General features: G+C 58.8%; 52 protein-coding genes (2 of these 52 cut by a window edge). 34 read left to right on the top strand and 18 right to left on the bottom strand.

The window, feature by feature from the left end; all coding sequences use genetic code 11:
• The 8 genes from aspA to CKALI_RS05620 all read left to right on the top strand — a co-directional run.
• Window positions 1-745: the 3' portion of an aspartate ammonia-lyase gene (gene aspA, locus CKALI_RS05655; RefSeq protein ID WP_231580540.1), read on the top strand. It extends 695 nt beyond the left edge of the window; the window shows 745 of its 1,440 coding nt (coding positions 696-1,440); its start codon lies off the left edge, out of view; it ends in the stop codon at window positions 743-745.
• 225 nt (window positions 746-970) lie between these two features.
• Complete coding sequence (locus tag CKALI_RS05650) at window positions 971-2,281, top strand: anaerobic C4-dicarboxylate transporter (protein WP_156192376.1); 1,311 nt, start codon at window positions 971-973, stop codon at window positions 2,279-2,281.
• Between the two features lie 64 nt (window positions 2,282-2,345).
• Entirely contained in the window at window positions 2,346-4,007 is a 1,662-nt protein-coding gene (locus CKALI_RS05645; RefSeq protein WP_156192375.1) for a formate--tetrahydrofolate ligase, read from the top strand.
• Between the two features lie 117 nt (window positions 4,008-4,124).
• Complete coding sequence (locus CKALI_RS05640) at window positions 4,125-5,261, top strand: ABC transporter ATP-binding protein (RefSeq protein ID WP_156192374.1); 1,137 nt, start codon at window positions 4,125-4,127, stop codon at window positions 5,259-5,261.
• Between the two features lie 266 nt (window positions 5,262-5,527).
• Window positions 5,528-6,850: an ABC transporter substrate-binding protein gene (locus tag CKALI_RS05635; RefSeq protein ID WP_156192373.1), complete on the top strand. Its 1,323-nt coding sequence runs from the start codon at window positions 5,528-5,530 to the stop codon at window positions 6,848-6,850.
• Between the two features lie 113 nt (window positions 6,851-6,963).
• Window positions 6,964-7,809 (top strand): carbohydrate ABC transporter permease, encoded by an 846-nt coding sequence (locus CKALI_RS05630; protein ID WP_156192372.1) that lies wholly within the window; start codon window positions 6,964-6,966, stop codon window positions 7,807-7,809.
• A complete protein-coding gene (locus CKALI_RS05625) occupies window positions 7,810-8,664 on the top strand; it encodes a carbohydrate ABC transporter permease (RefSeq protein ID WP_156192371.1) in 855 nt (284 codons plus the stop codon).
• 11 nt (window positions 8,665-8,675) lie between these two features.
• Window positions 8,676-9,254 carry a MusI family membrane protein gene (locus tag CKALI_RS05620; protein ID WP_156192370.1) on the top strand — a complete coding sequence of 193 codons (579 nt, stop codon included), beginning with the start codon at window positions 8,676-8,678 and terminating at the stop codon, window positions 9,252-9,254.
• Here CKALI_RS05620 and CKALI_RS05615 read toward each other — a convergent pair.
• From CKALI_RS05615 to CKALI_RS05590, 6 genes are all read right to left on the bottom strand, one after another.
• On the bottom strand, window positions 9,231-10,067 hold the full coding sequence (locus tag CKALI_RS05615) for a RecB family exonuclease (RefSeq protein ID WP_156192369.1): 837 nt from the start codon (window positions 10,065-10,067) through the stop codon (window positions 9,231-9,233). The two genes, CKALI_RS05620 and CKALI_RS05615, sit on opposite strands and share 24 nt — an antisense overlap.
• Window positions 10,068-10,101: 34 nt before the next feature.
• Window positions 10,102-12,741 (bottom strand): DUF4132 domain-containing protein, encoded by a 2,640-nt coding sequence (locus tag CKALI_RS05610; RefSeq protein ID WP_156192368.1) that lies wholly within the window; start codon window positions 12,739-12,741, stop codon window positions 10,102-10,104.
• A gap of 40 nt (window positions 12,742-12,781) precedes the next feature.
• Window positions 12,782-14,335 carry a hypothetical protein gene (locus CKALI_RS05605; RefSeq protein ID WP_156192367.1) on the bottom strand — a complete coding sequence of 518 codons (1,554 nt, stop codon included), beginning with the start codon at window positions 14,333-14,335 and terminating at the stop codon, window positions 12,782-12,784.
• A 239-nt stretch (window positions 14,336-14,574) separates the two neighbouring features.
• Window positions 14,575-15,669 carry a VWA domain-containing protein gene (locus tag CKALI_RS05600; protein WP_156192366.1) on the bottom strand — a complete coding sequence of 365 codons (1,095 nt, stop codon included), beginning with the start codon at window positions 15,667-15,669 and terminating at the stop codon, window positions 14,575-14,577.
• Window positions 15,662-17,860 carry a DUF5682 family protein gene (locus tag CKALI_RS05595; RefSeq protein WP_156192365.1) on the bottom strand — a complete coding sequence of 733 codons (2,199 nt, stop codon included), beginning with the start codon at window positions 17,858-17,860 and terminating at the stop codon, window positions 15,662-15,664. Before CKALI_RS05595 ends, CKALI_RS05600 begins: the two co-directional genes overlap by 8 nt.
• Window positions 17,860-18,981, bottom strand: coding sequence for an ATP-binding protein (locus CKALI_RS05590; protein ID WP_156192364.1), 1,122 nt, complete (start codon window positions 18,979-18,981; stop codon window positions 17,860-17,862). The genes CKALI_RS05595 and CKALI_RS05590 overlap by 1 nt, the downstream gene beginning before the upstream one ends.
• 85 nt (window positions 18,982-19,066) lie before the next feature.
• Here CKALI_RS05590 and CKALI_RS05585 point away from each other — a divergent pair, with 85 nt between their 5' ends.
• From CKALI_RS05585 to CKALI_RS05530, 12 genes are all read left to right on the top strand, one after another.
• Window positions 19,067-20,305: a M18 family aminopeptidase gene (locus CKALI_RS05585; protein WP_156192363.1), complete on the top strand. Its 1,239-nt coding sequence runs from the start codon at window positions 19,067-19,069 to the stop codon at window positions 20,303-20,305.
• A gap of 10 nt (window positions 20,306-20,315) precedes the next feature.
• Complete coding sequence (locus tag CKALI_RS05580; RefSeq protein ID WP_156192362.1) at window positions 20,316-21,155, top strand: tRNA (adenine-N1)-methyltransferase; 840 nt, start codon at window positions 20,316-20,318, stop codon at window positions 21,153-21,155.
• A gap of 97 nt (window positions 21,156-21,252) precedes the next feature.
• On the top strand, window positions 21,253-22,425 hold the full coding sequence (locus tag CKALI_RS05575; protein ID WP_156192361.1) for an HNH endonuclease signature motif containing protein: 1,173 nt from the start codon (window positions 21,253-21,255) through the stop codon (window positions 22,423-22,425).
• A gap of 4 nt (window positions 22,426-22,429) precedes the next feature.
• Window positions 22,430-23,962: a proteasome ATPase gene (gene arc / locus CKALI_RS05570; RefSeq protein ID WP_156192360.1), complete on the top strand. Its 1,533-nt coding sequence runs from the start codon at window positions 22,430-22,432 to the stop codon at window positions 23,960-23,962.
• A 3-nt stretch (window positions 23,963-23,965) separates the two neighbouring features.
• Entirely contained in the window at window positions 23,966-25,408 is a 1,443-nt protein-coding gene (dop, locus tag CKALI_RS05565) for a depupylase/deamidase Dop (RefSeq protein WP_156192359.1), read from the top strand.
• Between the two features lie 2 nt (window positions 25,409-25,410).
• Window positions 25,411-25,587: a ubiquitin-like protein Pup gene (locus CKALI_RS05560; RefSeq protein WP_156192358.1), complete on the top strand. Its 177-nt coding sequence runs from the start codon at window positions 25,411-25,413 to the stop codon at window positions 25,585-25,587.
• Window positions 25,551-26,975 (top strand): Pup--protein ligase, encoded by a 1,425-nt coding sequence (pafA, locus tag CKALI_RS05555; protein WP_407643763.1) that lies wholly within the window; start codon window positions 25,551-25,553, stop codon window positions 26,973-26,975. Before CKALI_RS05560 ends, pafA begins: the two co-directional genes overlap by 37 nt.
• Window positions 26,972-27,934 (top strand): helix-turn-helix transcriptional regulator, encoded by a 963-nt coding sequence (locus CKALI_RS05550; RefSeq protein ID WP_156192357.1) that lies wholly within the window; start codon window positions 26,972-26,974, stop codon window positions 27,932-27,934. The genes pafA and CKALI_RS05550 overlap by 4 nt, the downstream gene beginning before the upstream one ends.
• Entirely contained in the window at window positions 27,934-28,905 is a 972-nt protein-coding gene (locus CKALI_RS05545; RefSeq protein WP_156192356.1) for a helix-turn-helix transcriptional regulator, read from the top strand. The genes CKALI_RS05550 and CKALI_RS05545 overlap by 1 nt, the downstream gene beginning before the upstream one ends.
• A gap of 9 nt (window positions 28,906-28,914) precedes the next feature.
• Window positions 28,915-29,202 carry a Sec-independent protein translocase subunit TatA gene (gene tatA, locus CKALI_RS05540; RefSeq protein ID WP_156192355.1) on the top strand — a complete coding sequence of 96 codons (288 nt, stop codon included), beginning with the start codon at window positions 28,915-28,917 and terminating at the stop codon, window positions 29,200-29,202.
• 60 nt (window positions 29,203-29,262) lie between these two features.
• Complete coding sequence (tatC, locus tag CKALI_RS05535) at window positions 29,263-30,213, top strand: twin-arginine translocase subunit TatC (RefSeq protein ID WP_156193669.1); 951 nt, start codon at window positions 29,263-29,265, stop codon at window positions 30,211-30,213.
• A gap of 10 nt (window positions 30,214-30,223) precedes the next feature.
• Window positions 30,224-33,010, top strand: coding sequence for a DEAD/DEAH box helicase (locus tag CKALI_RS05530; protein ID WP_156192354.1), 2,787 nt, complete (start codon window positions 30,224-30,226; stop codon window positions 33,008-33,010).
• Here the strand turns inward: CKALI_RS05530 and CKALI_RS05525 are convergent.
• Window positions 32,997-33,644: a S1 family peptidase gene (locus CKALI_RS05525; RefSeq protein WP_156192353.1), complete on the bottom strand. Its 648-nt coding sequence runs from the start codon at window positions 33,642-33,644 to the stop codon at window positions 32,997-32,999. The two genes, CKALI_RS05530 and CKALI_RS05525, sit on opposite strands and share 14 nt — an antisense overlap.
• A 25-nt stretch (window positions 33,645-33,669) precedes the next feature.
• Here CKALI_RS05525 and CKALI_RS05520 point away from each other — a divergent pair, with 25 nt between their 5' ends.
• The 6 genes from CKALI_RS05520 to CKALI_RS05495 are packed head-to-tail and all read left to right on the top strand — an operon-like array spanning window position 33,670 to window position 39,013.
• Window positions 33,670-34,725, top strand: a complete 1,056-nt coding sequence (locus CKALI_RS05520) for a M24 family metallopeptidase (RefSeq protein ID WP_197079775.1) — start codon at window positions 33,670-33,672, stop codon at window positions 34,723-34,725.
• An 18-nt stretch (window positions 34,726-34,743) separates the two neighbouring features.
• On the top strand, window positions 34,744-35,529 hold the full coding sequence (gene ygiD / locus CKALI_RS05515) for a 4,5-DOPA-extradiol-dioxygenase (RefSeq protein WP_156192352.1): 786 nt from the start codon (window positions 34,744-34,746) through the stop codon (window positions 35,527-35,529).
• Window positions 35,526-36,233, top strand: a complete 708-nt coding sequence (locus CKALI_RS05510; RefSeq protein WP_156192351.1) for an SDR family oxidoreductase — start codon at window positions 35,526-35,528, stop codon at window positions 36,231-36,233. The genes ygiD and CKALI_RS05510 overlap by 4 nt, the downstream gene beginning before the upstream one ends.
• A gap of 10 nt (window positions 36,234-36,243) precedes the next feature.
• A complete protein-coding gene (gene cbiE, locus CKALI_RS05505) occupies window positions 36,244-37,506 on the top strand; it encodes a precorrin-6y C5,15-methyltransferase (decarboxylating) subunit CbiE (protein ID WP_156192350.1) in 1,263 nt (420 codons plus the stop codon).
• Window positions 37,507-37,514: 8 nt separating this feature from the next.
• Entirely contained in the window at window positions 37,515-38,288 is a 774-nt protein-coding gene (gene cobM, locus CKALI_RS05500; protein WP_156192349.1) for a precorrin-4 C(11)-methyltransferase, read from the top strand.
• Window positions 38,276-39,013, top strand: coding sequence for a cobalt-precorrin-6A reductase (locus CKALI_RS05495; protein ID WP_156192348.1), 738 nt, complete (start codon window positions 38,276-38,278; stop codon window positions 39,011-39,013). The genes cobM and CKALI_RS05495 overlap by 13 nt, the downstream gene beginning before the upstream one ends.
• Window positions 39,014-39,016: 3 nt before the next feature.
• On the opposite strand, the gene CKALI_RS05490 is transcribed toward CKALI_RS05495, so the two are convergent.
• Together CKALI_RS05490 and CKALI_RS05485 are read right to left on the bottom strand one after the other, a co-directional pair.
• Window positions 39,017-40,219, bottom strand: a complete 1,203-nt coding sequence (locus CKALI_RS05490) for a hypothetical protein (RefSeq protein WP_156192347.1) — start codon at window positions 40,217-40,219, stop codon at window positions 39,017-39,019.
• On the bottom strand, window positions 40,216-40,659 hold the full coding sequence (locus CKALI_RS05485; protein ID WP_156192346.1) for a MarR family winged helix-turn-helix transcriptional regulator: 444 nt from the start codon (window positions 40,657-40,659) through the stop codon (window positions 40,216-40,218). Before CKALI_RS05485 ends, CKALI_RS05490 begins: the two co-directional genes overlap by 4 nt.
• A gap of 106 nt (window positions 40,660-40,765) precedes the next feature.
• Between CKALI_RS05485 and CKALI_RS05480 the strand changes: the two genes are divergently transcribed.
• Window positions 40,766-41,047, top strand: a complete 282-nt coding sequence (locus tag CKALI_RS05480; protein WP_156192345.1) for a type II toxin-antitoxin system RelE/ParE family toxin — start codon at window positions 40,766-40,768, stop codon at window positions 41,045-41,047.
• A gap of 16 nt (window positions 41,048-41,063) precedes the next feature.
• Window positions 41,064-41,342 (top strand): HigA family addiction module antitoxin, encoded by a 279-nt coding sequence (locus tag CKALI_RS05475; RefSeq protein WP_156192344.1) that lies wholly within the window; start codon window positions 41,064-41,066, stop codon window positions 41,340-41,342.
• On the opposite strand, the gene cobJ is transcribed toward CKALI_RS05475, so the two are convergent.
• From cobJ to CKALI_RS05450, 5 genes are all read right to left on the bottom strand, one after another.
• Window positions 41,339-42,811, bottom strand: coding sequence for a precorrin-3B C(17)-methyltransferase (cobJ, locus tag CKALI_RS05470; protein WP_156192343.1), 1,473 nt, complete (start codon window positions 42,809-42,811; stop codon window positions 41,339-41,341). The two genes, CKALI_RS05475 and cobJ, sit on opposite strands and share 4 nt — an antisense overlap.
• Entirely contained in the window at window positions 42,808-43,455 is a 648-nt protein-coding gene (locus CKALI_RS05465) for a precorrin-8X methylmutase (protein ID WP_156192342.1), read from the bottom strand. Before CKALI_RS05465 ends, cobJ begins: the two co-directional genes overlap by 4 nt.
• A 79-nt stretch (window positions 43,456-43,534) precedes the next feature.
• A complete protein-coding gene (locus CKALI_RS05460) occupies window positions 43,535-44,662 on the bottom strand; it encodes a precorrin-3B synthase (protein WP_407643762.1) in 1,128 nt (375 codons plus the stop codon).
• 1 nt (window position 44,663) lies between these two features.
• Window positions 44,664-45,824, bottom strand: a complete 1,161-nt coding sequence (locus tag CKALI_RS05455) for an acyltransferase family protein (RefSeq protein WP_197079774.1) — start codon at window positions 45,822-45,824, stop codon at window positions 44,664-44,666.
• A complete protein-coding gene (locus CKALI_RS05450) occupies window positions 45,811-46,443 on the bottom strand; it encodes a TetR/AcrR family transcriptional regulator (RefSeq protein ID WP_156192340.1) in 633 nt (210 codons plus the stop codon). Before CKALI_RS05450 ends, CKALI_RS05455 begins: the two co-directional genes overlap by 14 nt.
• Here CKALI_RS05450 and CKALI_RS05445 point away from each other — a divergent pair.
• On the top strand, window positions 46,438-47,328 hold the full coding sequence (locus CKALI_RS05445) for an oxidoreductase (protein ID WP_156192339.1): 891 nt from the start codon (window positions 46,438-46,440) through the stop codon (window positions 47,326-47,328). The two genes, CKALI_RS05450 and CKALI_RS05445, sit on opposite strands and share 6 nt — an antisense overlap.
• A gap of 96 nt (window positions 47,329-47,424) precedes the next feature.
• Window positions 47,425-48,702 carry a lipase family protein gene (locus CKALI_RS05440; RefSeq protein WP_156192338.1) on the top strand — a complete coding sequence of 426 codons (1,278 nt, stop codon included), beginning with the start codon at window positions 47,425-47,427 and terminating at the stop codon, window positions 48,700-48,702.
• On the opposite strand, the gene CKALI_RS05435 is transcribed toward CKALI_RS05440, so the two are convergent.
• The 3 genes from CKALI_RS05435 to CKALI_RS05425 form a co-directional block, all read right to left on the bottom strand.
• Window positions 48,699-49,355, bottom strand: coding sequence for a DUF6882 domain-containing protein (locus tag CKALI_RS05435; protein ID WP_156192337.1), 657 nt, complete (start codon window positions 49,353-49,355; stop codon window positions 48,699-48,701). The genes CKALI_RS05440 and CKALI_RS05435 overlap by 4 nt on opposite strands.
• Window positions 49,356-49,522: 167 nt before the next feature.
• Window positions 49,523-49,783, bottom strand: a complete 261-nt coding sequence (locus CKALI_RS05430) for a hypothetical protein (protein ID WP_156192336.1) — start codon at window positions 49,781-49,783, stop codon at window positions 49,523-49,525.
• 344 nt (window positions 49,784-50,127) lie between these two features.
• Window positions 50,128-50,577, bottom strand: a complete 450-nt coding sequence (locus CKALI_RS05425; RefSeq protein ID WP_156192335.1) for a MarR family winged helix-turn-helix transcriptional regulator — start codon at window positions 50,575-50,577, stop codon at window positions 50,128-50,130.
• Between the two features lie 274 nt (window positions 50,578-50,851).
• Between CKALI_RS05425 and cobN the strand changes: the two genes are divergently transcribed.
• The 4 genes from cobN to CKALI_RS05405 are packed head-to-tail and all read left to right on the top strand — an operon-like array spanning window position 50,852 to window position 57,270.
• Entirely contained in the window at window positions 50,852-54,415 is a 3,564-nt protein-coding gene (cobN, locus tag CKALI_RS05420) for a cobaltochelatase subunit CobN (protein ID WP_156192334.1), read from the top strand.
• Window positions 54,416-54,460: 45 nt separating this feature from the next.
• A complete protein-coding gene (locus CKALI_RS05415; protein WP_156192333.1) occupies window positions 54,461-54,955 on the top strand; it encodes an FxsA family protein in 495 nt (164 codons plus the stop codon).
• Window positions 54,952-56,415 carry an apolipoprotein N-acyltransferase gene (gene lnt / locus CKALI_RS05410; RefSeq protein ID WP_156192332.1) on the top strand — a complete coding sequence of 488 codons (1,464 nt, stop codon included), beginning with the start codon at window positions 54,952-54,954 and terminating at the stop codon, window positions 56,413-56,415. Before CKALI_RS05415 ends, lnt begins: the two co-directional genes overlap by 4 nt.
• A gap of 51 nt (window positions 56,416-56,466) precedes the next feature.
• The gene (locus tag CKALI_RS05405; protein WP_156192331.1) at window positions 56,467-57,270 is read left to right on the top strand and encodes a polyprenol monophosphomannose synthase; all 804 of its coding nucleotides are present in this window, start codon (window positions 56,467-56,469) and stop codon (window positions 57,268-57,270) included.
• A gap of 174 nt (window positions 57,271-57,444) precedes the next feature.
• Here the strand turns inward: CKALI_RS05405 and CKALI_RS05400 are convergent, their stop codons facing one another.
• On the bottom strand, window positions 57,445-57,671 hold the 3' portion of the coding sequence (locus tag CKALI_RS05400; RefSeq protein WP_156192330.1) for an RNA polymerase-binding protein RbpA. 157 nt of this gene lie beyond the right edge of the window; 227 of the gene's 384 nt are visible here — the last part of the coding sequence; the start codon falls outside the window, past its right edge; it ends in the stop codon at window positions 57,445-57,447.

Genomic DNA, 57,671 nt, shown 5'->3' with positions numbered 1-57,671 from the left:
CACCAACCTTGGTGCTACCGCTATCGGCACTGGCCTCAACACCCCAGAGGGCTTCCAAGATGCCATCGTCGCTGCGCTGGCAGAGGTCACCGGCCTTCCAATCAAGGGAGCCCCAGACCTCCTCGTCGCCACCTACGACAACTCCTGCTACATGCACGCACATGCAGCTGTGAAGCAGTCGGCGATGAACCTTTCCAAGATCTGTAACGACTTGCGCCTGCTGTCCTCCGGTCCACGCGCTGGCTTGAAGGAAATCAACCTGCCAGAGATGCAGGCCGGCTCCTCGATCATGCCTGCCAAGGTCAACCCAGTGATCCCAGAGGTAGTCAACCAGGTCTGCTTCAAGGTCTTCGGCAATGACCAATGCGTCCTCATGGCTGCTGAAGCCGGGCAGCTTCAGCTCAACGTCATGGAGCCAGCTCTGGCACAGGCAATCTTTGAGTCCCTCGAATTGCTGACCAATGCCGTCGTTACGCTGCGTGAGAAGTGCGTCGTGGGCATCACCGCCAATGAAGACATCTGCCGCGCTTTCGTGGACAACTCCATCGGCATCATCACCTACCTCAACCCATTCATCGGCCACCTTGCCGGCGACAAGATCGGTAAGGAAGCTGCAGCAACCGGCCGTTCCGTCCGCGAACTGGTGCTGGAGAAGGGATTGATGGACGAGGCTCAGCTGAATGAGGTTCTCTCCACCGAAAACCTGATGAAGCCTGTCTACCGCGGAAAGCTGTACGAAGACTAGTTCTTCGTGCTTGGGTGTCATTGGGCATGGCCCGCTTAGTGACACCATCCTTGGGTAACTCCTTCCGGCTGCGCCATCGTGGTCGGAAGGGGACCCACATAATCTTTAGAACTAAATACTTTGTGAAGCCATTTCAAGTTGAGCTTCACACGTGTGATGCCACCTTGTTTGTTTCGGCGACACCACTTGACGTGCGAAGCTCTTTTCACCCAAGGGAAAAGAACAGTGTTACTCACACTCCAAATCATCATCGTGCTCGGTGCCATCTTCCTCGGCGCCCGGCTCGGTTCCATTGCCATCGGTATGGCCGGTGGCGCCGGCGTCCTGCTGCTGGGACTCACCGGCATACCCGTCACTATTAAAGACATCCCCTTCGATGTCATCGGCATCATCATGTGTGTTATCGCAGCTATCGCTGCGATGCAGAAAGCCGGTGGCCTGGATTACCTCGTCTACCTGGCGGAAAAGGCCCTCCGCAAGAATCCAAAGCAAATCACCATTTGGGCGCCTATTGTCACCTGGTTGATGACGGTGTTCTGCGGTACCGGCCACACGGCATTCTCGACGCTGCCAGTTATCGCCGAGGTCGCTAAGGAAGGTGGCGTCCGCCCATCACGTCCACTGTCCATCGCGGTCGTTGCGTCTCAGATGGCCATCACGGCATCGCCAATCTCAGCAGCAGTTGTCTTCATGGCCTCGATCATGGAGCCACTCGGCGTTGGCTACGTGTCCATGCTGGCCGTGTTCATCCTGTCTACGTTCCTGGCAATCATCATCACAGCCTTTGTCACCAACTTCTTGGGCAAGGACTTGGCTGACGATCCGGTCTACCAAGAGCGTCTTGCCAACGGAACCGTGAAGCCACCAAGCGGTGTTCACGACTACACACCAGTCAAGGGTGCTAAGGCTTCCGTGATGATCTTCCTGGTTGCCATTCTGTTGGTCATGTTCTACGCTACCGCCATCTCGGATCAGGTCGGCTTGATCAAGGAGCCTACGATCCCTCGTAACGAGGCCATCATGGCCATCATGCTCGGAGCTGCCACGGTTATCACCCTGGTATGCAAGATCAAGGCTGACACGATCTTGCAGTCCTCGGTCTTTCGTTCCGGTATGTCCGCCTGTGTCTGTGTCCTCGGTGTTGCTTGGCTCGGAACCACGCTGATTAACCACTACATCGACGACATTAAGGAACTATCCGGCAACGTGCTCAATGATTACCCATGGATGCTCGCGGTGGTTCTGTTTTTCGCAGCCGCTCTGCTGTACTCCCAGGCCGCTACCGCAAAGGCACTGCTACCTGCAGCCCTGGCAGTCGGTGTCAGTCCTCTGGTTGCTGTTGCTTCCTTCGCAGCTGTCTCCGCTCTGTTCATCCTGCCTACCTACCCAACGCTGCTCGCAGCTGTGGAAATGGACGACACCGGTTCGACCAAGATTGGCAAGTTTGTCTTCAACCACTCCTTCATCATTCCGGGCACGTTGGCTATCGCCCTGGCGGTCGCCTTCGGCTTCCTCTTCGGTAGTTTCATGATCTAAATCTCCTCCTGACGAAAGCCGAGTTCGCACTAGTGTGAGCTCGGTTTTCACTATGTTGGAGGGTATGAACCTCACCGATGCGGACATCGCTCGAGCGCACCAACTCGAGCCCATGGAGGTCATCGCCGAACGCGCTGGGATCGATCCCCAGTTCGTCGTCGGCTATGGCCGTGACAAGGCCAAGATTGATGTCGCAGCTCTTCCTGAACAACCACGTAAGGGCAAGCTTGTCCTCGTAACCGCGATGTCTCCGACCCCAGCGGGGGAGGGCAAGTCAACGGTGCTCATCGGCCTTGCCGACGCCGTACGCGCCACGGGCGCCCGCACGATCGTCGCCATCCGCGAACCGTCGCTCGGCCCCGTCTTCGGAATCAAAGGCGGCGCTGCCGGCGGCGGCTACGCACAGATCGTTCCAATGGAGGACATCAATCTCCACTTCACGGGCGATCTGCACGCCATCGCGGCCGCCAACAACTCGCTCGCCGCGCTCATCGACGCCCACATCCACCACGGCAACGAGCTGAGCATTGATCCACGCAAGGTCACTTGGCGCCGCTGCCTGGATGTCAATGATCGCAACCTGCGCCACATTGTTACCGGTCTTGGAGGCGTCGCCCACGGCGTTCCCGCCGAGTCTGGCTTCGACATCACTGCGGCTTCTGAGATCATGGCTGTGCTGTGCCTGGCGAGCGACCTCACCGATTTGAAGGAACGTCTCGCGCGCATCGTCATTGGACAAACCTATGCGGGCACGCCGGTGACCGTGTCCGACTTAAAGGCTCAGGGCGCATTGACGGCCCTGCTTCGCGATGCGCTCAGCCCCAACCTTGTTCAGACACTCGGAGGCACGCCAGCCATTGTCCACGGCGGTCCGTTCGGAAACATCGCTCACGGCTGCAACTCATTGATTGCCACCGATACCGCGCTGCGGCATGCGGACGTCGTCCTGACCGAGGCTGGCTTCGGCTCTGACCTCGGCGCAGAGAAGTTCTTCGACATCAAGTCTCGCGCTGGCGACCTCGATGTCTCGGCTGTCGTCATGGTAGCCACGATTCGTTCGCTGAAGTTCAATGGCGGAGCGGCAAAGGACGAGCTCCAGCAGGAAAACCTTGCGGCGCTTCAGGCTGGCCTGGTCAACCTCGCACGCCACTGCGATAACATCCAGAAGTTCGGGCCCACCCCGACGATCGCGCTCAATCACTTCATTCATGACACCGACGCCGAGGTCGAACTGGTCCAGCGCTGGGCCGAGGACCGTGGCCTGAGAGCCGTGTTGACTAAGGTCTGGGCAGAAGGTGGGGCAGGAGCGGCGGAGCTGGCAGACGTGGTGCTGGCTAGTGTCGTCGATAAGCGCAGCGCCCCGCTGTACGACCCAGCGGCAGGCACCCTGGCGTCCCTGCAGACGATCGCACGCGAGATCTACGGCGCTTCGGATGTCGAGCTCAGCCCGCAGGCGCAGAAGGATCTGAAGATTATTCAGGACAACGGCTGGGACACGTTGCCGGTGTGCATCTCCAAGACGCAGTACTCCTTCTCAGATGACCCACGCAAGCTCGGAGCGCCGAGCGGGCACACGGTTAAAGTCCGGTCGCTGGTTCCTCGCACTGGAGCTGGTTTCGTCGTGGCGATGACCGGCGATGTGATGACGCTTCCGGGGCTGTCTAAGCGGCCGGCAGCGCAGGGTATCGATGTGGACGCTGAGGGAAATATCACCGGATTGTTTTAGGTCCCATGGCGTCTGGAGCGGTTACAGTGGAAGGAAAACGTTAACCAACCGGTAGCGCTGTCCACCTCATCACTCGGATCGTTCGGCACGTACCTGCCGATGAGAGGAAAAGTTCACATGGCTAATGTCACTTTCGACAAAGCAACCCGCATCTACCCGGGCGCCACGAAGCCGTCCGTCGACAAGTTTGACCTGGAAGTTGGCGATGGCGAGTTCCTGGTTCTGGTCGGCCCTTCCGGCTGTGGAAAGTCCACCACGCTGCGTATGCTCGCGGGGCTCGAAGACGTCAACGAGGGTCGCGTCTTGATCGGCGACCGCGATGTCACCAACGTCGCTCCCAAGGATCGCGACATCGCAATGGTCTTCCAGAACTACGCCCTGTACCCGCACATGAGCGTGCGCGACAACATGGGCTTCGCCCTCAAGCTTTCGGGCATGTCCAAGGAAGAAATCAACAAGCGCGTCGAAGCCGTCGCGGTTTCTCTCGGCCTCACCGAATACCTCGACCGCAAACCAAAGGCCCTTTCCGGCGGTCAGCGCCAGCGTGTGGCCATGGGACGCGCCATCGTGCGCAAGCCAAAGGTATTCCTGATGGACGAGCCGCTGTCCAACCTCGACGCCAAGCTGCGCGTCCAAACCCGTACCCAGATCGCCTCACTACAGCGCGAACTCGGCGTGACCACCCTGTACGTCACCCACGACCAGACCGAAGCGCTCACCATGGGCGACCGCATTGCAGTTCTCAACCACGGTGTGCTGCAGCAGGTGGGTACCCCGCGCGAGCTCTACGAAACTCCAGCTAACGAATTCGTCGCTGGCTTCATCGGCTCGCCAGCCATGAACCTCGGCACCTTCGATGTCCGTGGCAACTTTGCGGTTACCGGCGAAACCAAGCTGCCACTTTCGCAGTCCATCCTGAACCAGCTTGCCGAACGAGGCGAGGACAAGATCATCATCGGCTTCCGCCCAGAAGCGCTCGAGCTTATCGACGGCCCTGCCGAGGATTCCTTTGCCATTACCATCACCATGGTGGAGGAGCTAGGCTCCGACGCCTACATCTACGGCCACCTAGTTGGCGGTGGCCAGCTCAGTTCTGGCTCGGATTCCAACCCGGATGATGAAGAGCACGATCTCGTGGTCATCCGCACCGCGCCACTGACGGCGCCGGAGAAGGGTACAACGATTCACGCCCGCATCAAGGAGGGACAGCGCCATATGTTCTCTTCGAAGACAGGGGAGCGCCTTAACCCGTAGGTTATAACCATTCGTTTCGCCTGTTAGCCCAACACTTGTGCAAGTGTTGGGCTTTTCTCGTTCAAACCAATAGAACTGGTAGTGATCAAACTAATATAAAACTTGTTATGTAAGTTCGCCAACTTTCACTAGCATTGAATACATCACGCTATTCATTAGGATGTGGTGTAGGTAATACTGAACCATTTCAGGGTTGCCGCACCGGAAGTTATAACCACCTGATGAAAATGCATTCCGCTTCACCGACTCGTAAGGGAGCTAAACACATGAAGCAAATGAAGCGAATCTCCGCGGCTGTTGCAGCCCTCGTTATCGCAACCGGTGGCCTAGTGGCCTGCTCCGGTGGCGGCGATGACGACAAGGGATCCGTCTACTTCCTCAACTTCAAGCCAGAGCAGGATGCTGCCTACCAGAAGATTGCCAAGGACTACACCGCCAAGACCGGCGTTGAGGTCAAAGTCGTAACCGCAGCCTCCAACAGCTACGAGCAGACCCTGAAGGCCGAAATCGGCAAGAAGGATGCCCCAACCCTCTTCCAGGTGAACGGCCCAACTGGCCTGAAGACCTGGGAGCCATACATGGCTGACCTCTCCGATGCCACGATCACCAAGAACCTGAACCCAGACGTCCCGGCCCTCAAGGGCTCCGACGGCAAGGTCTACGGCGTGCCATTTGCAGTGGAAGGCTACGGTCTGATTTACAACGCTGCCATCTTTGACAAGTACTTTGCCCTGCCAGATGCTAAGGCAAAGAGCGCAGCAGACATCAAGGACTACGCCACCCTGAAGGCCGTGTCTGAGGACATGCAGGCCAAGAAGGCCGAGCTGGGCATCGAAGGTGCCTTCGCCTCCACCTCGCTGGCTTCTGGTGAGGATTGGCGCTGGCAGACCCACCTGGCAAACCTCCCGGTCCACCAGGAATTCAAGGACCTGGGCACCAAGGAAACCAAGGATGTGAAGTTCAAGTACAACGAGAACTTCAAGAACCTGTTCGACCTGTACCTGAAGAACTCCACCATTGATCCAAAGCTCGCCCCATCCAAGGCAGTGACCGACTCCATGGCCGAATTCGCAATGGGCAAGGCCGCCATGGTTCAGAACGGTAACTGGGCCTGGAGCCAGATCGAAAAGGTTGACGGCAACGTGGTGAAGCAGGACGACATCAAGTTCCTGCCTATGTACATGGGTCTGCCTGACGAGGGCAAGACCGGCATCGCTGTGGGCACCGAGAACTACCTGGGTGTGAACAAGAAGGCCTCCGAGGCCGACCAGAAGGCATCCATCGACTTCGTCAACTGGCTCTTCACCACCGACGAAGGCAAGAAGTACGTCATCAACGATCTCGGCTTCAACGCACCGTTCAACAACTTCTCCAAGACGGACACGCCAAATGACCCATTGGCAAAGGAAGTTGCAGCCGCAATCGACAACAAGGAGCTGACCACCATTCCGTGGGACTTCCAGTACTTCCCATCCCAGAAGTTCAAGAACGACTTCGGCCAGGCGCTTGCCCAGTACGCTTCCGGCAACAAGTCCTGGGAAGAGGTCGTGAAGATCTTCACCGAGGGCTGGGCGGCTGAAAGCAAGTAGCGGACTCGGTTCCTCCACGTAGGTCACAACTAGCGATGCGGGCGTTTATCGAGTAGGCCAACCTTCGGCCCGTCGATAAGCGCCCGCATTTGACTGAAGAAAAAGGTAAAACCATGCAAGGTACCTTGAAGAAGTATTTCCCCATCTTCGTGTTGCCGACTCTCATTGCGTTCGCGATCGCGTTCCTCGTCCCGTTCATCATCGGTTTCTTCCTCTCGTTTACGGAATTCACTACGATTTCCGACGCAGAGTGGGTCGGCGTTGACAACTACTTCGAAGCGTTCAGCGAACGAGAAGGCTTTGTCCACTCCTTCGGATTCACCGCGTTGGTGGTGATTGCTTCGGTGATTTCGGTGAATATCTTCGCGTTTGCCATCGCGTGGATTCTCACCCGAAAGCTCAAGGGCACCAACTTCTTCCGCACGGTGTTCTTCATGCCGAACCTCATCGGCGGTATCGTGCTTGGTTACACCTGGCAGTCGATGATCAACGCTGTGCTGGCGAACTACGGCACCACGATCGTGTCGGACTGGAAGCACGGCTATATCGGCCTGGTGGTGCTCATTAACTGGCAGCTCATCGGCTACATGATGATCATCTACATCGCCGGCCTTCAGAACGTGCCACCAGAGCTGATCGAGGCCGCGGAACTCGACGGTGCCGGCCGCTGGGAGCTCCTGCGACACGTCACGATCCCGATGGTCATGCCATCGATCACCATCTGTTTGTTCCTGACCCTGTCGAACACGTTCAAGCTGTTCGACCAGAACCTAGCGCTGACCAACGGCGCACCAAGTAGCGAGACCGAGATGGTCGCTCTGAACATCGTCAACACCATGTTCAACCGGATCGGCGTCGAGGGCGTCGGCCAAGCAAAGGCAGTTATCTTCGTGGTCGTAGTGGTCGTCTTCGCGATGTTCCAGCTGCGCGCCACCCGAAGCAGGGAGGTGGAGGCCTAAATGCCTGCCCAAACAGCACAACCCAAGGGCGCGAGCCGAGCACTGATCTACGCGATCCTCGTGTTCCTCACCGTGGTTTTCCTCGGCCCGATCGTCTTCATCTTCCAGAACTCTTTCAAACAAAAGTTCGCCATCTCAGACAATCCTTTCGCACTGCCGCTGGGCGAGATGTGGGCCGGATTCGAAAACTACGCCGTCGGCCTGATGAAGGAAGGCTTCCTCTCCGCAATTTTCTGGTCCTTCTTCATCACGATCCTCTCCGTCATCGCGATCGTGTTCTTCTCCTCCATGACCGCGTACTACATCACCCGCGTGAAGACCTGGTGGACGAACGCCCTCTACTTCCTGTTCGTGTTCTCCATGGTCATCCCGTTCCAGATGGTGATGTTCCCAACCGTTAAGATCGCCGACACCCTCGGCCTGTCTAACCCGCTCGGCATCATCGTGCTGTACCTGGGTTTCGGCGCGGGTCTGTCGGTGTTTATGTTCGCGGGCTTCGTCAAGTCCATCCCGCTTGAGATCGAAGAAGCAGCGCTTATCGACGGCTGCGGTCCGCTGCAAAACTACTTCAAGGTCGTCTTCCCAATGCTCAAGCCAACGGCAGTAACCGTGGCAATTCTGAACGCCATGTGGGTGTGGAATGACTACCTGCTGCCATACCTGATCATTGGCCTGTCCACCGAGTACAAGACGATCCCGGTGGTGGTGCAGAGTTTCGTCGGCTCCAACGGCAACCGCGACATGGGCGCCATGATGGCAATGCTGGTGCTCGCAATCATCCCGATCATCATCTTCTACCTGGCAACGCAGAAGCACATCATTGAAGGAGTCGCAGCTGGCGCCGTGAAGGGCTAGCCTTATTCTCCATGGATCGGTTCCTCAGTCCAGACAGCAAGTTCTCGGCGGCCATGATGATGGCCGCCGACTTGGTTATCTTGAATGTCCTCGCAGTGGTGTGCTCGCTGCCCATCGTCTCGCTCGGAGCGGTGCATCGTTCGTTGCATCAGGTGACCCGGGAGATGGCTCAGGATAATGCGGTGCGCCCTATCAGGGACTTTTTTGCTGCTATGGGTAAGTACCCGGCTCGCATGGTCGCTTGGTCGTGTGTAATGGTGGGCTTCGTCTTGCTTGCGACCTACGAGTTCGTCGTTATCGCCCGAGCTGGCCTGGCAACAGGGGAGACAGTCGCGCTTTCCGCAGCGGTGCTCTCTGGGATCGTCCTGATCACCGCGGTGGCCCTGTGGTACCTCCGCGTGCTCTCCGTACCGGAAGCTCTCGGAAACGCCATCCGCCAGCTGCCACGCACATTGCTTGCAGTGTTGGCGCATACCTGGTGGGTCCTTGTGCTGCTGTTCTTGCCTGGTCAGTGGGGAGCGGTTCTGGCGTTTCAGCTCATCATCGGGTTCGCGCTGTCAGCGTACTTAAGCAATCTCGCCCTGCGCTGAATTGTCCGCGGTGCTGCCCGGCCAGCCTGGGTACTCCGGCGGGGTGCCGCCGAAAGCTGGGCACAGCTCCTGGAAGGAACACCAGCCGCATAGCTTCGACGTCTTCGGGCGGAAACTGCCCTCCTTGCCGTCGCCCTCGATCTTCGCCCACAGCTCGCCCAAGTCGCGCTCGAAGTATTCCAGCTCTTCCTTCGAAGGGGTGAGGATCAGTGAATCCATGACCTTCAGGTACATCAGGCGCAACTGGGCAGGGATTTGGTCGAAGAGCCGCCAGTAGACCAACGCGTAGAAACGCATCTGGAATTGGGCGTCCTGCGAATACTGGGGAAGTGGCTTCTTGCCGGTCTTGTAGTCGACAACTCGGACCTCGCCGGTTGGGGCGATATCCACGCGGTCGATGAATCCGCGGACGGGGACGCCGTTCGGCAGCACTTCGTCGACGTACATTTCGCACTCGTGGGCGTCGAAGCCTTGTGGGTTTTCCATCTCGAAGTAGCCGCGAAGCAGGCTGCGGCATTCAACGAGGAAGTCGTACAGCTCCTCGTTGGGGACCAGCTCATCCAACTCAGCATCGGCGGCGGTCATCTTCGCCCAATGCGGCTTCAAGCGCTTCACCGCCGCCGGGTAGGTGCGCTGCTCCCGAGGCAACTTGTGCATTTCCTCCAGCACAGCGTGCACCAAGGTGCCCTTGACCTGCGCCACCGTGCTCGGCTCTGGGAGCTTATCGATCGCTCGGAAGCGATAGAGCAGCGGGCACTGCTTGTAATCGGAAGCACGGGAAGGGGAGAGGGCGAGCAGTTTCTTGGGAGGCATAATGCCTTTCAGTGTAACTGCTCGCTCGCTTCGACTAGGCCCCAGCAGCACGTACGGCAGCGATAGCTTCACTAGCGAGTGGCTTGGACAGCACGTGCCACGGCTGGTAGTTCCATGATGCAAGTTGTTTCAAAGAAGAAGACGGCGCCTGCCCATAATTCAGATCATCGGCATCAAACTTGCCAGCCAGCAAATAGACGCCGTTTACTTCCGTTTCGTCTTCCATGAATTCGTATTCCACAGAAAGTGGATCGAACTGCACCACCGCAGTGATATCCGCTCCGTCAAGATAGCGGTAGAACACGCCATAAGCACCGTTGTCGAGTACCGCACCCCGAGTCCATCCCGCACGCTTGAGAGCCCCGACAAAGCGACGCGAATCGATCGGAGCAGTTGCGACACCTTTTAGCTCCAACTCGTCACCTTGATCTGCCGGGAGCTCATGCACTACGCGACCGAGCTGCGGGAATGCTTCCTGGAGTTCAAAATCTGCGAATACTTCGCCCCATTGAGACTTTTCGGCGTCGCTAAGCTCGGCCGGGTGAGCAATGGTGAGGACGCTGTCGCTGATGTCGATGGGTTCGTCGTTGGCGTCGATAAGCTCGCCGGTCTCATCCAAGCGACCTAGCGCCACGCGCTGCTCACCGTCAAACACACCCCATACTGTTCCAGACAGCAACGAGCGGACCATTGGGTTAGGAGCGAAGTAGCTGTTGAAGTCCTCACCACTCCAACGGCGCCCCGTGACCATAGCCTCTTCAAAACGCATCTTCTGAATCTTCGCTCCGGCGGTCAAGCTCTTTTTCAGGAGGGAGTATTCCTTCTTCGACTCGGCTGCGAGTTCCGGGTCATCAGATTTGTTCGGTGCTGGCAACGAAGTCTTTGGCTTGCCGGTCGGACGGCCATCACTGTCCAGCAAGCGCGCGACAACTTTGCCCTCTGGGGTCAAAGTCGCAACGAACTGCCGTGGGCCATAAGAAAACACCCGACGTCCGGTTTCATCGAGGCCACCGTCAGGGATGATTCGATCCTCGAGTTCATTTCGGCTCAGCCCCAGCGACGCCGCGATTTCCTCCATCGCCTCGCCAGCGCGCTTCTTGATCCCTGCGAACTTCACTTTGGCGGCAATGCCCGCGATCTGCTGCAACGCGTGATTGCTGCCAACATTACGAAGCGCATCAAGGCCATAAGTGGCTCGCTTGTGCTGGGACTGGCCAGGCCACTCGCGGATCATCGGGGTAAGCGTGAGCACGAAATCATCTCCACCGATGCAACCAGCGCCGGTCATGAGCCAGCGGTCCTTGGCCACCGCACCGTTATTGAGCCAGAACTGCAACAACTGCACTGCGAACGAATCCAGCACCGTGGCTGGTACTCGCTCTCGTAACGCCTGGAAAATAGGCAACGTGCGGTCTTCCGTTTGCATCGCCTTGAGCAGTGTTTCCTTCTCTGAATCTGCCAAGCGTGCCCCGTCGATGATGAGGGGTGGCAAAGCTGCGGCCTGCGCGTAGGAGGGCAATTTCTTCGCTTTGCCCTGGTACGCGACCTCGGCCCACCAATCAGTTGTGGGATCAAACTCTGGCAGCTCGGACTCGGCGATGATGTCGCCGATAAGCTTGGCGAGCTCTGGGCACACCGCGTCCCGATGCTCACGCAGCTTCTCGACGTCCATCATGCGCACAGTCGCCTGTACACCCTGGATTTCTTCAGCCGTCAATTGCGCCTGCAAGATCAGATCGGTGTTTTTGCCGAGCCAAGCAACTGCTGGTTGCGCGTGCTTAGTGGTAGCCAGCTGGGCGAATAGTGGAACTACGCCCGCGCCGCTGAGACGTTGCCCGAGGACGTCGATAACGGGTTTCGCCTCATCCTTGCTGCGTTCGCTGAACCTATTGACCAATTGTGCAAACCCGAGACGTCCGGTGTTGGTGATCCAGAGCAGCGCGTCTTCAGGAGTGGAAGCAATACTGATCAGTTTGCCCAGTTTCACCCGATCTTCCACCCTCTTGGCAAAGTAGATCATGGATGTTTCTAACAACGAAGTCGGCTCACCAGCTGCCACGTCCCGCAGCGCCTTTTCAATGTGCGGTTCGCAGGCTGAAGTGTCGCCGACTAAGACAGCCCTGAGCACCGCGGCACGTTGCACCGGTTTGTTTAGAAACTGTGTGGTGTTGTCGGCATCGCTCGTGAGACGATAGAGCTGCTCCCGCTGGTCCAGGGTGAGGTGCTTCCATACCAAGCGCCATCCTAGAATTCGCAGGATGTCGTAGGAGCCGACTCGCGACGGATTTAACACACTATCCCGATAGACCTTAATGCATTGATCTGGGTCGGCTGCGCAATGCAGCAGCAAATACAGCGCTGCCGGCGGAGAAAAGGTATGACTCCAGTGGGGTTCCTTTGGGTCCTGATGTTCAGGGTCGGCAAGGTAGTCGAGCCACCACTTTGCTTCTTCTTGCGACGGGTACCCATTGACGGGTGCCTCGGAGAAATGCCAGCCCTTCAGACACCACGGCGAATAGCGGTGCGTTGCAATCTGATCGGCACGCTCTCGAGCCGAGTCAGCATCGAACACCGTTGACTCCGGAACTGTGACTGGGTCAGCCAGGTTCCAGACCTGTTCATACCAGAGTAGATCTATGAAGATTTCATCTTTAAGGCAAAGCTGCGAATCCATGCAGCCGATGATAACCGACCCTTATGGTCACGGCAGGGAATTACTCAGCCAATGCCGCGGCCAACAACAGCCTCCTGATGGCTTCCGGACTGTGGGCGTCGACAAGCCCAGCCAACCATGAGGATCCGAGGTTGCGGAGCTGCCGCGCGCGAGATGGAAAAAAGTCGGGATCACGCTGTAATCGTTCGGTTCCGGCAACCAAGACATGCCCGAGTGTTTCGGACAAAATTTTATGTACGCGGGTAGCCGCAGATTCAGACACCTGTGCTGCGGCGATGCCGACTGATTCCGTGATTTCTGCGGTCTCGCCCACATGCGGTTGAACGCTACCGAGCTCACCGATCAACAGAAATGGATCAACAACCATTCGTCCTTGCTGCGTCCGCCATCGGCCAGAAATCGAGATCTGTTGATGTTCGTGCTGCGCGCAGAAATCAGCAAGTGCGTTCGCATCGAGTCCGCCGATGTGTGGCGCAAAACGAAACGATGCGTCATGGCCAGCGCCGTCAACCAGAGTGCCGACGATTCCTCGAGTGCGAACATCGTGCCCCCACGCGACTAGCTGGACGTTTCTCACCGCGCAGATGCCACTGCCGGCTGTGCGCGGACCAAGTGCTGCGGGAACTCCGTCGGTTGCCAGCGCCGCGAAGGAATCGACTGCCCACGGAGAAAACAGTTCAGTTAGGGCTGGGGCAGGGAACGCTTGGCACTTGTACCTCGTCACGTTCAATTGGCCCCGGGTATCTCTCCGGCCACCGTTAATGAGTACTTGGCCGCCTCCCCAGTTGTGTAGCGGGACGTTACTGACAACAGCTTTCACTGGGTTCGCAGGCTCACCTTCGACCACCTTCCGCACTGTCATGGGAGATCCGCTGCGAGCATCCACCAAGTGTGCGACGACTTCGCAACCTCCGGGAAGTGCGAGCACCTCGGTGCCGAGACCGATGAGTCGGCAGCGCGAAAGCTTCACTGGCTCGGCGTTAACCCCTGCCACCAAGCGGTGCGGCACATTCGGCTCTGCGAGTTGCAAGCTTGCAAGTCTGGCTGCGAGTTCACCGACCAGACTCAACAGGCGATCTGGGTCAAAGGAACAGTCTCTGGATTCACGGCGTTCTTGCAGATCAACGATGGTGTCAATCAGTTCGACCGCATTCGGCATTCCTGCGCTGTCACAGCGCTCGCGAACCCTGCGCCAACTGTTCACAAGAGACATGTGGCTCGACTCGATTCCGACAGCACACATTGTGTCGATCTGTGTACTGACCGCAGTGAGTACGGACTGATAGGGGCACCAATCGTCCGTTCCAATCGTTCGCACGGGTGAATCGGGCGCATCCAGTAGCGCAAGTGCGATAGGGACGTGGGAACACGGATCTATCTCCGCGCAGGTACAACGGGCATAAGCAAAGTTACTACCTTGGAGAAAACGGACCGTGACGGGCTCCGGGAAGGCAATCCGAACAATTGGGACATCGTCGCGCAGGAAGACGGTGCCCACCGCGGGGCCAGCCATTGGCACGCTTGCCGACGGCGTCGGTTGTTCTTCCACTTCCACAACATCGTGCTCGTTGCAGGCTTGCTGGTAGCCGAGCACCGCCGCCACAATGTGGTGACAGGATGTAGCTTTGACGCATGTGCAGGTCCAATCCGGGAATGCCTTATTGGCTAGCAATTCACAGTGATTGTCGCCTAGTACAACATGGACATTCCCGTTATCCGAGGTTGATATTTCGACAGTGGTGGTTTCAAGCAGCTTGTGGGCTCTGCGCAGAGTTCCTCGATTAGTTAAATCAATCAAAACGGACTCACTGAGCCCAAAGATGTCTGTCCGGATCATGCCATTACCTCTGCGACCCAATCGGCGAGCTCTAGTGGGGTCATGACACCAACTTCGGCACCAAGCGACGCTAGGGTCCGTGCGGCCATAATGTCGTAATTGCCGGCACCCGATTGATCAAGGGCGCCCAAGATCATCACCTTCGCACCCGATTCCACCATCCTGCGTACAGCTTGTTCCATTCGCCAACCTCCCGCACCTTCGAATAAGTCAGAGATGAGCACGATCATCGTTTTGTTCGGTGTTTCGATGAGAGACTCGGCATACTCCAGTGCGCGATAGATCGAAGTTCCGCCTCCAAGTTGTACCTGCAGCAGCGCTTCAACTGGATCAATAATGTGACTGCTCAGATCAACGACCTCGGTGTCAAAGGCCAGCAATCTAGTATCCAAAGAGGGCATACCAGCAAAGATCGCTGCGCAAACGGCAGCATGGATGACGGACCCCATCATCGAACCAGACTGATCGACTGCCACCACGATGCGCCACCGCTCCCAGTACCTGCGCGAACGCGAAGAAAACAATGGATCACTGATGATCAGTCGGCCTAATTCTGGCGAGTAGTTTTTCAGGTTTGCTCTGATAGTCGCCTTGGGGTCGAAGTTATTCGCAACTTTTCTGCGACTGCGCCGCTGTGGATCTTTTCGGCCAGTTAATGACTCCCGCATTTCACTGCGCAGCTTTTCCATCATCTCGTTTATGACAACACGGACAATGTCGCGCGCGAGATCCAAGACTTCTTCATTCATTAAGTGCTTGGTGTTCAAGATGGCATGCAAAAGGGCCTCTGAAGGCTGGATTGTGCGTAGGATTTCCGGGTCAGTCACCATCTCTGCCAGGCCGTAGCGCTCAAACGCATCACTTTGGATTCGCTCGCAGACTTCGGTCGGAAACAGTTCCTTAATCTCGTTGATCCACGTCGGAATCGTCAGGGCCGACGGCGCTATTCCACCGATTCCTCCGGTGGTTTCTCTGGAATAGAGAAAGTCGAGTGCTTCCAGTTGGCGGGCTGCGATCCCATCGACTTCTCCCAGAACTTCGGAACCTTCGCCGAGGATGAGCCGCCACCGTGTGGTCCGTTCATCAGTCATTGTCCACTCCCAGGTAGCCGGAAAGTCGATCCAATAGGTAATGCTCAAAGGAGATAACTTCTGCTAGGGCGAACTCGTCGATGTCAAAGTCCGCAACTGCTTTGACAGCAGTGTCTCCTAGCAGCCTAGCCGCAATGTCGGCGCGCTCCCGCGGCGGATATGCAGCAAAGGCGCGGCGCAGACCAGGCAATGCTGCCAAGAACTGTGCCGGTGACAATCTGCCGAGCTCCTCGTCGAGAGCGTCGACGAATTCAGGTCGTCTCGTAACCACCTCTCGCGCGAGCTGGAGCAATCCAAAGACAAATTCACCGAGGTCAACCGGGGAGTTGATCCGATTGAGTTGCTCTTCAATCGCGCCGGTGCGTGTGGTGGCCACATCCTCCATCACCCAGAGGGCACCGGTCGCGGCTCCACGCACTGCCAGTGCCTGTTCTTGGTCGCGGGCAGTAGAAACGAGCGCTGTACGCCAGATCGTAGCTGATAGGTCCAGACTCGCGCCGCGCTCCATGGCTTGGAGCGGGCTCCGCAGGCTAAGCACGATGTCCGTAGCTTCTTCGTCGGATGCGGGAGGCAACGCGAGTAGCAATTCGCAGAATCGTGCATGACTTGCCACGATGAGATCACCGATTGCGGATAGTTCACTATTGCCTGACAGCCCGCCAAACCGATATGCATCCACAAGTTTGTTCATCGCCGCGCCTAGCGAAGTCAGTTGGCGTGCCTGGCCTATCAACGAGCTACAGCGCATGGTGATGGTCTGGACTAAGTCATGGACGCCACACTGCAGTGCAGCCAGCAATACATCGGCTATGAACTCTGGATCGTCTGAAGCTAAACCAAGACGTTCTAATAGCCTCGTGATGACAGCTTCTTCACGGTTCCCGCCGTAACGTGCTGCCTCCACCAAGGTGGATTCAAACTCAGGAATCCAACCGAGTTGCCACGTTTCCACGCCATTACGCTGGGCAGATTCTGTCAGAGTTACCCCAGCAACGCCCAGTACTAGAAGACTGTGCAGCAATTGAGATTGCGCGGGACCTTTGGAAACATCAATCGAGACCAGGCGCTGCGTCACTTCTGGTTTGAGTCCTAAAGTTTCCAATTCAGTGAGCAGTTCCACCACCAGTGGGGGCCGAGTGCTACCTGCTGCCAGCGCTCCAACCTCGGTACCACGCAAGAGGGTCCTGATTCGTTCGATGAGGGGATGATCCTCTCCTCTGTTGTCTTTGACAAGGCTTGCAGTCATGGCGTCAAGCAGGTCAGTGCGCCACACCTCGTCGTGGCCACGAAGGGCAGCGAGTCCGCGCGCGGTAGTTAGCACCGCAATGGCATCCGCGACAGATACCCGTTGCTTAGCCTGGCGTAGCTCAGTGATGAGTTCCATCAGGAGGCGCTCGGCGGTGCCGCGGATGCCACGGGAGCGGTCGTCGAAAAGCGCGGCGTAAAAGCCCGGGTTAGGTTGACCTGCGCGATAGCCTCGGAGAGCGTCAAGGGCGGCATAGGAGGTGGGGGTGAGCGCACTACCGTAGCGGTCGTCTTCGGGCTGCTGCCATTGTGCAGGCCGCTGGTTATGGGAGAGTTCGGCGCGCAGGCCGTCGATATGCGCGGCACCACATACGACGAGGATAGTGCCATCGGTGAGTGCCTGCATTTCTCGGATGCGATCAGCCATGAACCTTTCACGCTGTTGGCCCGCTGCATCTTCGCGACGCAATATCGAACCGAGCATTTCCATGCGGTGACAGTACTCGTCATAGCTGAGGTTTCCTGCCACATCAATGAGCTCGTCGATCGCGGCGTCCAGATCATCAACGCCGAACTTCCGGCACAGCTCCGAGACCCTATTGGACGCTGGAGAGGGTTCTTCGTCATCGTTGATGAGGTAAAACGGCGCGTCGATGAACCGGACCGGAATTCCTGCTGCCATAGCTGCCCGCAACGCAAGCCACTCCGGTGAATAGCTGCTCAACGGATAGTAGACACCGCGACGCCCTTCGTCTTGGGGCGCCCAAGAATAGATCATGATTGGCAGAGTGTGGTCCAGCGACAGCTCTTGGATAGCAGGATTAAATTCCGTGGGTCCTTCAATGAGCACCGCGGCGGGAGGGCGCGATTTAATCCGCTCGGCAACCAGCAGAGCGGCGGTCGGGGAGTGGTGTCGCACCCCGAAAAATTCGACGGTGTGCTTCATCAGCGGGGCGTGTGCTTTTCGACGTGATCAAGTTCCAGGTGTTCATAGAGCGAAGCCCGAAGGGGATTTTTTGAACCATGGAGATAGCGTTCGCTGTAGGCCTTTAACCTGGCGATGTCTTCCTTACTATCTTTCAGCGCCGTCCCGACGATAGCAGCGGCGAGTTCCTTTCCACCTGGCGTGCCGGATCCGAACCATGCGGATTCGAGCCCTGCGGAAACTCCTGCGGCAACCGCTTCGGCGGTGGACATTGCTGAGCTCATGCGTTCGACGCCTGTCCCGCCTGCGGTTCCACGACGCAGTTCGCGGAAAATGCTCACGAGCACCTCGGTGAAATCGTGGGGCAGTCGGAAAGGTATGCCGGCTCGCTCAAGCGCATAATCCGTTTCCCGCTGGACCAATTGGGTTTCCACGTCAGCGTCGCCAATGGCACCGATGGTTTCGAAGTTGAAGCGTCGTTTGAGCGCTGCCGACATCTCGTTCACGCCGCGGTCGCGAGTGTTGGCGGTGGCGATGACCCCGAACCCCTGAACAGCATGAGTGTTGCGTCGGGCCCCTTCAAATTCAGGAATGGTGAGTACTCGGTCGGACAAGATCGACAGCAGCGCATCTTGGACTTCTGGGGCGCAGCGCGTAATTTCCTCAAATCGCACGACGGCACCCGAGGTCATTCCTTGATACATCGGGGCTGGCACCAATGCTTTTTCGCTCGGCCCTTCGGCAAGCAGCATGGCATAGTTCCAGGAATATTTAATAGCATCCTCGGTTGTGGCGGCAGAGCCCTGAATAGTCAGGGAACTATCGCCGGAAATTGCCGCCGCAAGCAGCTCAGATAGCAGCGACTTGGCAGTCCCAGGTTCACCGATCAACATCAGACCCCTGTTGGTGGCAAGCGTAACCACGCACCGCTGAACTTGAGCGATCGGCCCGATGAACTTTTGAGTCACGTAGTCCTTGTCGCCAGGTTCACCTCGGCCGACAATGAACTCAACCACTGCGGGTGCCGATAGCCGCCAACCCTTGGGAGCGGTCCGACCCAACTCTGCATCCAGACGAGCTAGCAATTCCAAATCGGCTGCGTATCGAACCTCTGCGGGTGGCCGTTGTAGCTCCTGTGCCATTGCGTTAGTGACTCCTCATCGGTATTGCGCTGTGTTGTTGTCCATTATTGCCAAGGTTTAGCGGGACCGTGGCAAGCTTGAAGGTATGTCGTTCCTTTCTTTTATCGAATCTTCTCCGAGTTCGTACCACGCGGCGGCCACTGTCGCTGCCGCTTTTAAAGACGCTGGCTTTACGGAACAGTCGGAATCTTCCGCCTGGTCAGCAGCTCCTGGCGGTCATTACATGGTGCGCGACGGGGCAGTGCTCGCCTGGAAAATCCCCTCAGGTTCGCCACGGGGTTTCCGGATCATCGGCTCCCACACGGATTCCCCGGGCTTCAAGCTCAAGCCTCGCCCAGATCTCAGCGCAGCGGGATTCCAGCAGGCAGGCGTGGAGGTCTATGGCGGGCCGATCATTGCGTCCTGGTTCGACCGCGAACTTCGTCTTGCCGGTCGGATTGTGCTAGCCGACGGCACATCCCAACTGGTTGCGACCGAAGCCGACTTCCGCATCCCACACCTCGCCATTCACTTGGACCGTTCGGTGAATGACTCGATGACGCTGGACCGCCAGGCTCACACGCAGCCGATTTATGCGGTTGGGTCTGCGGATACTTCCGTGCTCGATGTCGTGGCTGCGGCGGCCGAAGTTTCGGCCGCTGACATCGTGGCCCACGATCTCATTACTGTGGACGGGCAGCGCGGAGCGGAATTTGGCGTCGATAAGCGCCTGATCGCGGCGGGACGCATAGACAACCTGTCGTCGGTGTGGGCGTCGTTGCAGGCTTTCCTACGGGCTTCGGCAGGTGAGGATATTCTCGTCTTTGCTGCCTTCGATCATGAGGAGATCGGTTCGGCAACGACCACAGGTGCGGCGGGACCGATTTTGGAGACGGTGTTGTCGCGCACCGCGGCTGCTTTGGGTTGCGGGTTTGAGGAAACTCAGCAGATGTTTGCCCGTTCTACCTGCGTCTCCGCGGACGCAGCGCACTCGATTCACCCGAACTACGCATCCCGCCACGACCCAGTGAACTACCCGGTGCTCGGCGCGGGGCCGGTGGTGAAGGTCAATGCCAACCAGCGGTACGCCTCCAACGCGGTGACGGTGGGGATGTGGGAGCGCGCGTGTCGCGAGGCTGGCGTGCTGTCGCAGGTCTTCGCGGGCAATAACAACAGCCCATGTGGCTCGACGATTGGTCCGATCACCGCGACGCGTCTGGGTATCGAAACGGTGGACGTGGGAATCCCGCTGCTGTCGATGCACTCCGCGCGCGAATTGGCGCACGTTTCTGATCTCGAATGGTTCGAACAGGCGCTGTTTTCTTACCTGACGTTGGCCGATTAAACTACAGCGCATGGCTAATACGGGACCTTTCCAGGCGGGCGACCGCGTCCAACTCACCGACGCTAAGCGCCGTCACTTCACCATCATCCTGGAGCCTGGCGGGTCCCTGCACACCCACAAGGGCATCGTTGAGCACGACAAGATCATCGGCGCCGATGAAGGCACCGTCGTGGAATCCGTCATGGGCGGCCAGTGGCTGTGCTTCCGCCACCTGCTGGTAGACCACATCCTGTCCATGCCACGTGGCGCGGCCGTGATTTACCCGAAAGACACTGCGCAGATCCTCGTCGAGGGCGACATCTTCCCAGGCGCCCGCGTCCTTGAGGCCGGCGCTGGCTCCGGCGCCCTGTCCATGGCGCTGCTGCGCGCCATCGGTCCGGAAGGGGAGTTGGTTTCTTACGAGATCCGCGAGGATCACCTGGAGTTCGCAGAGTCCAACGTGGACGGCTGGTTCGGTGGTCGCCCTGCCAACTGGTCGCCACGGCTCGGAGATCTGCAGGAAGTAACCCTGGATGATCTCGGCGGTCAGCCCGTCGACCGCATCATTCTGGACATGCTCGCACCGTGGGAGTGCCTCGAGGTGAGCTCCAAGCTCCTCGTCCCCGGCGGTGTGTTCATGGCGTACGTAGCCACGGTCCCACAGCTGATGAAGGTCATGGAAGGTATCCGCGAGCAGAAGTGCTTCACCGAGCCGAAGGCCTGGGAATCCCTCGTGCGCGAATGGAAGGTCGAGGGCCTGGCCACCCGCCCCGAACACCGAATGAACGCCCACACCGCGTTCCTGATTTGGGCACGCAGGCTTGCCGACGGCACCGTGGCTCCTCGTCCGCAACGACGCGGGCGGAAGTAGCTCATCGAATACACACACCCCAAAAAGAGCATTATTAGCTATTGTGTTCTAATTTTGGCGTGGTAGAATTTAGGTAGCTAACCGGGAGGGGGAAACCATGATCGCACAGGCCACGCAAATTCTTGAACAGGCGCTTGTTGACGATCATTCTTTCGAATCGTTTGGCGATTTGCTTCGTTTGAAGGAAGTGGTAGCCCGGCTCGAAACCAGAATGGCCGCGGGAAAAAGTCGTAGGGAGCTGGAGAAGGCCGGTGCCAGTGCTTCCGAAGGCTACCGCATCGAACGACGCGCCAACAATTGGTGGAATCCCGACGTACCTGTCGAGCACCAGGACCTCATCTTGGGCGCGTTGGACAAGCTTTCCCCATCTTCTGAGCGTCGCACAGAAATTTATCAGCTCGCAGCTGCGGCCGCGCTGAAATCCACCCCGCGCCAGACTCATGAGTACACCAAGAAGTTAGTGCGCCAGGAAAACGAGGAACTGGCTCAGGACCCGTTTGAAGCGTATCGCCAGCGTCGTTTTTCCCTGGGCAACCAAGACGAGCACGGTGGTTGCAAGTTCAACGGTTACGCCCCTGCAGCTACGGCAGCGCTGTTCAAAGCCCTTATTGATCAAGCGTTCCGGACTGACCAAGCTACCCGAGATGAAGACGAAGATCGTCGCACCATCACGCAGCGCGAAGCCGACGCTTTCGAACAGGTACTGCGTTGGGCATCCAGCGACCGTCGCTCCCACACCGGACATTGCTCCTTGATCGTCAGCGTCACGGAATGGGACGAATTCGATTGGCAAGTCAAGTTCGGCACCAATGTGGGGCTCGACCTCAATCTAATGGACGTTGACTATCTGAGTGGTGACAAAGTCATCGACTACATCCAAGTCCACGACCACAACGGCGCAGTAAAGGCCCTGGTCACTGCCAGCAGATCTGCCAACTTCCATCAACGGCTCTCACTTTTTGGCCGAGATGGGGTCTGCCAACATCCTGGCTGCAATGTTCCAGCAAGCAGATGCGACGCCCACCATGTTGTGCCGTGGTCGCGGGGAGGACCGACATCCATCGACAACCTCGCACTCCTGTGTCCAAAACACCACAGGCTTATCGACGACAGTTGGCTCGAAGACCACCTCGAAATGGAACTAGGTCGAGCCGTCATGGTACAAGCCGACGGCACCCGAAAACGCAATGAATCCCCAGCAGCTCAACAAGCCGGCGGCTGGCAAGTAGTGTATGGCCATCCAACCCGAATAGCGTTCACGCTATCGTAGAAACATGACTATCCCGACGCCCGAAGAAGCACAGCACACAGCAGAAGTGCGCCGCCTCAAAGGCCGACTCCGTGAGTTCGCAGACCGCAACACCAAACTCGCCGAGCTACTCAAAGCCTCCCGCGACAAATTAGCGCTCCTCTACGAAGAAATGGAGGGCCTGAAAACCCCGCCTTCCACCTACGGCGTGTTCCTGGAATATGCGGAGAACCAAAGAGCCGCCGAGATCTTCACCGGCAACCGCCAGATGCGCCTCATGGTTGATCCAGCGATGGAAAAAGAGTCACTGAAGCCGGGTATGAAGGTTCGACTCGGCGAAGGCTCCGTCGTCGTAGAAGCCTGCGGGTACACCGAAGAAGGCACGCTAGCTACCCTCACTGAACGCTTTGACGAGGACCGCGCACTCATCGCAAACCAAGCGGGGGAAGAGCAGGTCATCCGGCTGGCCGCAGCGTTGCTCAAGCAAGAACGCAAACCCCGACCCGGCGACACATTGCTCGTAGATCTCAAATCCGGCTACGCCTTCGAAGTGATCCCTAAGACTGAGGTCAGCCGCTTGGCACTGGAAGACGTCCCAAATGTCACTTATGCAGATGTCGGTGGGTTGAACGAACAAATCGAGCAAATCAAGGATGCCGTCGAGCTCCCGTTCGCACACCCTGAGCTGTTCAAGGACTACCAGCTAAGCCCGCCGAAAGGTGTATTGCTGTATGGACCGCCGGGCTGTGGCAAGACCATGATCGCTAAGGCAGTTGCGCACTCGTTGGCCGAACGTCTTGGCGTGCAAAAGGGGTCATACTTCTTGAATGTGAAGGGCCCCGAGCTGCTGAACAAGTACGTGGGCGAAACTGAACGACAGATTCGACTCATCTTTGAGCGCGCCCGTGAGCTTGCCGCCGAGGGTCGCCCGGTCATCGTCTTCTTCGACGAGATGGAATCCATCTTCCGCACCCGTGGCTCCGGAGTCAGTTCAGACGTCGAAACCACGGTAGTCCCACAGCTCCTGGCAGAACTCGATGGCGTGGAGTCGCTCTCGAACGTCATTGTCATCGGCGCCACCAACCGCGAAGAACTTATCGACCCCGCCATCCTGCGCCCCGGCCGACTCGACGTAAAAATTCGGGTCAGCCGCCCAGGAAAAGACCAGGCCAAAGACATCTTCACCCGCTACTTGACCAGCAATATCCCGTTGGCCACTCGCCCCGAAGTACTGATCCAAGAGGCCACCGACTACCTCTTCGAAGATAAACAGTTCGTCGAACTCACCCTGCAGGACGGCACCAAAGAAACCCTGCACTACCGTGACTTTGTTTCCGGTGCCATGATCGCCAACATCGTCGGTCGTGCGAAGAAGTTCGCAATCAAGGACCAATTGGAAGGTGGCCAGCCCGGCATCTCCCAAGATCACCTGATCAAGGCGATCGACACTGAAAATCGCGAGAACGAGGACCTGCCGAACACCTCCAACCCTGACGAGTGGGCTCGAATCACCGGCCGCCACGGCGGAAAAGTCATCGCAGCAAAGATTGTGGGATAACACATGCCAAGATTCATGGGAACCGAAACTGAGTACGGCATCGCCACCCCGAGCGATCCGCTGCTCAGCCCGATCATTACCTCCACTCACGCTGTGGTGGCCTACGCGGCGTCGATAAGCGCCCGGCGGGCACGCTGGGACTTCGGTGGCGAACACCCCCTTCGTGACCTGCGCGGATTCGACCTCAAGCGCTACCACACCGTACCGGTCATCGATCCGAACGCCGTGGGCGTAGCCAACGTCGTCCTCGGCAACGGCGCCCGGTTCTACGTCGATCACGCACATCCCGAGTATTCCGCACCGGAAACGACCAACGCGTGGGATGCCATGCTTTTCGACGCAGCCGGCGACATCATCCTGCGCGAGGCCGTAGTGGCCGTTGCGGAACTGACCAGCCAGGGACTGTCTGCGCTGGATGGGCACGCGCCGTGCCCGGAGCTAAAGATCTACAAGCACAATGTGGACGGCAAGGGTGCGTCCTACGGCAGCCACGAAAATTACCTTTATTTCAGGGCGACCGATTTTGATGTGTTGTCTGCGGCGCTGATCCCGTTCTTTGTCACCCGACAGGTGATCATTGGTGCAGGACGAGTTGGACTAGGGGCTAGGGGAGAGCAACCTGGCTTCCAGATTTCGCAACGTGCCGACTACATCGAGACAGAAATTTCGCTGGAGACGACGCTCAACCGCGGCATCATCAACACTCGCGACGAGCCACACGCGGATGAGGAACGCTTTGGGCGCCTACACGTGATCATCGGCGACGCGAACATGTCGCAGACGGCGAACTTCCTGAAAATGGGCATGACAGCGCTGGTGCTGGATGCCATCGAAGAGGGCGTCTCATTCGAAGATCTGGCGCTGGCGAACCCAGTGGCAGAAGTGCAAAACGTGTCACGGGACCTGACGTTGCAGCACCGCTTGCAGCTCAAAGACGGCCGCCAGCTCACCGCCGTGGAAATTCTGCGGGAATACCACGGACGAGTCAGCGGCGGATCCCGCGAACACCAATTGTGGGGTCAGGTGCTGGATATGCTGGACAGTGACCCGCTTAGCACGAGCCACCTGCTGGATTGGACCGCGAAGCTCGCCCTGATGCAGGGATTTGTCGACAGGGGACTGACCTGGGACCACCCAAAGATGCAGCTCATCGACCTCCAATACTGTGACATTGACCCAGCTAAGTCGCTGTACCACGCCCTGGTACGCAAGGGGCGCATGAAAACTCTGGTCACCGAGGAAGAGATCCTGCACGCTGCGAAGAATCCGCCACTAGACACCAGGGCCTACACCCGCGGCACCCTGATGCGCGACCACAGCCAGCGCGTTCTAGCCGCTAGTTGGGACAGCATGGTCGTCGATGAGCAGCGCATCAGCATGCCCGAAGTGGATTCCTTCACCGCCGACGACCCCCGCGCCCTAAACTTGATCCAAGGAAAGGACTAATCATGACCCAAAGCTACGCATCTGGACCAGGCAAGAAAGACGAGGACGTTCTCAGCGAGGCTGGCCAGGTTCAGCTCAACACACAGGGCACTGACGACCTCCTCGATGAGATCGACGGACTGTTGGAAAACAACGCGGAAGAATTCGTTCGTTCTTACGTACAAAAGGGTGGCCAGTGACGGCTCTGACCCGCAGGATCAAGGGGATCGAAACCGAATACGGCATCATGGCGACCCTGCCGGGAAACATCGCCCCCATGACCCCCGATGATGTCGCCCGGTACATGTTCCGGCCCATCGTCGAACGCTATTCAAGTTCAAATATCTTCCTGCCGAACGCCTCCCGCCTGTACTTGGATGTCGGCTCGCACCCAGAATTCGCCACCGCCGAATGCGACTCGATCAGCCAACTCATCGCCTACGAAAAGGCCGGAGATCGCATTGTCTCTGACCTGGCTATCCAAGCCGAGGAAGCGCTCGCCGCGGAGGGCAAACCTGCGCAGATCTACCTGTTCAAAAACAACGTTGACAGCCAGGGCAACTCCTACGGCTGCCATGAAAACTACCTGGTGTCGCGGACGGCCGTGCTCAAAGTACTCGGGCGCAAACTGATTCCGTTTCTCGTCACTCGCCAGCTCATCGCAGGCGCCGGCTTGATTTACCGCCCTTTCCTGGGCAGCGCGAGCTCGCACTTTGGCACCGGTTGGTGCGTCTCCCAACGCGCCGACCACGTGTGGGAAGGGGTGTCCTCGGCGACCACCCGTAGTCGCCCCATGATTAACACCCGGGACGAACCGCATGCCGATTCCTCGCTGTACCGCCGCCTGCATGTGATCGTCGGCGATTCGAACCTCGCCGAGCCCACCATCGCACTCAAGATCGGTGCAACCGAACTGGTGCTAGAAATGATCGAAGCTGGCGTCGAGCTGCCCGACTTTGGGCTTGCCGACGACATCGCCTCCATCCGCCAGATCGCGCGCGACAGCACGGGCAGCACAGTCATCGAGCTGAAAAATGGCGGGACGATCACCGCGTTGGCCATGCAACGCGCGTACCACGAGGCGGCCGCTGCGTGGCTGCACGAGCGTGAGCCGAACGAAGACCTTAACAAAGTCGTTGATTTGTGGGGCCGGATGCTCACGGCTCTCGAGTCTCAGGACTTCTCACAGGTCGATACTGAAATTGACTGGGTGATCAAGAGAAAGCTCATCAATCGCTACCTAGAGAAGAACAGCTGGGACCTCGACCACCCGAAGCTGGCCCAAATCGATTTGATGTATCACGACATTAAGCCAGGGCGGGGAATCTTTCCGGTACTCGAGGCCAAGGGGCTGGTACAGCGCTGGGTGTCAGATGAGGTGATCGAGGTGGCCAAGGATCAGGCGCCTCAAACTACTCGTGCGAAGCTACGCGGTGATTTCCTCAGCGCTGCACTCGAACGAGAGGCGAGTGTCACCGTAGACTGGATGCGTCTGAAGATTAACCAGCCCGAACCGCATATGGTGGAGCTTGGTGATCCCTTTGCCTCCGTTGATTCCCGAGTGGAAGAACTCATCGAGTACTTATGACCAAAAAAGACCCAGGCCTGGAACGGCTGACTAACCTGACCTTTGCCTTTCTCAACGCCAGGCAGCTAGGCAAGCAGTTCCTCACTGCGCACTGGGTCAAGAAGAACGTCTTTGGCTATCCAGAGCGACACTTTGACAAGGCATTTCAGCGCGATCGCGCGGTACTGATGAAAGTCGGAGTGCCCATCGAAGCGATCGCAGATGCCGCCGTCGAAAACGGCGAGCGGGTCACGGGTTACCGCCTCCAGGAAGAAGAATATTCCCTTCCTGAGGTGCGCTTTACCGCCGAAGAAGCCACCATCTTAGGCCTGGCTGGCGAACGCGGCCTCACCGGCGAGCTCTCCGTCTTCGCCCGTTCCGGCTGGACCAAGATCGCGGCTTCCGGCGCATCTCGCACCTTCACCGATCCCACCACCATCGGTGCTGTTGGAGATATGCAAGCTCTCAAGGCAAAAACTCTGGACCAGATTGTGGGTGCCTGCGCTGCCGGACACCGACTAACTTTTACTTACCGGCCGCACCAACAGGCAGCTGACCAGGAGCGGCGCATGGATCCCTGGGGTCTCGTCCCGCTCCGGGGACGCATGTACTTGGTCGGATACGATCCAGACCGCGAAGCCGTGCGTGCTTTCCGCATCACCCGCGTGTCGGACATTCATGTCTCCGGGGCTGCTGAACAGCGCAAACCCCAGAATGTCAACCTGCAAGACATTGTGGAGACCGCACTGCGCCGAGGAAAAGAACTCGTCACGGCAACGCTTCGGGTGGCTCCGGGCGCCTCGCCCGAGTTAGAAGCACAAGGTGAGCGCGTGGGGGAGACGATTGTGGTGGAGGACGTCGATAAGCACTGGCTGGTGCGTGAGTGTCTTGCTACCGCACCCGAGATTGTCCTGCTCGAACCAGCGGAACTGCGCGCGGAGATCGTAGCCGGACTGCGCCAAGTGAAGGAGTCACACTGATGGCACGCGGAAGTGAAAGGCTAGCCGACCTCGTCCGGATGCTGAACTTGCTGCCATACTTCGAGGCACACCCCGAACGCACCGTGATGGAAGCCGCCCGCGACCTGGGTCGGGAGCCCCACGAAATCATGGACGACCTCAATCGGCTTTGGTGCTGCGGACTCCCCGGACTCATGCCCGGCGACCTCGTGGATTTGAAGCACTCCTACCAGAGCGTGCGGGTGGCTAACGCCCAGGGCATGGACAAGCCACTGCGCTTATCGACGACAGAGGCCGCCGCCCTCCTATTGGCCCTAGAGAACCTCGAGGCAACGCCAGGGCTCGTCAACAATGCTGCGGTGACATCTGCGGCCGCTAAACTGCGGGAAATCATGGGGGAGCAGGTCAGCGCCGTAGCGGATGCTGAAGCGGCGCCCGAAGGTACTTCAGTTCTCGATCTCATTCGAACCAGCATGGACGAGCGCAAGCAACTGACTTTTCACTATTTTTCGCAGACCACATTCAGCACCTCAGAACGCGTCGTCTCAGCAGCTCATGTTTTCACCAGCGACGGATTTACCTACCTCCGCGGCTGGGATCACGGGGTGGACGAGCACCGCACCTTCCGGATCGACCGGATGAGTTCAGTGGCTTTGGCCGAGGAAGAAGCGGTCCCGCACGCCGACCTCCTGAAGTTTTCACTGAAGGATCCGTTCGCATTCGGCAGGACGCAAGCCGAAATCCGGGTGGCGAAGAGCTACGCCTGGATCGCTGACTACGTCCCGATCACGCTAGGCGCACAAGCGGATGACGAATGGATCCATGGCACCATTCCCGTCGGGTCCGAGGAGTGGTTGATCCGCTTCGTGCTAGCCTGCGGGGGACAGGTTCAACTAGCAGCTCCGACACACCTTGCGGAGGCTGTTGCTCAGCGAGCAGCTGCCGGACTCAAGGCGTATGATGAACCGACGAACTCGTTCAATTCTCTGTAAGGACTACACATGCCGAATCTTGGCCCTACCGAACTGATCATCATCGCAGTTGTGCTCATTCTGCTGTTCGGTGCGAAGAAGCTCCCAGACGCAGCGCGTTCCCTGGGCCGATCCATGCGCATCTTCAAGTCTGAGGTGAAGGAAATGCAAAACGATGGCCAGCCACAGCCAGCCATCGAGCAGCAGCCAATCCAGCCACAGCCGATTCAGCAGCAGCCAGTTCAGCCACAGCAGGTACAGCAGCCTTACCAGCAGCCACAGCAGCCGTACCAGAACCCACAACAGGGTCAGCAGTAATCCGTTAAGAAAGTGGCAACCGCTCGCAAACAGAAGAAACGGCGCAACGACGACGGCGCGATGACCCTCGTCGAACACATCCAGGAACTGCGCCGCAGGCTGCTGATCTCAATCGCAGCCCTGGCCTTGGGCACCGTCCTCGGCTTCATCTGGTACCAGCATTCCTTTTTCGGGCTGATGTCCCTCGGCGAAATCCTGCGTGGACCATACTGTCAGCTGGATCCGTCGATCCGCGCTGATTTCTCGCCGGACGGCAGCTGCAAGCTGTTGGCTACCGCCCCCTTTGAGATGTTCATGCTGCGCCTCAAAGTCGGCGCGCTGGCCGGAACAGTCCTGGCTTCCCCGGTGTGGCTCGCTCAAATTTGGGGCTTTATCACGCCAGGCTTGATGAAGAATGAGCGTCGCTGGACGTTCACCTTCGTCTCCATCGCCGTGCTGCTTTTCGTAGCTGGCGCTGGACTGGCCTACTTTGTGATGGCCTACGGCCTCGAGATGCTCCTGCAAATCGGTGATGAAACCCAGATCACGGCTTTGAGCGGTGAGCGTTACTACAGCTTCTTCCTCGCGCTCTTGCTGGTCTTCGGCGTGAGTTTCGAGGTACCGCTGATCATTATCATGCTCAACATTGCGGGTGTGCTGGAATACGAAGCGATCAAGGACAAGCGACGAATCATCATTATGTCGCTGTTCGTCTTCGCGGCATTCATGACTCCTGGTCAGGACCCCATGTCCATGCTCGCGCTTGCCTGCGCGTTGGTGGTGTTGGTGGAAATCGCGATGCAGTTTGCTAAGTTCAACGACAAGCGACGTGCAAAGAACCGCCCCGATTGGTTAGAAGAGGATGACGATCACGCATCCAAGATGGACCTTGGGCCGGGTGGGGTAGACGGACCGGCGCCGGTTGAACCTACGGCTCCGGTGAATCCGACCTCGCCTACGATGATTCGCAGCAATACTGAGTTAGGCAGTCTTTCTGAACGCCCAACGACGGCGTTCGACGACGTGCTCTAACCTGGTAGCTATGACTCACCTCGCCGCCTTTTCCGCCGCGCTCAGCTTCCCCCTCGATGACTTCCAGATCGAGGGGTGTCAAGCGGTGGAGGCAGGCCACGGCGTGCTGGTGTGTGCCCCCACTGGCGCCGGTAAGACCATCGTTGGAGAGTTCGCCGTATCGCTAGCCCTGAGCCAAGGCCTCAAGTGCTTCTACACCACGCCAATCAAGGCGCTGAGTAACCAGAAGTTTCATGACCTCCAAAAGGTTCATGGCGAGGATGCCGTCGGTCTGCTCACGGGCGATGTCTCGATTAACGGCGGCGCCGAAATCGTAGTGATGACTACCGAAGTGCTGCGCAACATGATCTACACAGAATCGACCAATTTGGAGCGACTCGCCTTCGTGGTCATGGATGAAATCCACTTCCTGGCCGACCAATCCCGTGGCGCGGTATGGGAAGAAGTCATCCTCAACCTTGATGAATCCGTCCAGATCATCGGCCTGTCCGCTACAGTGTCCAACTCAGAGGAGTTCGGCAATTGGATGTCTACGGTCCGCGGCGATACCAAGGTCGTGGTCACCGACAAGCGTCCAGTGCCACTCGATCAGTACATGCTGGTTGGGCGCAAGATCTTCCCACTGTTCGAGAATGCTGATGGCAAGGTCAACCGCGAGCTAGAAGAATACATCCGCCGCCTGGAATCCGGCCAAGCACAATCCCGCAGCAGTGAGTACAACAAAGCGGCTGGCTTTCGTTCCCGTTCGAAGCGCGGGGAGGTCAGCGAGCGCCTCTCGCAGCGCAGTGGCAAGCCCCGCGAGTCCGACCGCTTCCGCCCGCTGGGCCGACCAGAAGTGTTGCAGATCCTGCGCAATCAAAAGATGCTTCCGGCCATCACCTTCATTTTCTCCCGCGCAGGTTGCGATGGTGCCCTTTACCAATGCATGCGCTCGCAGCTGACTCTCACCACCCAGGAGGAAGCCGAGCTCATCGCGGAGATCGTGGACAAGGGCGTGGAAGGGATCCCCGAGGAAGACCTCGCGATCCTCGACTTCAAGCGGTGGAAACAGGCCTTGATGCGCGGTTTCGCTGCCCACCACGCGGGCATGCTCCCGGCTTTCAGGCACGTGGTGGAAGAGTTGTTCGTCAAGGGACTGGTGCGGGCAGTGTTTGCCACCGAGACCCTCGCGATGGGCATCAATATGCCAGCTCGCTCCGTGGTGTTGGAAAAGCTGGTCAAATTTAACGGTGAGGCCCACGTCGATCTCACCCCAGGCCAATACACCCAGCTCACCGGCCGCGCCGGCCGTCGCGGCATCGACGTCCTCGGCAACGCTGTCGTGCAATGGGCACCCGCTATGGATCCCCGCGCGGTCGCGGGTTTGGCGTCGACACGCACCTATCCGCTGATCTCGACCTTCGCGCCCGGCTACAACATGAGCGTGAACCTGCTCAAAACCATCGGCTACGAACCTGCTCACCGCCTGCTGGAAAAGTCCTTCGCGCAGTACCAAGCCGATGGCTCCGTAGTGGACGAGGTACGCGAGCTGGAGCGCGCCGAAGAGAAGGTCGAGCAACTGCGTCGCGAGCTTAGCGACGCCATCGCCTCCTTCAACCCACCCGCCACCAGCGGTGACCCGATCGCCGAGTTCATGGAATACATGCAGATCCGGCGCGAGCTCAAGGATGCAGAGCGTAAAGCAAAACGGCACAACCTTGAGGAACGCTTTACCGAGGTCACCAGGGTACTGGCCAAGCTGCAGAACGGTCAGGTCATCGCGATGCCAGGGCGCAAACATCCACTGCTGGCCGTGGTGGTCTCTGCCGCTAATAACGCGAAGGATCCCAAGCCTTGGGTGATCATGGAAACAGGCTGGTCTGGACGTATCGATGTGGAGAGCTTTGCCATCCCTCCGATCGTCATTGGCCAGATGCGCCTGTCTAAGGATGTCACCCATCATCCAAAGCGCCATGCCCGCTATGTGGTGGAGCAGTTCAAGCGCAATCACTATCCGCGCCCGAAGAACATGCGTCTTGAATCCCGTACCCGCGGTAATGATGAAACCGCACAGCTCCGCGTGCAGCTGCGGGAACACCCGGTACACAAGTGGTCAGATCTGGAACAGCTCGCTCGTATTGGGGAGCGGCTGACCCGTCGCCAGCGCGATCTAGACCGGCTCGACGGACAAGTCTCCGCCGCAACCGATACCTTGGGTCGCACCTTCGATCGCATTCTGGCGCTGCTGGAGGAAATGAGCTACGTCGAGTTCGCTTTCGAAGAGGACGGCACCAGAACCCCGATTATCACGGACGAGGGCGAGCGTCTCGCCCAGATTCACGGGGAAGCTGACCTGCTAGTGGCGCAGTGTTTGCGACGCGGAGTATGGAATGAGCTCGACCCCGCGGAGCTCGCAGGCGTGGTGTCCATGTGCGTCTTTGAGAACCGCAAGGAAACCCAAGGGGAGGCCGAGGCAGCAACGGATGCCATGGCCGATGCGATGAACGCGACGCTCAGCATTTGGACTGAACTGGAGGCGGATGAACGCCGTCATCGACTGCCAGTGACCAAGATGCCGGAGGCGGGATTCTCGCTGGCGGTCCACCAATGGGCGGCCGGCGCGCCGCTGGACTACTGCATGCAAGCAGCCGCAGCCTCCGGGGCCGAACTCACGCCAGGTGACTTCGTCCGCTGGTGCCGCCAGGTGATCGACGCACTGGAACAGGTGAAAAAGACCGGGTACACCGACGACATCAAACGCAACGCTCGGAAGGCTGTCGAAGCGATCCGACGTGGCGTGGTGGCTATCGGCTCATAGCCGCCTTAATGGCTACCAAGTGTGGCGCCAACAGATTGATTGCCGCCAATCCAACTGGAACTCCTAGAGGCATCGCTACCATCGATTGAATCCCCACCAGCTCTCCTGAAGACAGGATGGGTCCGCCTGAGTCACCCCGGCGCGCCCACTGCAGGCCCATTGGCAGCAGCACGGCTCCATGGCGGGCCCGGGTACGCAGGTCATAGGTAGCAAACCAGGGCAGTTTGCCCAGTACCCGGCTGAACACCAAGCGGGGAACCAGGCTGTGAGCAGGAACACGGGCTTGATCCGAGAAACCAGCGGACACTACTTTCTGGCCGAGTCGTGCGCGCGGGGCGATCGGCACCAGTTCACATAGCGGCGCTGGGGCATTTAACTTACCGATTGCGATATCTGTTCCAGGAACAACGTAGAAATCACGAGCGACTCCGTTGACCAGGGGAGATGAGACCGAGGCCTGGGTGATGTGGCGGGCAAAGTGCGCTGCCGTAATCACGTGTGTTGCCTGTGCGGTGACCGATTCGCAGGTCGCGCCGGTGAGGTGGGCGCTGAGGGAGGCGTCGATAAGCTGCTCGCTGGTGAGGACGCCGCTCGCGAGGCGGCCACGGGCGGTGAGCCGAACTGCGCTGCGCATGGGTGGGGCTCCTAGAGTGGGTGCTATGAAGTTTCCTGATTCAGTGTATGTCCAGCGCGTGGAAAAGGCTCAGCAGCTCATGGGCGAGCTTGGCGGTCTGGTTTTTGGGCCGAGCGCGGAGCTTGCTTACTTGACGGGCGCCTGGGAGGACACGCACGAGAGGTTCTCGGGGCTGGTCATTCCGCGGGCTGGAGATCCTGTGTACGTGGCCCCTGCGGTGGACGCTGGCAATCTGTCGGTGCCGTTTCCAGTTCAGGGCTGGCAGGACGGGGAAAATCCTTATGCGTTGGTGGCGCATGTGCTGGGCCATGCGGGCACGTTTGGCGTCGGATCGGCGCTGGAAGCATCGCATTTGTTGGCGCTCCAAGACGAGCTTCACGGTGCCGCTCAGCTGGCCACGCCAGTGCTCAAAGAGCTTTTTATGCGCAAGTCGCCGGAAGAAGTGGCTCAGCTTCGCGAGGCAGCCCACGCGATCGATTCGGTGTTTGGGCAGGTACGCATCGAGGCAGGTCGGACTGAGGCGGAGGTTGCTGCTGAGTTGCACGAGTTGATTCTTGACTCGGGGCACACCGAGGTGGACTTCGTCATCGTTGGCTCTGGCCCCAATGGCGCAAACCCTCACCATTCCTTTTCCGATCGCGTGATCCAGCCGGATGACGTGGTGGTCGTCGACATCGGCGGCACTTGGGGCGTGGGCTACCATTCCGACTGCACCCGCACCTTCAGCCTTGGCGAGCCGCCCGCATGGCTTCCGGTGCTGGTGGAGGCTCAGGAACTCGCCGTCCAGGCAGTGCGCCCGGGTGTCACCGCCGCGCTTATCGACGCCACCGCCCGCGACCACATTTCCGCCGCCGGCTACGGGGAGTATTTCATTCACCGCACCGGTCACGGCATTGGCCTGTCGCTCCACGAGGAGCCCTTCATCATGGCGGGCAATGAATTGGTGCTGGAACCAGGCATGACCTTCTCCGTTGAGCCGGGAATCTACCTGCCAGGTGAGTGCGGCGCGCGCATCGAAGATATCGTCGTGGTGACGGAGGATGGGTGTGAGAGGTTGAACCGTTCGCCTCGGCACGGCTAAGCATGCTACATTGATGACATGTCAACAATTAATGCACTTTTTGTAGGCCACGGCTCCCCAATGAACGCCGTGGAAGAGAATAACTTTACCCATGGCTGGCGCGATCTCGGCCAGGAGATTCTTAAAGAACGCAAGCCACGCGCCATCGTGGCAGTATCCGCGCACTGGTACACCCGCGGCACCGCGGTCACCGCAATGCAGACTCCTCGCACTATTCACGATTTCTACGGCTTCCCGCAGGAGCTATTCGATGTCCAGTACCCAGCACCCGGGGACCCGGAGATCGCAGAATTAGTGCAGGACATCGCCAAGCCAACGCTGGTAGCGAAGGATTATGACTGGGGCATCGATCACGGCACCTGGTCGGTACTTACTCATATGTTCCCTAAGGCTGACATTCCGGTTCTCCAGGTGAGCATCGACGGCACCAAGCCGCTCAGCCACCATATGGAGATGGGGGAGAAGCTCGCCAAGCTCGCCGCCGAGAAGGACGTACTCCTGGTCGGCTCTGGCAATGTGGTCCACAACCTCGGCGCGGTCGATTGGCACGCCGGCAACAAGGGCTTCGATTGGGCCGAACGCTTCGACCTCGACGCCCGCGACATTATGCTCGAAGACCCATCCCGCATCGCAGCTCTTACTAGCCACCGCGACTTTGCCAAAGCTGTTCCGACTCCCGACCACTTCCTGCCCTTGGTCTACCTGGCCGGAGCCGCAGCGGCGTCCACTGGCACGGTGGAAACCTTTAACGAGATGCGCAGCCTTGGCTCGTTATCTATGACGGGGTATACCCTGTCTGCATGACAGTTTTGATTCTGGGCGCGACCAGTGACATCGGCGGCGAGATCGCCAAGATCCTTTGTCCTGGTCGCACCGTGGTGATGTGCGCCCGTCGCCCCGACGCGATCCCAGCGCTGCCCGAGGCCAAAGAAGTGCACGTCATCCCTTTCGAGGCCTCCGACCTCACATCACACCGACTCATCGTGAACGAGGCCGCTCAGTTCGGCCCGATTACCCACGCCGTGGTCTGCTTTGGCATTCTCGGCTCCCAAGAACGCGCCCTGTCGGATGAAGCGCACGCCGCCGAGATCGCCACCATCGATTACACCGCGCAAGTCAGCATGCTCACCGTGCTTGCCGACGTCCTTCGCCAGCAATCCGAGTCCAGCACCATCTACGCCTTTTCCTCCATCGCCGGTTGGCGCGCTCGCAAAGCCAACTACGTCTACGGATCCACTAAAGCAGGGCTGGATGCGTTTTGTCAGGGACTCATGGATGAGCTGCATGGCAGCCGAGTGTCCTTGGTGTTGGCTCGTCCGGGATTCGTCATTGGTTCCATGACTGAAGGTATGAAGCCAGCCCCGATGTCGGTGACCCCGCGTGTGGTGGCTGAGGCCGTCGTTAAGCAGCAGCGATCTGGAACCATCTGGATCCCCGGCCGCTTGCGTCTGCTCGCGTGGGTGATGAAGCTCGTGCCGCGCCCCGTTTGGCGGCATATGCCACGCTAAGCTCAAGGGTATGTCCAGTCCGGTACCCGTTACAGATGACGTCCTGCGCCCCACACTCTCGGCGGTAGACGCCGATTTTTCCGTACGGATCCCGTACTCGGGCGTGACGGTGGTGGGGATTAATCCGGGTGGGTTTGATGACCTTTCCGGGAGTGCGCAGCGGGCGATTCGTGAGGCTGGCCTCATTATCGGCTCGGCGCGGCAACTGGATTTGTTGCCAGTGGGGCTCACGGCGGTATTGAAAGCCTGGCCGTCGCCGCTAGTCCCATCGATTCCGGGGATGCTGGCGAACTGGCGCTATCAGAACATCGTGGTACTGGGTTCGGGCGATCCGATGTTCCATGGCATCGGCACCACGTTGGCACGCGAGTTTTCCGGGGAGTTTCGGGTGATTCCAGCGCCGTCGTCGGTGGCGCTGGCCTGCGCGGAGTTGAAGTGGGCGCTGCAGAACACGCCGGTGGTGTCTCTGGTTTCCTCTCCGACGCCAGCGATTATTCCCCTGGTCGATGCGGGACAACCGTTTCTTATTCTCGGGCGGGATCGTTCCACGCCGCAGGAGGTCGCACGTCTGCTGGTCGAGATGGGGCAGGATTCAGCGCAGGTCACAGTACTCAGCGATTTAGGCTCGGTAGATTGCGCCGTGACGACGTCCACAGCATCCGAACTCACTGAGCCGCCAAGTTCGCTGAACGTCATCGCGGTGACACCGGTTGGCTCCCGGTCGCTGTTGCCCGGACTGCCGGATGATTCCTATGACACCGACGGCCAGCTCACCAAGCACCACGTCCGCGCCTTGACGGTCGCAGCGCTGCAACCGCGCCAAGGACAGTTGCTGTGGGATGTGGGCGGTGGCTCTGGATCGATTTCCATTGAATTCCTCCGCTCCACCCGGGGGACCAAGGCGATTTGTTTTGAGCAATCTGAACTGCGCCGAGCCCGCATCCGCAATAATGCAGATCGCCTCGGCGTGCCACACCTGGACGTGCGCGGAGCATTCCCGGCCTCTGCGCCGACACCCGACGTCGTGTTTATCGGCGGCGGGCTCACCGCACCAGGGGTGTTTGAAGGCTGCTGGACCGCGCTGAAACCGGGCGGACTGCTGGTGGCTAATGCCGTTACGCTCGAATCCTGTTCCTTGCTCTACGATCTCCACGCTCAATACGGAGGCACATTGACCCAGCTTGCCGTGGCGCAGTCACATGAAGTCGGGTCCTTCCGAGCCATGAAATCCGCGCTACCCGTGCTCCAGTGGCAGGCAACCAAACCGCTATAGTTGCTTGCATGACGGTTTACTTCATTGGCGCAGGCCCTGGCGCTGCAGATTTGCTTACTCTTCGCGCCGATCGATTGATCAGATCCTGCCCTGTGTGCCTCTACGCTGGCAGTATCGTACCGGAAGAGGTACTGGAGAACTGTCCGCCAGATGCCGAGCTGATCAATACCGCCCGCATGCCGCTGGATGAAATCACCCGACTGCTGCAAAAGGCCCACGAGGAAGGCAAGGATGTAGCCCGCTTGCAGTCCGGCGACCCGGCCGTTTACTCGGCGCTCGCCGAGCAGGCCCGACGCCTGGTTGCGCTGGACATTCCGTATGAGATCGTGCCAGGTGTACCTTCCTTCGCCGCCGCTGCGGCTTCCCTGGGGCACGAACTGACCGTTCCGACCGTCGGGCAGACCGTCATCCTGACCCGAGTCTCCGGTCGCGCGTCTGCGATGCCGGAAGGGGAGGACTTGGACACGCTCGGCAAATCGGGCGCAACTTTGTGTATCCACCTCGCGGCACATGACATCGACCGCGTGGTTTCAGAGCTCGTGCCGAACTACGGGGCGGATTGCCCGGTTGCTGTGGTTGCTTTCGCTTCTCGCCCCGAGGAACAGATCCTGCGCGGGACTTTAAACGACATCGCATCGCAGGTGAAGGAGGCGGGCATTTCCCGCACCGCGATGATCATTGTCGGTCGCGTCCTAGGAGCCGAGGGTTTCCCGGATTCCTACCTCTACTCCGATGATCGCCCTCGCGACGAGCACGGCAGGACCATTCCATGCGCGCACTAATCCTCGGTGGTACCGGCGAAGCCCGCGAACTCGCCCGCCTCATGATGGGGCAGGGCTGGTGGGTCACCTCCTCACTGGCCGGTCGTGTCTCTAACCCGCACTTGCCCGTCGGCGAGGTCCGCATCGGCGGCTTCGGCGGCCCGGCTGGCATGGCGCGCTGGATCTTCGAGAACGGCATCGAGGTCATCATCGATGCCACCCACCCCTTTGCAGAGCGCATATCGACGTCCGCAGCTGAAGCCTCTCGTGCCACCGGCGTGCCGCTCATTTGTCTGCACCGTCCAGCATGGACTCCTTCGCCAGGAGACAAGTGGATTCCCGTTGCTTCGATGACCGAAGCGGCCTCGGTTGTCGCGCGGGACTACCACCACATTTTCCTCACCATCGGTCGGCAACAGCTGGAGCCGTTCGCGGCTGATAAACACAACTTGTACGTGATCCGGTGCGTCGAGAAGCCGTCGGTTCAGTTGCCGGCTAGGCACCGGTTGATCCTCTCGCGGGGGCCTTTCGACGTCGCAGGCGAGAAAGAACTCATGGTGGGCAACCAGATTGATGTCGTGGTGACCAAGAACTCCGGAGGGCCATTAACCGAGGCGAAGCTTGAGGCTGCGCGTTCGTTGGGTATTCCGGTGGTGATGGTGCAGCGACCGCCGCTGCCTGGAGGCTCGCGTGCCTACCTCGTACACACTCCGCTGGAGGCACTGCGAGCGCTGCGGGAAGTCTAGGCCCTAGCTGTCGTTCTTCCAGGCTGATCGCACTTTTCCGTCCGTGAAATCTGCCTCGAAGGAGTAGCCCTTCGGCCACTTCTGGAAGAATCCTAGCGCTCGAATCATAACGTCAGCTCCGATGTCGCGTTGTCGGGCGAGTTTCACCTGGTCAAAGGTGAGCGAAAAGTGACCGGCCTCCAATGTGTAGGGGCCACTGATTGAGCCGCCCTGTGGCCGAATGTCCATGCTCACTCGCCCTTCACCAGATGCCGTGACATCTAGCGGCGGCTCGAAGGTAATGCTGTGCGACCCCATGTCGATTCGCGCCAGGGCATCACCGGAAAAGACGTACACTACCTGGCCGTCAACGTATCGGTCACCCGTAGTCTGCACGTGCTTCACGTCCTGATCGCGTTCCGGAAACACCTGGTAGAACTGTCCATCAGTGCAGTACTTCACAAAATTGCGCATTTTCGATTGCAGTGGGAATCGACTTCCTTCTTCCCGCATGGCGACCCCATCAATGGAAATGTCTATCGTCGCGCCCGTGGTGTTCATGAACGTGAAGTCATTCAGGACGAACAGCGGGAAGAAGATTGGTTCCTTGGTGCTCAAACCGACTGGGGCGAGAATTGGGACTGGGACGCCTTGATCGTCTCCCGAGACCAGATTGATCTTCACGTGCCGGCCATCGTGGGTGTCGAACTCTGCCTTGAACTCGTTTCGCGTCAACGTCGCATTCAGCTCCGTCTGCACATAGTGCTTCAGTCCCTTACCAATGACCTGCCCGCGCTCGTTTGGGTCCGAGGTCATGCCCGGGGAGTCGTAGATGTCCGCGTAGCCATCGGCTCGGTACGCAATCAGACCATAGCCATCTGCAAGATGCTGCAGCTCAAAACCCGTGTACTCAGGATCAGAATTCGGTGCGAGTGCGACCAAGGCGACTCGATCCATTGGGAATTGCACCACCTCGAGCGGCAGCGTCACAGTGCGATCAGAACCACCAAAGTCAGTCCTTTCTGCCACAGAACCGTACGGCCTAAGCAGCGAGATCACACTCCAGCCAGTAAATAGGGTGGCGACCGATAGACACGCAATGGCCGCTTTCCGCGTCCGTTTCGCCCACCGCAGCGATACCACGCCCAGAACCAGCAGCAGGCCGGCTCCGATGCGACTCACCAACGCCGACACTGCGGCGAGTATGGCCAACAAGATCGAGATCATGATTCCCCCTCGGGATAGATGCTGGAACAGCCCAAATTTAGTGATAGGGCGTTGAGAACGCGCAGGCAGGCAGCGGTGTCGGCGGGGTCGATGCCGTCGAAAAGCTGCGTGAGGATGCCATCGCCACGGTCGTTGTTGGCGCGCAGATACTCGCGCGCGTGGTCGGTGAGCGCGACGGACCGCGCGCGTTTGTCAGACGAAGGACCGAATTCGACGAATCCCTTCGCCTCGAGTGCGCGTACGAGTTTGGCGGCATTTTGGTGCGAAGTGCCAAGCTTATCGACGACCTCCGCCATCGAATCCACTTTGCCTTCAGAGGCGATGATCACCAGGCACAGCCACTGTTTGAGGGTGAGCTCGGGGAGTGCCTGGTCAAGCGTGGTTTGTATGCGATTGGCCAGAAGTAGGATGCCACTGAAAGTGAGTGCTTGTTCTCGCATGATGCCTCCATTTATGTAACTAGTTACATTTTAGCACCGGCCTCGATGTTCGCAAGAGCCTCGAACCTCATTGACAGAGTGTATCTCAACGCGATACGCTTTCGATGTGATCGTGAGTTTTAAACATCGCGGACTGGAGAGCTTCTTTAGAACGGGTTCCAGGAAGGGAATACAAACCGAACACGCCAGAAAACTCTCTCGTATTCTCTCCGTGCTAGACGTGGCAGAATCCATCGACCCGCTTCTTTCGATTCCTGGCTACCGCACTCACGCCCTTACGGGAAACCGGTCGGGTTTTTGGTCACTGAAGGTGTCAGGGAATTGGCGAGTCGTATTCCGGTTCGTCGGTACTGACGTGGAACTTGTCGACTATCTGGACTACCACTAGCAGGTGAAAGATGAATATGCATAGTCCCTCACATCCGGGTGAGGTGATTTTGGAAGATGTCCTCAGTGAGTTGGAGATCAGCATCGCCGAGGCTAGCCGTCGTCTCGGTGTATCGCGCGTGGCACTGAGCCGTGTTCTACACGGTCATGCTGCGATGTCGCCCCAGCTCGCGCTGCGGTTTGAAGTCGCCGGAATCGGTAACGCCAAGCTGTGGCTCGATATGCAAGCGGCTTACGACCTTGCACACCTGAAAGAGCAGGGACTTCCCAAGGTCGAGTCCCTGCTCAGCAACTAGCTTTCGTACCGCCGCGAGGTAAACACCCGCTTACCATCAACGCCTTCGTAGACCTGGGTGGTCGAAGCGCCGATGATCACCATGGTGCGCATATCGACGATCTCTGGATCGAAATCGCGCAGAGTGGTCACAACGACGTTTTCCACATCTGAGCCGACTGCCCGAGCCACGATAACCGGGGTCTCTGGAGTCTGGTACTCGGCGACGATGTCCCGGAGCAAGGCGACCTGTTCCCGGCGCGTCTTAGACGCCGGGTTGTACACGGCAAACGCCATGTCGGCACCAGCGAGCGCACGAATGCGCTTTTCGATGACCGGCCACGGCTTCAATCGATCCGAGAGCGAAATCATGCCGAAGTCGTGTCCCAGTGGCGCTCCGACTCGGGAAGCGACAGCCTGCGCTGCCGTCATACCGGGGACGATGCGAACCGGGATATCGCGCCACAGGTCATCATCCGCAGTCTCGAGCACAGCTGCGGCCATCGCAAATACTCCTGGGTCACCAGAAGAAACAACCGCCACGCGGGCGCCACGCTTCGCCATATCAAGCGCCATCGCAGCGCGCTCGGCCTCGACCTTATTGTCTGACAAGTGTCGGTTCTGCCCCTTACGTTCGGGGACGCGGTTCACATACGTGGAGTAGCCAACAATGTCGGTGGCCTGCGCCAATTCGGCAGCAACTTCTGGGGTGGTCCAGCGGTCAGCGCCTGGGCCGAGGCCCACGACGACTACCTCGCCTTTGTGCTCTGGGGTTGACGCCACGACACGCGAAGGCACCACAACGCATGCAAAGTAAGGCACCTCAGTGGCTTCGAGGACGGGAACCACGTTCTGCTCGGCCATCGTTGCCCGGATTACCACGTAGGAACGCTCAGCCAGGCCAGTAGCAATGAGAGCGGAACGTACCTTGTCGAAGGTACGGCCGAGTTTCATGATCACCGCGGTATCGGTCGTCGATAAGCGGCGGATCAGATCTTGCTCGGGCAGGGTGCCGGGCAGGACGGTGAGGACTTCCTCATCCTCCGCCAGTGGCATGCCGAGCACGTCGGCGGCCGCAGTGATGGACGGGATACCCGGGATGATCTCGGCTTCGTCAGCATGCTCCAGCAGCGCGCGGTGCAGGTGCTGGTAAGACGAGTACAACATTGGATCGCCGAGGCTGAGCACGGCGACGGTCTTGCCTGCAGACAGGTGCGCGGCCAGGCGGAAGGTGGCCTCTGAGTAGAAGTCAGCCAGCGCACCGGCGTAGCCGCCCGGGTGGTCGGTGCTGCCCGTGGTAACGGGATATTCCAGCAACTCCTGGTGCTGGCCGTCGCGGAAGTACTCGCGCGCGATCTTGGCCGCCGTGGAGGACTTGCCCGGCGCGGCGTGATAGGCGATGACGTCGGCTTCTTGGATGGCTTTGACTGCCTTAACCGTCAGCAGCTCCGGGTCGCCGGGGCCGACGCCGATGCCGTACAGCTTGCTCATGGCAGGATCTCCTGATGGGTAGCCAGCGCATTGATCGCAGCGCAGGTGATGGCGGAGCCACCGCGACGGCCGTGAACAGTGAGAAACTCAATGCCCAAATCGTGCGCAGCATTGGCCAGGTCAGCCTTTGACTCCGCAGCACCCACGAAGCCGACCGGGATGCCGAGCACGGCAGCCGGGCGTGGCCTGGTGTCGTCCTCCGCCAGCCATGTCATGAGGTGCACCAAAGCGGTCGGGGCATTGCCGATTGCGACTACTGCTCCCTCAAGCACCGGCGCCCACAGCTCAACGGCTGCGGCGGAACGGGTGGTTCCTAGTTGCTTCGCCAATTCCGGAACCTTCGGATCACGCAAGAAACACAGCACCTCATTGTCCGCAGGCAGGCGCTTGCGAGTAATGCCGGAGGCCACCATATTCACGTCGGTGATAATTGGCTTGCCGTTTTCCAGGGCCTGGCGAGCGGCGGGAACAAGATTGTCGGAAAACTCGATGTCATCAGCCAGATCGGTCTGACCGGCGGCGTGGATCATGCGAACTGCGACCTGCGCTTGCAGGTCATCGAACGAAGACAGGTCGGATTCCTCGCGGATCATGGCGAAGGACTGGCGGTAGATCTCGTTACCGTCGGTGATGTAGCTGTGCATGCTTCTAGACTATACGGGGCGAATTTGGTTATGGAGATTGACGTTTCCTACCCAATTTCGATAGTTTCCATTACCAAATTCAACCTCGGTTCTCTGTGACCTCATACTCACCGTCACCCAACGCCAGATAGTCCGTGTACTCAACCCGAGGATGACCACACCGGCGCTCGCATCCGGAGAAATGCACTCGTCCCTCCGAATCGCCGGCGACCATCAGCTGCAGAGCATCCCTGCGCACATCCGACCGGGACTTCGCACACCCGGGCAACCCGGTACACGCGGTGACCTGCAACTTAGGGGAGTGCGCGTCGAAGATGAGCCCCATCGGAGCCAGCACCTTAGCCACCGCCTCGGCTTCGCCTTCGTCTAGGTTATGTACGAGGACGCTGTGCCACGGCGTAACCTGCACTGGCTTTTCGACGGCGCACAGCAGCTCAGCCACCTTGCGCGGCAGCACTCCGAATGGCAAGCCAGCCCCCAGGGACACGGTGCCGTCTTCACGGTCGAACCAGCCGATGTGGGTCGGATCGGAGCTAGTGAAGGTCATGGTGTCGAAGGCGATAAACTCTGGCTTTTCTGCTACCCGCCAGGCGTTACCGCGCGCCCGCTGCCATTGCACTGAGAGCTGCGCGATATCTTCTGCCGGGTTGGCAAGTGTTTTGGTGGTCAGCTTTCCGCCCAAGATCAGCTGAGGTTGTTCACCCATGAAAATGCCAAAGTCAGGTTGCTGGGCAAGGATGGCACCATCGCCGTTGTCGAGACCAAAGAGCGTGCGACCGGAAAGACCGGCTAGTTCTTCGTCTTTAAGCAAAGCTCGGTCGAGCTCCGCAACTAATTCTTCCAAACCCGAAAGGGGAGAGGCGATAATATTGCGAATCTTGTCGTGGGCAATGCTGGGAACGAATCCTGAAGACAGGACGGACGTCGAAAAGCCTGCTTCGTCGGAGATCCCGCGGATTTGCACGTTGCCGCGGGTCGTGAGGTGGATGTCGCCGTCGCCGAAATCTGTCGCAAGCTGAGCAAATTGCGCGAATTGGGTAGCCGACATCACACCACCGGGGAAGCGAACTCGGCCAATTGCACCATCGGCGGCGTGGTGAAAGCTGAGCGCACCGGGGCAGCCGTCAACACGCGAGCGGTCGCCCAAACCGAGGTCACAGGCTACTTTGTCGGTGGAGGCATGAAGAGGGATAGTCATGCCCACTATTTTAGGCCTTGGAGCTAGGACTACTTTTGCGGCCATTCAGCCAACTACCTAGCCAGGTAGAGCGCACTAACACGCGGTAAGTGAGCAAAAGCAGAGCCGAGGTTACGATGAAGTTCAGGCTAGCTTTCACCATGATCGGCCAAGCCAGATGCGCGATAAAGACTTCAAAAAACGTCAACAGGACAAGATGCATCAGGTACATCCAGTAGGAAGCATCAGCAAGATAGCGAACCCATGGCCGAAATATGGTCAGATAGCGCACCGACAGTCCTAGCAACGCAAAACAGCATGACCAACCTGCCAGCGCTTGCAGGGTTGACCACACTGGTTGAGGTGCGTCGATGCCGATAGAAATGGCACCAGTGGTAACCAATGTCAGGGCGGTAGCCACCACAGCAAAAGCACTGTGGAACCATGCGTGATTGCCAATCCGTCGGAGTGCGGAATCATCGGAGGAGAGAACCCAACCCACCCCAAACGCACCCAAATAGGCAACCAGCGCAACCGGGTCAGGCATCAAAGTGGTAGGTGCGATAAGGCCGGAAGCCTCTTGCTGGATATTCGTCGTAATCGCATAAGGAATTGCCGCCAGCAACACACCCAGTCGAGCACTCAGGCACCGAGCAAGGAGATTTCGCACGGTGGCGGAGGATTCAGGCATCAGTTTGGTAGCTGCCCAACGCAGCAAGAGGGCGATCACAATGCACTGAGCTAGCACCCAGAGGAACCACAAGTGTCCAAGGTCGAATGCGCCAAGAGCGCCGCCGTGCCCAGCAACGTCGGGGCGCACCAGCTCTTTACCGACTCGGCTCGCGTGCCAAGCTGCCAACAAACCGAGTGGCAAGACGGCAAACGGCCAGAATACAAAGAGTGGAAGCACGATCCGGATCAGTCGATCCCGTAGGTAAGACCGAGTACCTCGCCTTGAGCGGACTAGCCGACCAAAGTATCCGGCAAGCACCAGAAAGAGTGTCATGCGGAAGAAGTGGATCGCAGAGATCACTACCAAGGGCCATTCCGCGCGCTGAGAGTCATCGACAAGCCAGGGGATCTGAGCGGTGTAGGGCATAAGACCATGCAAAACGATGCCAAGCAACAATGCTGCAGCACGGACTGCGTCCAAACCGTGAATACGGGTCTTAGTTGACTCAGTCGTCGACATCGGTGATTCCAAATGCTGCCAAGACTGCCTTGGTGGTGTTCATTGCACTGTCATAGGTGTGCTGTCCAAGAATGATGTCGGTGGGGAGGGATTCCATCAAGGACCACAGCGTTTCCGCTGCTTCCTTCGGATTCTTAGCTCCACTGTCGCCTAAGAGTTGTTCAAAGAGCTGTACAACGGTTGCTCTACCTTCACCTAACTTGGCAGCTGTGGGTTGATGTCCGAATGCCCGCGACACAAACATCATGTGTACCTTTTGGAAGGTCAAGTTCGTTTCATCCGCAAAGAGAATTTCTTTAACCATCGCCCACAGCATTGAATTTGGTTGTGGATTCTTGAGTTGCTCAATCGCGCAGCGAATCCGATCGCCACGCTGTTGCTGTACGTAGTCCAAGACGAAGTCGAGCATGGCTTCCCGGTCGGTGAAGTAATGCTGTACGGCGCCCATTGAGAGCCCAGCTTGCTTTGCGACGGCCCGAAGGGTCGCCCCTTTTAATCCCTTTTCTCCAGCAATGTCAACGATGGCTTTTGCCAGCGTACGGCGCCTTTCCTCATGATCAACCACTTTTGGCATCAGTAGCTTTCCTTTCGCTCCATTGCTATTATCGTGCATATGCATGAAAAAAGAAAGTGGCAGACTTCAGATATTCCCTCCATGGCCGGGCGCGTAGCACTCGTCACCGGCGGAGATCATGGCCTAGGTGCCGAAATCACCCGCGTTTTGACGCAACACGGGGCAACGGTGATCATCGTTGGCAATGCCAGCGCGCGAATGGAGGCGTTCGCCCAAAAGTTCTCGCCTCGTTTGGCTCACTATTACCTAGACCTTGGCAATCTCAACTCGGTGACTAAGTGTGCCGCCGAAGTCCTCGAACAGTACGATCACCTTGACCTGCTGATCAACAACGCAGGTGTGATGATGTTGCCATATGGAGTTTCCAAACAGGGGTTCGAGCGCCACTTCGCGATCAATCACTTGGGGCACTTTGCCCTCTCTGGGCTATTGTTCCCACTGATTAGCAAGGTACCGGGAGGCAGAGTTGTCACGATGTCGAGCAACGGACACAAGATTCCCGGCCTATCTTTTGCAGACGTTCGCAGTGACAAGGACTATCATCCGATGAAAGCGTACGGACGAAGCAAACTGGCGAATCTCCTGTTTACTCAGGAACTCGCGCGACGGCTAGCGTCCGCTGGTGTTGATATGTTGTCGCTCGCGTCCCATCCTGGCCAAAGTTCTACCAACCCGCATGGGACTACTGGTTTTAAGACACTGCTTGACCGGATCCTCGGGCAAAGCACGGCCCGCGGCGCTGAGCCTGCGCTCCGGGCAGCAACCGATCCAACGGCGCAGCAGGGAGATTACTTCGGCCCTGGAGGATTCCTAGAGCTTCGTGGAGACGCAGTCCGAGTTCGACCTGCGCCGGCCGCATTGGACGAAGCAGCAGCTCGGAAGCTGTGGGAGCTATCAGAAAAGTGGACTGGGGTGCAGTTTCCTGGTTAGGCCTGTTAGTTCATCTACTCTGCAACGGGACGCGCGATAGGCGGGTACGCGCGCTATGGACCGACAATTTCGCCTCATCTCAGTATTCTGGAATCCATGTTCTCCCAGCGCCCCGAGAAGCTTCGAGGTTACCGGCTTGCCGATGCCTCTCTTCTAGCGCGAGTTTCCGCACCACTGAGAGCGGACTTCCTCCGCTTTCTCCTGCGTCGACAACCCGTGAAGCGCCACATCGTCACTGATGTTAAGGTCCCTCATTTCGGCGGTTCGGAACGCGTTTTTGGGATGGAGCCTGGCACCGTCACCGATGTTGGTGCGCTGCACTTTCTGGGTGCAGGCAAGAACCCGAGAAACGCGAAGCGCTTCGAATACGTGACTACGGATTCCCACGGTAGGCAGCTCACCGCGACGGGAGCACTGATTCGCTCGGAAAAGCCCTGGTCGGGCACAACACGTCCCGTCATCGGTTTTGCCCCGTCCACCCAGGGCGTGGCACAGCATTGCGACCCCTCGCACAGTTCAGCGATCGGTTTCAAGATCTTCCGCGAGGAGCCAAAGGATGTGATCATGGCCTATGAGCTGCCCGTCATGCTCGCGTTCCTGCGACAGGGCTGCGATGTGGTCTTCATTGACTACCCGCGCGACCCTGATGCGCACATCCAGTACTACGTCGACCACATCGCAGCCGGCCAGTCGCTCTATGATGCGCTCAGAGCCGCGCGCACCTTGGGTATCAGCGAGGATCAACCCATCGGCTTGTGGGGCTTTTCCCAAGGTGGCGGGGCAGTAGGTTGGTGCGCGCAAAACCCAGTGCTACCCGTGCGCGCTGCCGTGGTGGGCGCGCCGCCGTCCACGCTCGAAGAGGTAATGAAGCATGTGGACGGCTCGCTGGTGGTCGGAACTCTTGCCTATTCTGTTGCCGGTCTGATGGTGGAGACTCCCGAGCTGTGGGAGCAGCTGTGGCCACTGTTCAACGAACATGGTCGCAAAAAGATTCTTGCCAACATCACCACTTGTGCGGGCGGCACCGTCTTTGCGAGTGGTTACGAGCGCACACGCGATTGGACGGTTGATGGCCGGTCTTTCGCCCAAGTCGTGGCATCTTTGCCCGCCGTCACCGCAGCTTTGCGACGCCAAGAACTCGGCCACTCAGCGCCGACGATCCCGACCCGGTTGTGGGGCTCCCGCAATGACGACGTGATTCCTGTGCAACAAGTGCGTGCGTTACGCGACAGGTGGCTTGAGCTGGACGGAGAAGTCTCCTACGTCGAGTCCCGATTACCGCGCCTACCCGGACGGACTGGTGCGAATCACTTCCTGCCGTACTATCTATCGGTGCCGCAGCAGATGGAGTGGTTACTGGAGCGTCTGCGCTAGTTGAGGAAAAACTCGCAGAAGGTGCTGTCTGGCAGCATTACTTTGATTCCACCGTCGATTTCTGAAACGCGCGAGTTACGCTTGGCAGCCCACAGTCGAAGTGCGTCCTCAATGTTGTCCGTGTTGTGGAATGCCTGTTGGGTGTAGCGGTTGAGATCTTCCATCTTGGGTTCATCAAGTGGAACGTCCACGGCGAAAAACATCGTAGCTTGACCAGTATCTCCGCCGAAGAAGGCATTGAATCCAATCAACTGTGCAGCCACGGATGCCAACCCAGCGCCGGGCAGCAGACCGAGGTTGCTTAGCTCGTCGATTTTGATGGCAGGTTCCGCAAATTCGGGAATCTGCAGTTCCTGTGCGCGACCTCGCAGCTCGGTGATTCCACTAATAGCTGGGTGATCGAGGCGATCGGCAAAGCCCCTATCGTGCCAGGCCCACTGCCACACTGAACCTTCCAGGGTGCCCAGCACCTGCACAGGAAAGATGGACTCGCCGAAGCTGATCGTGCCGGTGGAAATATCTACAGCCCAATCTTCGTCACCAGCGTAATCGCCGAGTGTTTCCTGAGCTTCTAGAGTCAGGATGGAATGGTCTGCAATCAAAGTGTGGAGGACGGGGGATTGGGCACGAGGTACACGGTTGAACAGGGCCATGCTGCCTAGTCTAAAGTCGGCAAATCGAGTCCGCGAGCGATCCATACGAGCAATCGAATTCTCTCGCTATAGGTGATGAAATAGCCCGGAGAGGAATTGCGTAACCAATTGGGCACGCTGTGAAGCCCTTGGGGAGGGAAGACTTGGTTTTAGACAGCCATGCCGATTTATGTTTTACCGCATCCCACTTCATTGTAGGAAAAGCTTTGATCCGCCAGTTTCAATCCCAGCAGCGTTGCAGCCAGCCCAGCAGAAATCGTTTGTCCAGGGCTCCTAAAAGCAGCGCCGAGCACAGAATCCAATGCTTGACTTACAACCATCACCGTGAGCAGATCCGGACCAATTTTGCCTCGGGCGGCTGACAAACCGAACACGATGCCCAGAGGAACAGCTCGGGAGGCAAACATAAGTGAATAGTAGGAAGCCACGGATTGATCATTTGGGACTAAGAGTCTCGGCCGAATCAACGCGATAAAGCCAAACCCCGCCGAACCGAAACCTAGGGAAACCTCAGCAGTTCTTTTCCAATATGCCAATTTTTACCTCTTTGGTCTCAAGGAACGAGTGAGCACTAGCACTCCTGTCATCCCACCAATAACAGTCAAAACTCCGGCCACTGCCCACCTCCAGTTTGGGCCTTTGAGCGGTTGGCAATCACCAACGCAGGCTATGGGGTCAATTTCCACGAGTCCGAAGCCCTGAGCAGCCCAAAGCACACCGAGCAAGGTGACCGGGATAGCAGTTATCAAACCGGCCCACTTCAGTAGTGCCTTCACTTTTCTCTTCCTTCGCTGATGACGTGCTGCAAGGTCAAGAATGCGCCTTCTACAGCTTGGTCGCCTAGGTGATTACGCCAGTTTTTCTCACACTCTCTGAACCAAGTTTCAGTCACCCAAGCGACCGCTAGCCCCTTTTCGCTCCAACGAACTACCTGGGCACGTTTGTCTGCTGGATCTGGGGTCCGGTCAACATACCCCAGTGAAACCAACTCGGTTATGAGCAAGCTGGTTCCTTGTTGGGAGATGCCAGAAAGCTCCGAAATTCGGGCCGGCCGAATGCCTTCTTGAGACACAAAACGCAAAACGTTAAGAAAATGACTAATCGTCAGTTTCTCGTGTCCGCGATCATGCCAGTATTTGAGTAAATCTGAGGTTTGTCGATCGAAGGCTTCTGCAATCAAAGACTGCAATGATGATTCCGGAAATCCATTTACACAAGTCATATGTTCAAGTTACTTGTCTATATTAGATCATGTCAAGAGCAAAGTGAATGCAATTGTTTGTAACGTGATGCCCAAACTGGTCCTAAGAGGTCCGTCACGTACCATGTCAGGTACGCCACAATCATGCCAGTGTCACATGAGGGGTCTCGCGGAATCCGGTGCAAGTCCGGTCGGTCGCGCCACTGTCACAGTCAGACCTGCAACCCCGTCTTTTGTGTGACGCAGCGAATGGGCGCGTAACCCTGACCACTGCATTTGTAAGGACTAACCACACGTGATTGCCCTGCTGTCCACTTCGGATACTGACCTGCTCTCCGCCAAAGCCGCCAACGAGGCCGAGAACGTCGAGTTCAAGTACGCCAACCCAATGTCGCTGAAGGCCGACCAGGTCGCAGAGTGGCTGGGCGATGCATCCATCGCAGTCGTCAGGCTGCTCGGTGGCAAGCGCGCCTGGGAGGCTGGCCTGGAAGCCGTACTGAAGACCGGCATTCCCACTGTGGCGGTCTCGGGCGAGCTGGCCGTGGACGCCGAGCTCACTGAGCTGTCCACCGTGCCAGCGGGCGTGACGACGACCGCCCACACCTATCTGGCCGAGGGCTCCGCCAAGAACCTGGAGCACCTCTACCGCTTCCTCTCGGACACAATCCTGCTCACCGGCTACGGCTTCGACGAACCGGAACACATGCCGATGTGGGGATTCTTGGAGCGCAATACCTGGGCGACCGGAGATGCCCCAACTGGTCCGCGCATCGCCGTGCTCTATTACCGCGCCCAGCACTTGGCGGGTAACACCGAATACATCAAGGCCCTGTCCCGCGCTATCGAGGAGCAGGGTGCGACTGCGCTGCCGATCTTCACGGCGTCGCTACGCCAGGCCGCGCCGGAATTGCTTGCCGAGCTCGCCAAGACGGATGCCGCCATCACCACCGTCCTCGCTGCTGGCGGCACCAAACCGGCCGCTGCGCAGGCTGGTGGCGACGACGAAGCATGGGACGTCGCAGAGCTCGCAGCCCTCAATATTCCGATCATCCAGGGCCTCGCGCTCACCACGCCTCGCGCCGACTGGGACGAAAACGACGACGGTTTGACCCCGCTTGACGTGGCAACGCAGGTGGCGGTGCCGGAGTTCGACGGCCGTATCATCACCGTGCCATTCTCCTTCAAGGAGTACGACTCCGACGGCCTCATCGCCTATGTCCCGGATGCGGAGCGTTGCGAACGACTGGCAGGAATCGCGGTGAGGCACGCGCGCCTGCGGGCTTTGGCGAATTCCGAGAAGAAGATCGCTGTCATGCTCTCGGCGTACCCGACTAAGCACGCCCGCATCGGCAACGCCGTCGGCCTGGACACCCCGGCTTCAACGTTGCGCGTGCTCAAGGCCATGGTCGAGGCGGGCTACGATCTTGGCGACCTGACTAAGATCCCTGGCTACGCCAACATGGACGGCGACGCCTTCATGCACGCCATCATCGAGGCCGGCGGCCACGACCCCGAGTGGCTAACCGAAGAAGTGCTGGCGAACAACCCGTTGAAGCTCTCGCGCGAAGCGTATGAAGAGTACTTCGCCACCCTCCCTCAAGCCACTCAAGCAGAAATGACCGAGCACTGGGGCGAGGCCCCTGGCACGCACTACGTGAACCCAAGCACGGGAGAGATCTACATCGCTGTTCTGCAGTTTGGCAACGTCGTCGTGATGGTGCAGCCACCGCGCGGTTTCGGCGAGAACCCGGTGGGCATCTACCACGACCCTGACCTGCCGGCGAACCACCACTACCTGGGCACTTACCACTGGCTGCGCAGCGTGTTTGGAGCCGATGCGATCGTCCACATGGGCAAGCACGGCAATATGGAATGGCTGCCGGGCAAGACCGTCGGCATGTCCGCCGAGTGCTACACCGACCAGGCCATCGCGGACATCCCGCTCATCTACCCGTTCCTGGTCAACGACCCAGGCGAGGGCACCCAGGCCAAGCGCCGCGCACACGCCGTGCTGGTCGACCACATGATCCCGCCGATGTCCCGCGCTGAATCCTACGGCGACATCACCCGCCTGGAGCAGCTCCTCGACGAGCACCAGAACATCTCCGCTATGGACCCCTCCAAGCTTCCGGCCATCCGCCAGGAAATCTGGACCCTATTGACGGCGGCCAAGATGGACCAGGACCTGGGATGGGAGGAGCGCCCGGACGAAGAAGTCTTCGATGACATGCTCATGCACATCGACGGCTGGCTCTGCGAGATCAAGGACGTCGCCATCCGCGGCGGCCTGCACATCCTCGGTGAGCCGATCGAAGGCGAAGTCCTGGTCGAGCTCGTCCTCGCCATGCTGCGCGCCCGCCAGCTTTGGGGCGGCGAGCAGTCGGTCGCCGGTCTGCGTGAAGCCTTTGGCCTGTCCGAGGCAGGGGACGAGACTCGCGCCCGCGTGGACGAGGTCGAATCTCAAGCCAAACAACTGCTGACGCAGCTTGCGGAAGCAGGGTGGGCAGCTGAGGCCGTCGAAAAGCTTGAGGCTCCGGAGCAGGTGAAGGACATCCTGCGGTTCGCCTGCACGGAGATGGTGCCCCGCCTGCAGCAGACCCCGCGCGAGATCACGCAGATCCTGCGCGCGCTGAACGGCGAGTTCATTGAAGCGGGTCCGTCTGGTTCCCCGATGCGTGGCCTACTCAACGTGCTGCCGACCGGTCGCAATTTCTACTCAGTGGATCCGAAGTCGATCCCGAGCCGGTTGGCCTGGGAGACGGGCCAGCTACTGGCTGATTCGCTGGTCGAGCGTTACCTCGCGGAGCACGGCGAGCACCCGAAGTCCGTCGGCCTTTCGGTCTGGGGCACCTCCGCGATGCGAACGTCGGGTGACGACATCGCCGAAGTTTTCGCGCTGCTGGGCGTGCGCCCGGTGTGGGACGAGGCTTCCAGGCGCGTCATTGATTTGCAGGTGATCCCGCTGGAAGAGCTGGGGCGCCCGCGCATCGACGTCACCGTCCGCATTTCCGGCTTCTTCCGCGATGCCTTCCCACACGTGGTGGCATTGCTCGATGATGCGGTGCAGCTCGTTGCAGGCTTGGACGAGCCAACAGACATGAATTTCGTTCGGGCGCACGCTGATGCTGGCAAGCCAATCCGCCGCATCTTCGGCTCCAAGCCGGGCACTTACGGCGCTGGCCTGCTGCAGCTCATCGAATCCGGCAACTGGCGTGATGACCAGGACCTCGCCGAGGTGTACACCACCTGGGGAGGCTACGCCTACGGCCGCGGTGTCGACGGTGTCGAAGCCAAAGACGAGATGCGCGAGGCCTACCAGCGCATCTCCGTGGCAGCAAAGAACGTGGACTCCCAGGAACACGACATCGCTGACTCGGACGATTATTTCCAGTTCCACGGCGGCATGGTCGCCACTGTGCGCGCCCTGACCGGTAAGGATCCGGAGGCCTACATCGGAGATTCGACTCGCCAGGAAACCGTGAAGACCCGCACCCTTCACGAGGAATCCCGCCGCGTGTTCCGCGCCCGCGTAGTCAACCCACGCTGGCTGGAAGCTATGCGGAACCACGGATACAAGGGCGCGTTCGAGATGTCCGCCACCGTGGACTACCTGTTTGGCTACGACGCCACCACGGGCCTCATGGATGACTGGATGTATGAGACCTTGACGCAGGAGTACGTCCGCGATGAAACGATGCGCGAATTCTTTGAAAAGTCCAACCCGTGGGCGCTGCGTGACATCTCCGAACGCCTGTTAGAAGCAGCGGACCGTGGCATGTGGTCCGAGCCTTCGGCGGAGGACCTGGACACCCTGCGCCAGACGTTCTTGGATATGGAAGGCAACCTGGAGGACCGGTAGTCGGGGTTCCACGCTTTTCTCAGCCCCACCATCTACAGTGGTGGGGTGCCACTCATCATTGCAATCCCGTATTTCCTCATCGAGGCGCTCGCGTTTTGGGGTGTCTCGCAGCTGATCGGCGTCGGTTGGGCGCTGGTCGCCCTGTTCCTGACCTTTTTCGGCGGCCTGGTGCTCGCAGCCTTTGAGATGAAGCGCATCGGGCGCGTCGCGTTGCACCAGCAAAAGGTTAATCCGGGCCGTCTGGCCGGCGACTACGGTTTGCTTGCCGCTGGCGCGATTCTGGTCGCGCTGCCGGGCTTTGTCACGACGGTACTGGGCCTTCTTTTCATTTTGTCCCCAACCCGCGCGCTCGTGCGGGGGATGTTGGCAAAGAAACTGCGCGTCAAGGTGGAGAACCTCGGCATGAAGGGCTTTGAACAGGCCAACCGCTACCGCGAGCAGGCAAGTTACGGATCCTTCATGGACCCAAACAAGCCCGTCATTGACGAAGAAGAGATTCACGACTGGTCTGAGAACGTCAAACCGGAGGACTTCAAGTGACCCTCGTTCTTCGGCTGCTGCTCGCCGCGCTCGGCGGCGCAGCCTGCTTTACCTCTTTCGAACCGCTGGGCTGGTGGTGGGCCGGGATCCTTGGGCTCGGCCTGCTTTACTTCTCACACACGTGGGGCGACAAGTCACCTCGCAAACGCACCGGAGCTCTCCTCGGATTCGTCTTTGGATTGGGCCTCTACCTGCCGTTGTTGCCGTGGGTGGGGGAGTTCGTCGGCGCTGTCCCGTGGGTGGCACTGGCGATCACTGAATCGTTGTATTTCATCGTCTTCGGGGCCGTCGCCGTACCGATCGCACGCCTCAAACATTGGGGCCCACTCGCGTTCGCACTGTGGTTTATCTCTGCCGAGTTTGTGCGCAGCAACTGGCCGTTTGGCGGCTTCGCCTGGGGCAGACTCGGTTGGGGTCAAATTGATGGGCCGCTGGCGCAATGGGCGTCGATAGGCGGGCCTGCACTGGTCACCTTCGTCGCAGTGCTCGCGGGTGCCTGCATTGCGGGGGCAGCGCAGAGCCGGCGCTTTTCGACGACCATCGCAGGCCTACTCGTCGTCGCGAGCTTCCCTGTCTTGAATTTGTTCGCACCAACGATCCCGGATTCCGGTGAAGTCAAGGTCGCCGCGATTCAGGGCAACGTGCCGCGCATGGGTTTGGACTTCAATGCCCAGCGCCGCGCAGTGCTCGCTAACCACGCCCGGGTGACTGGAGAAGTGGATGAGCCCGTTGACCTGGTTATCTGGCCCGAGAATTCTTCGGACGTGAATCCGTTTGCAGACCAGGAAGCTCGGAAAATCATTACCGAAGCGGTAGCGGACGTGAATGCCCCAACTCTGGTGGGCACGATCACTGTTGATGAGGTGGGGCCCCGCAACACGATGGTTGTATTCAACGCTGACGGAACAACAGGGGACTATCACCACAAGAAGTTCCTCCAGCCCTTTGGCGAGTATATGCCTTACCGGGACTTTTTCCGGAAGTTCTCTTCCTTTGTGGACATGGCCGGCAACTTTCAGCCGGGCACGGGCAACGGGATAGTGCACATGAATGGAATCGCCGTTGGCGTCGCCACGTGTTATGAGGTTGCGTTCGATGCGGCGGCGCGAACGGCCGTCGATAATGGTGCGCAAATCCTGACCACACCGACCAACAACGCAACCTTCGGCTTTACCGACATGACCTACCAGCAGATGGCGATGAGCCGGATGCGCGCCATAGAAACGGACCGTGCGGTGATTGTCGCTGCGACGTCCGGATCCTCGGCGCTGATCCGACCAGACGGTTCCATTATCGAGAAGACTGCGATTTTCCAGCCCGCGACGCTGATCGATACGCTGCCACTGCGCGATACCCGTACGATCGCGTCACGATTCGGTCACATCATCGAATGGTCGCTGGTGGTCGCAGGCCTCGCTTCAGCCATCCTGGCTATCCTGGTGTCACGCCGCGACAGGTAAACTGTTCTGAAACATCAAATCTTTTCGAATCCAGGGGAGAGTTAACTAACAATGAGCAACCCAAGCGATCTCACGCTCGTCATCATTCCGACGTACAACGAGTTGGAGAACCTCCCGCTCATTACCTCCCGCGTGCGCAAGGCAACTCCAGACGTGGACATCCTCATCGTCGATGACAACTCGCCTGACGGCACCGGCGAAGCCGCCGACAAGCTCGCTGCCGAGGACAACCACATCAAGGTCCTCCACCGCACCGAAAAGACCGGCCTGCTCGGCGCCTACCTGGCTGGCTTCGAGTGGGGCCTGCAGCAGGGCTACACGGTTATTTGTGAAATGGACGCCGACGGATCCCACGCCCCTGAGCAGCTTCACCTACTGCTCGAGGCAGTGGACCAGGGCGCTGACCTCGCTATCGGCTCCCGTTACGTCCCAGGTGGCAAGGTGGTCAACTGGCCGAAGGAGCGCTTCTTCCTGTCCAAGGGTGGCAACCTCTACATCGGCCTGATGCTCGGCACCGGACTGACCGACATGACCGCTGGCTACCGCGCTTTCCGACGCGAACTGCTCGAAGCCATCGACTTCGATGAAATCTCCCGTAAGGGCTACATCTTCCAGGTGGACGTGGCACGCCGGGCCGTGGAGCAGGGCTTCGACGTTGTCGAGGTACCGATCACCTTCACCGAACGCGAGATCGGCGAATCCAAGCTCGACGGCTCCTTTGTCAAGGATTCCCTCCTCGAGGTGACGAAGTGGGGTGTGGCTCACCGAGGTGAGCAGGCCCGTGAATTGGCCAAGGAAATGGTCGGTCTGGTCAAGTACGAGATCGACAATAAGCGCAAGAAGAGCCAGTTCTAGCGATTGGCTGAATTCTAGGCCCGGGACCGAATATGGTCTCGGGCCTATTGTCTTTTCGGGGTACTGGTTTCGGGGCCGATGAAATTCGACCGCCTAGACACAATTTCATTTCAAGGAAGCAAAACAAACAAAAATCCGCCTACCAGTAAGTAGACGGATCAAGTGGGGAAGTAACTACTGCTGCGCAGCGGCTTCTTCTTGCTGCTGCTTGAGCAGGCGAGCTGCATTGCGACGACGCTTGCGGAGGAGTTCCACACGCTCGTCCAGAAGTACGTCGAGTTCTTCGATGCTGCGACGCTCACGAAGCATATCCCAGTGGGTGCGAGGAGGCTTTACTTCCTTGGCTTCCTGGCCTTCACCTTCCATGAGGGTTCCCACTTGGCCGTTCTTGCACAGCCAGG

Source organism: Corynebacterium kalinowskii (assembly GCF_009734385.1).
Classification (GTDB): domain Bacteria; phylum Actinomycetota; class Actinomycetes; order Mycobacteriales; family Mycobacteriaceae; genus Corynebacterium; species Corynebacterium kalinowskii.
Note: the sequence above shows the minus strand (reverse complement) of the source record. Positions and strands in the feature narration are given on the sequence as shown.

Coding starts and splice junctions, on each gene's coding strand:
- CKALI_RS05645 (WP_156192375.1), top strand. CDS start 2,346: ATGAACCTCACCGATGCGGACATCGCTCGAGCGCACCAACTCGAGCCC.
- CKALI_RS05640 (WP_156192374.1), top strand. CDS start 4,125: ATGGCTAATGTCACTTTCGACAAAGCAACCCGCATCTACCCGGGCGCC.
- CKALI_RS05635 (WP_156192373.1), top strand. CDS start 5,528: ATGAAGCAAATGAAGCGAATCTCCGCGGCTGTTGCAGCCCTCGTTATC.
- CKALI_RS05630 (WP_156192372.1), top strand. CDS start 6,964: ATGCAAGGTACCTTGAAGAAGTATTTCCCCATCTTCGTGTTGCCGACT.
- CKALI_RS05625 (WP_156192371.1), top strand. CDS start 7,810: ATGCCTGCCCAAACAGCACAACCCAAGGGCGCGAGCCGAGCACTGATC.
- CKALI_RS05620 (WP_156192370.1), top strand. CDS start 8,676: ATGGATCGGTTCCTCAGTCCAGACAGCAAGTTCTCGGCGGCCATGATG.
- CKALI_RS05615 (WP_156192369.1), bottom strand. CDS start 10,067: ATGCCTCCCAAGAAACTGCTCGCCCTCTCCCCTTCCCGTGCTTCCGAT.
- CKALI_RS05610 (WP_156192368.1), bottom strand. CDS start 12,741: ATGGATTCGCAGCTTTGCCTTAAAGATGAAATCTTCATAGATCTACTC.
- CKALI_RS05600 (WP_156192366.1), bottom strand. CDS start 15,669: ATGACTGATGAACGGACCACACGGTGGCGGCTCATCCTCGGCGAAGGT.
- CKALI_RS05595 (WP_156192365.1), bottom strand. CDS start 17,860: ATGAAGCACACCGTCGAATTTTTCGGGGTGCGACACCACTCCCCGACC.
- CKALI_RS05590 (WP_156192364.1), bottom strand. CDS start 18,981: ATGGCACAGGAGCTACAACGGCCACCCGCAGAGGTTCGATACGCAGCC.
- CKALI_RS05585 (WP_156192363.1), top strand. CDS start 19,067: ATGTCGTTCCTTTCTTTTATCGAATCTTCTCCGAGTTCGTACCACGCG.
- CKALI_RS05580 (WP_156192362.1), top strand. CDS start 20,316: ATGGCTAATACGGGACCTTTCCAGGCGGGCGACCGCGTCCAACTCACC.
- CKALI_RS05575 (WP_156192361.1), top strand. CDS start 21,253: ATGATCGCACAGGCCACGCAAATTCTTGAACAGGCGCTTGTTGACGAT.
- arc (WP_156192360.1), top strand. CDS start 22,430: ATGACTATCCCGACGCCCGAAGAAGCACAGCACACAGCAGAAGTGCGC.
- dop (WP_156192359.1), top strand. CDS start 23,966: ATGCCAAGATTCATGGGAACCGAAACTGAGTACGGCATCGCCACCCCG.
- CKALI_RS05560 (WP_156192358.1), top strand. CDS start 25,411: ATGACCCAAAGCTACGCATCTGGACCAGGCAAGAAAGACGAGGACGTT.
- CKALI_RS05550 (WP_156192357.1), top strand. CDS start 26,972: ATGACCAAAAAAGACCCAGGCCTGGAACGGCTGACTAACCTGACCTTT.
- CKALI_RS05545 (WP_156192356.1), top strand. CDS start 27,934: ATGGCACGCGGAAGTGAAAGGCTAGCCGACCTCGTCCGGATGCTGAAC.
- tatA (WP_156192355.1), top strand. CDS start 28,915: ATGCCGAATCTTGGCCCTACCGAACTGATCATCATCGCAGTTGTGCTC.
- tatC (WP_156193669.1), top strand. CDS start 29,263: ATGACCCTCGTCGAACACATCCAGGAACTGCGCCGCAGGCTGCTGATC.
- CKALI_RS05530 (WP_156192354.1), top strand. CDS start 30,224: ATGACTCACCTCGCCGCCTTTTCCGCCGCGCTCAGCTTCCCCCTCGAT.
- CKALI_RS05525 (WP_156192353.1), bottom strand. CDS start 33,644: ATGCGCAGCGCAGTTCGGCTCACCGCCCGTGGCCGCCTCGCGAGCGGC.
- CKALI_RS05520 (WP_197079775.1), top strand. CDS start 33,670: ATGAAGTTTCCTGATTCAGTGTATGTCCAGCGCGTGGAAAAGGCTCAG.
- ygiD (WP_156192352.1), top strand. CDS start 34,744: ATGTCAACAATTAATGCACTTTTTGTAGGCCACGGCTCCCCAATGAAC.
- CKALI_RS05510 (WP_156192351.1), top strand. CDS start 35,526: ATGACAGTTTTGATTCTGGGCGCGACCAGTGACATCGGCGGCGAGATC.
- cbiE (WP_156192350.1), top strand. CDS start 36,244: ATGTCCAGTCCGGTACCCGTTACAGATGACGTCCTGCGCCCCACACTC.
- cobM (WP_156192349.1), top strand. CDS start 37,515: ATGACGGTTTACTTCATTGGCGCAGGCCCTGGCGCTGCAGATTTGCTT.
- CKALI_RS05495 (WP_156192348.1), top strand. CDS start 38,276: ATGCGCGCACTAATCCTCGGTGGTACCGGCGAAGCCCGCGAACTCGCC.
- CKALI_RS05490 (WP_156192347.1), bottom strand. CDS start 40,219: ATGATCTCGATCTTGTTGGCCATACTCGCCGCAGTGTCGGCGTTGGTG.
- CKALI_RS05485 (WP_156192346.1), bottom strand. CDS start 40,659: ATGCGAGAACAAGCACTCACTTTCAGTGGCATCCTACTTCTGGCCAAT.
- CKALI_RS05475 (WP_156192344.1), top strand. CDS start 41,064: ATGCATAGTCCCTCACATCCGGGTGAGGTGATTTTGGAAGATGTCCTC.
- cobJ (WP_156192343.1), bottom strand. CDS start 42,811: ATGAGCAAGCTGTACGGCATCGGCGTCGGCCCCGGCGACCCGGAGCTG.
- CKALI_RS05465 (WP_156192342.1), bottom strand. CDS start 43,455: ATGCACAGCTACATCACCGACGGTAACGAGATCTACCGCCAGTCCTTC.
- CKALI_RS05455 (WP_197079774.1), bottom strand. CDS start 45,824: ATGTCGACGACTGAGTCAACTAAGACCCGTATTCACGGTTTGGACGCA.
- CKALI_RS05445 (WP_156192339.1), top strand. CDS start 46,438: ATGCATGAAAAAAGAAAGTGGCAGACTTCAGATATTCCCTCCATGGCC.
- CKALI_RS05450 (WP_156192340.1), bottom strand. CDS start 46,443: ATGCATATGCACGATAATAGCAATGGAGCGAAAGGAAAGCTACTGATG.
- CKALI_RS05440 (WP_156192338.1), top strand. CDS start 47,425: ATGTTCTCCCAGCGCCCCGAGAAGCTTCGAGGTTACCGGCTTGCCGAT.
- CKALI_RS05435 (WP_156192337.1), bottom strand. CDS start 49,355: ATGGCCCTGTTCAACCGTGTACCTCGTGCCCAATCCCCCGTCCTCCAC.
- CKALI_RS05425 (WP_156192335.1), bottom strand. CDS start 50,577: ATGACTTGTGTAAATGGATTTCCGGAATCATCATTGCAGTCTTTGATT.
- CKALI_RS05405 (WP_156192331.1), top strand. CDS start 56,467: ATGAGCAACCCAAGCGATCTCACGCTCGTCATCATTCCGACGTACAAC.